Origin of the sequence: Streptomyces sp. NPDC086147 (assembly GCF_040702165.1) — a bacterium.
In the GTDB taxonomy this organism is placed as follows: Bacteria; Actinomycetota; Actinomycetes; order Streptomycetales; family Streptomycetaceae; genus Streptomyces.
The window spans coordinates 67978-125648 of the sequence record NZ_JBFBJO010000009.1 but is presented as its reverse complement, the minus strand read 5'-3'; the positions used below and the strand labels follow the sequence as shown (position 1 = coordinate 125648).

Here is a 57671-nt window from a genome sequence, read left to right as displayed (position 1 = left end):
GAAGCCCCGGGTCCCGGACCCCGAGCCTCGGACCCTGGGCCCGCCGACCATCACCGATCCATAACGGTTACGGGAAGTAGTCGGGTCGCTGTGGAGCGTGACCGGGGTCGGGGCTAGGGTCCCGGCCTCGTGAGCACTTCCCAGGGCAGTCACCGGGCCGGGCGCCGGAGCGCCGGCACGGCCCCCGACGTCCTCCCCGCCCCTCCCGGCCCCTCCGTACCCCCCGGCCTCCCGCTCCACGAGCAGCCCACGCAGGCGGCGCCGCTGGTGGTGCCCGGGGGCGTACCCGGGGCCGTCCCCGGCACCGTCCCCGGGCAGGGCACCCGGGCCGGCGCCCGCCGGGCCGCCCGCCGCCGCAGGGCCGCCAAGGGACCCACGGAGCGGCCCGCGGGGGCCGTGGGCTCCACGGGCTCCTCGGGCTCCGTGGGAGGGGGGCTGCGGCGGCTCGTCCCGCAGGCCCTCGTCGTCGCCTTCCTCGCGGGCGGCACCACCGCCTTCGTCGCCGACGACAAGACCGTCCGGCTCTCCGTCGACGGCGTCCCGCGCACCCTGCACACCTTCGCCGACGACGTCGGGGAACTCCTCGCCGACGAGGGCCTGGCCGTCGACGGGCACGACATCGTCGCCCCCGCCCCCGGCCACGCCCTCACCGACGGCGACGAGGTCGTCGTCCGCTACGGGCGCCCGGTCTCCCTCACCCTCGACGGCCGGCGCCACCGGGTGTGGACGACCGCGCGGAACGTCGAGGAGGCGCTGCGCCAGTTCGGGGTGCGGGCGGAGGGCGCGTACCTCTCGGTCTCCCGCTCGGCCGCCATCTCCCGGCACGGCCTCGCCCTCGACGTGCGCACCGAGCGGGCCGTCACCTTCCTCGCCGACGGGCGCGAGCGGACCGTCCGCACCAACGCCGCCACCGTCGGGGAGGCCCTCGCCGAGACCGGCATCACCCTCGCGGGACAGGACGCCCTCTCCGTCGACCCCGGCTCCTTCCCCCGCGACGGCCAGACGGTCGCCGTGCTGCGGATCACCGACAGCAGGCGGGTGCGCGAGGAGACCGTCCCGTACGCCGTCGAGCGGGTCCGCGACCCGGAGCTCTTCGCCGGGACCGAGGTCGTCGAACGGCAGGGCGTCCACGGCCTCCGCCGCATCACGTACGCCCTGCGCACGGTCAACGGCGTCCAGGGACGACCCCGCAGGCTCGGCGAGGAGATCGTCCGCGAGCCCGTCAGCCGCACGGTGCGGGTCGGCACCCGCCGCCCGCCCGCCTCCGTGACCGGCGCCGACGGCCTCGACTGGGCCGCGCTCGCCGCCTGCGAGTCCGGCGGCCGGCCGGACGCCGTCGACCCCTCGGGGACGTACGGCGGGCTCTACCAGTTCGACCCCGCCACCTGGCGCTCGCTCGACGGCACCGGCACCGCCCAGGACGCGCCCGCCGCCGAGCAGACCTTCCGCGCGAAGAAGCTGTACGTGCAGCGGGGGGCGAGCCCGTGGCCCCACTGCGGGCGCAGGCTGGGCGGGTGAGCGGCGGGCCGTGCGACGGGCGGGGTCCCACCGGGCAAGGCCTAGTCTGTACTGGTGAGCGACACCACCGGTTCCGAAACCTCCGACGCCCTCCTCGGCCCCGCCGACATCCGTGAGCTGGCCGCCGTCCTCGGCGTGCGCCCCACGAAGCAGAAGGGCCAGAACTTCGTCATCGACGCCAACACCGTCCGGCGGATCGTCCGCACGGCCGGGGTGCGCCCCGACGACGTGGTCGTGGAGGTGGGGCCCGGCCTCGGCTCCCTCACCCTGGCCCTCCTGGAGGCCGCGGACCGGGTGACCGCCGTCGAGATCGACGACGTGCTCGCCGCCGCGCTGCCCGCCACGATCGAGGCCCGGATGCCCGCGCGGGCCGACCGCTTCGCGCTGGTGCACTCCGACGCCATGCTGGTCGAGGAGCTGCCGGGCCCGGCGCCGACCGCGCTCGTCGCCAACCTGCCGTACAACGTGGCCGTGCCCGTCCTGCTGCACATGCTGGAGCGCTTCCCGAGCATCGAGCGGACCCTCGTCATGGTCCAGGCCGAGGTCGCGGACCGGCTCGCCGCCCGGCCCGGGAACAAGGTGTACGGCGTGCCGTCGGTGAAGGCCAACTGGTACGCCGAGGTGAAGCGGGCCGGAGCGATCGGCCGCAACGTCTTCTGGCCCGCGCCGAACGTCGACTCCGGCCTGGTCTCCCTGGTCCGCCGCGCCGAGCCGCTGGCCACCACCGCCACCCGGCGGGAGGTCTTCGCGGTCGTCGACGCGGCCTTCGCACAGCGCCGCAAGACCCTCCGCGCGGCCCTCGCGACCTGGGCCGGCTCCCCGGCGGCGGCGGAGGAGGCCCTGGTGAAGGCCGGGATCTCGCCGCAGGCCCGCGGCGAGGCCCTGACGGTGGAGGAGTTCGCGCGGATCGCGGAGGCGAAGGCATGAGCGGCGGTACGGGGTCGGTGAACGGCGGCGGTGCGGAGACGGTGCGCGGCGGTGCGGAGCCGGTGGACGGCGGCACCGAGACGGTGGACGGCGGTGCGCACGGCGGCGGGGCGCGGTCCGTCACCGTCCGCGTCCCCGCCAAGGTCAACGTCCAGCTCGCGGTCGGCGCGGCCCGTCCCGACGGCTTCCACGACCTGGCCAACGTCTTCCTCGCCGTCTCCCTGTACGACGAGGTGACCGCCACCCCCGCCGAGACCCTGACGGTCACCTGCGAGGGCCCGGACGCCGACAAGGTGCCGCTGGACCGCACCAACCTCGCCGCGCGCGCCGCCGAGCTGCTCGCCGCCCGGCACGGCCTCTCCCCGGACGTGCACCTGCACATCGCCAAGGACATCCCGGTCGCCGGCGGCATGGCCGGCGGCAGCGCGGACGGCGCGGGCGCGCTGCTCGCGTGCGACGCGCTCTGGGGGCTGGACACGCCCCGCGCCGAACTCCTCGACATCTGCGCCGAGCTGGGCTCCGACGTGCCCTTCAGCCTCGTCGGCGGGGCGGCGCTCGGCACCGGGCGGGGCGAGAGGCTGACGGAGCTGCCGGTGGGCGGCGCGTTCCACTGGGTGTTCGCCGTCGCGGACGGCGGGCTCTCGACCCCGGTCGTCTTCGGCGAGTTCGACCGGCTCACCGAGGGCACCGACGTCCCCGGACCGGCCGCCTCGCCCGTCCTCCTGGAGGCCCTGCGCACCGGCGACACCGCCGCCCTCGCGGGCGCCCTCGCCAACGACCTCCAGGCCCCCGCGCTCTCCCTGCGCCCCTCGCTCGCCGCGACCCTGGCGGCCGGCACGGAGGCGGGCGCGCTCGCCGCGCTGGTCTCGGGCTCGGGCCCGACGACCGCGTTCCTGGTGAAGGACGAGGAGTCGGCGAAGGCGGTCGCCGCGGCCCTGACCGCCTCGGGCACCTGCCGCACGGCCCGCACGGCGACGTCCCCGGCGGCCGGGGCGACGATTCTGCCGGACTGACACCTTCCCTTCACCCGCCCCTGCCACCCTGACCCGCCGGGCCGGACGGGCCGGGGCGGCGGACGGAGGCGACGGATGGGGAAGCGGCGACGGACCGCGTGGGCGCGGCTGCTGTCGCACGCCGCCGTGGTGGGGCTGTGCGGCTGGTTCACGCTCCTGTGGTGCGTCCGGGACGAGCCGCTGCGGCCGCCGCCCCTCCTCGGGTGGGTCCCGTCGCCGGCGCTCCCCGGCCTCGTGCTCCTCCTCCTGACCGCCCTCACGGTCGACTCCGTCCGCGGCCTCGCCCGCGCCTGGCGGGACCGGCGGCCGGAACGCGCGCCCTCGGACGACGACTGAGCCGCGGAGGCGGTCCGGGCCCGTCACGGACACCCGGCGGGCGAGCGGTCGTGTCGACGTACCCTGGACGTCGATCGATCACCCCGTCAGGAGTCAACGTGGCCGTCAACCTGGTCAATGTCGAGAACGTCAGCAAGGTGTACGGCACCCGTGCCCTGCTCGACGGCGTCTCGCTCGGCGTCTCCGAAGGGGACCGGATCGGGGTCGTGGGCCGCAACGGCGACGGCAAGACCACCCTGATCCGGATGCTCGCCCGCCTGGAGGAGGCCGACACCGGCCGCGTCACCCACAGCGGCGGCCTGCGCCTGGGCGTGCTCACCCAGCACGACTCGCTCGACCCGGAGGCCACCATCCGGCACGAGGTGATCGGCGTCATGGCCGACCACGAGTGGGCCGGCAGCGCCAAGATCCGCGACGTGCTCACCGGCCTCTTCGGCGGGCTCGACCTGCCCGGCTTCGAGCACGGCCTGGACACCGTCATCGGCCCGCTCTCCGGCGGCGAGCGGCGCCGGATCGCGCTCGCCAGGCTCCTCATCGAGGACCAGGACCTCATCGTCCTCGACGAGCCCACCAACCACCTCGACGTCGAGGGCATCTCCTGGCTCGCCCAGCACCTCCAGAACCGGCGCTCGGCGCTCGTCTGCGTCACCCACGACCGCTGGTTCCTCGACCAGGTCTGCACCCGCATGTGGGACGTGCAGCGCGGTGACGTGCACGAGTACGAGGGCGGCTACTCCGACTACGTCTTCGCCCGCGCCGAGCGCGAGCGGATCGCGGCCACGGAGGAGGTCAAGCGGCAGAACCTGATGCGCAAGGAGCTGGCCTGGCTGCGGCGCGGCGCCCCCGCCCGCACCTCCAAGCCCCGCTACCGCATCGAGGCCGCCAACGAGCTGATCGCCGACGTGCCGCCGCCGCGCGACACCAGCGAGCTGATGAAGTTCGCCAACGCGCGCCTGGGCAAGACGGTCTTCGACATGGAGGACGTGACCGTCACCGCCGGGCCCAAGGAGCTGCTCAGGCACCTCACCTGGCAGCTCGGCCCCGGCGACCGCGTCGGCCTGGTCGGCGTCAACGGCGCGGGCAAGACCTCACTCCTGCGCGCCCTCACGGACGCGGCCCGCAGCGGCGGCGAGATCCAGCCGCCCGCCGGCCGGATCGTTGTCGGCAAGACCGTCCGGCTCGCCTACCTCTCCCAGGACGTCACCGAACTCCCCGGCACCCTGCGCGTCCTGGAGGCCGTGCAGCAGATCCGCGACCGGGTCGACCTCGGCAAGGGCCGCGAGATGACGGCCGGCCAGCTCTGCGAGCAGTTCGGCTTCTCCAAGGAGAAGCAGTGGACGCCGGTCGCGGACCTCTCCGGCGGCGAGCGCCGCCGCCTCCAGCTGCTGCGCCTGCTCATGGACGAGCCGAACGTCCTCTTCCTCGACGAGCCCACCAACGACCTCGACATCGAGACCCTGACCCAGCTGGAGGACCTCCTCGACGGCTGGCCGGGCTCCATGGTCGTCATCTCCCACGACCGGTTCTTCATCGAGCGGACCACGGACAAGACGTTCGCCCTGCTCGGCGACAAGACCCTGCGGATGCTGCCGCGCGGCATCGACGAGTACCTGGAGCGGCGCCGCAAGGCCGTCGAGGCGGCCGTCCCGGCGCCCGCCGCCGCCCCCGCGCAGCCGAAGCCGGGCGTCTCGGCGGCCGACGCGCGCGCCGCGAAGAAGGAGCTGCAGAAGGTCGAGCGGCAGCTCGACAAGGTCTCCGAGAAGGAGACCAAGCTGCACGCGCGGATCGCGGACAACGCCACCGACTTCGAGAAGGTCGCGAAGCTCGACGCGGAGCTGCGGGACCTGGTCGCGGAGCGCGAGGAGCTGGAGATGCGCTGGCTGGAACTGGCCGAGGACGCATAACAAGGGCATCACAGGCCGGTCCTCCCTTGGGAACAAGGGGTGGACCGGTCGCTTTTGCGCCATCGCGTGAGTGGTAGAAAGAAAACCCGTTCACGCCTAGGGGGAAACCAGCCGATGACGCAGCCGCCCAGCAACCAGCCGCCGGGGGGCTTCGGAGCCCCCCAGGACCCGAACCAGCCCTCGGACCGGCCCCCGCAGCCGGGGCAGCCGCCCGTGCCGCCCGTCCCGCCGCAGACGCCGCCGCCCCCGCAGGGCCCGCCGCCGGCCGCGCCCGGCCCGTACGGACAGGCCCCGCAGCAGCCGGCGCCCGGCTATGGCCACCCGCAGCAGCCGGGCCAGCAGCCGGGGCAGCCCGGTCCGTACGGCCAGCAGCCCGGCCAGCCCGGCCAGCCCGGTCCGTACGGCCAGCCGGTGCCGCCGCCCTACGGCTACCCGCAGCAGGGTCAGCAGCCCGGCCCGTACGGCCAGCAGTCCAACCCCTACGGCGGCTACCCCACCCAGCCCGGACACCCCGGCGCCCCGACCCCGCCGCCGCCCGGCGGCGGTCCCGCCAAGAACCGGACCGCCCTCGTCGCCGGTGTGGCCGCCGCGGCCGTCCTGGTCGCCGCCGTCACCACCTGGGCCGTCGTCGGCGGCGGCGGTGACGACGAGAAGGACCCGGTGGCCCAGCCCACCGCCACCGCCCCCCCGACCTCCGGCGCCCCCAAGCCCTCGGAGTCGGTCGACCAGGGCGACGGCTCCGGCGACGGGCGCAACGGCGAGGAGGACCTCAACGCGGGCCGCCAGGACGGCGAGGCGAAGGTGAACTGGCTCGCGAAGAACACCGTCGACCTGCCCCGCAACGGCGCCGACGTCAAGGGCCCCTGGGTCGTCGGCGACACCGTCGTCAAGGCCATGTACAAGAGCGTCGAGGGCTACGACCTCACCACCGGCGCCGTGAAGTGGACCGTCCCCCTCCCGTTCGAGCTGTGCGCGGCCCCGACCGAGCCCTCCGCGAACGGGGTCATGGTCTTCGGGTACGAGGACAGCGCCAAGGACGGCGCCAAGTGCACCGAGCTCCAGCAGATCGACCTGAAGACCGGCAAGGCCGGCTGGAAGAAGGCCGTCCCGAAGGCCACCGGCCTCTTCGCCTTCTCCGACAACACCCTGACCATCAGCGGCGACACGGTCACCGCGGCCGGCTCCAGCAGCGCGTACGGCTTCTCGCTCGCCGACGGCCGGCAGCTCTTCACGGGCGCCACCAGCGGCTGCAAGCCCTTCGCCTACGCGGGCGGCAAGAAGCTGATCGCCGCCATGAGCTGCCCCTCGGGCGACACCTCCAAGAAGGTCCAGGCGGTCGGTGAGGTCGACCCCACCACCGGCAAGCCGAAGTTCACCTTCCAGCTGGAGGCGAACTGGGAGGTCGACAAGGTCTACTCGGTCGACCCGCTGGTCGTCTCGGCCACCCAGCGCGAGCAGAAGAAGTGGGGCGTCTTCGCCCTCCGTCCCGACGGCAAGCTGCGCTCCAACATCCAGGGCGGCACCGACAAGTTCGCCCCCTCGTGCGGCGGCAGCTTCGTCATCTTCGGCAAGAACCTCCAGGGCTGCACCGGCGTCGCCGCCGATGCGAACACCTTCTACATGGCGACCGACACCGGCTACGGCAAGGCCAACGAGATCGTCGCCTTCGACCTGAACAACGGCAAGGCCAAGTGGCGTTCCAAGGCCCCCGGCGAGCAGACGATCGTGCCGCTGCGCATGGAGGGCTCCGAGGTCCTGGCGTACGTGAAGGCCTCGTACAACAAGGGCGGTGCCGTCGCCACCGTCGCCCCGACCGGCGGCGCGCCGAAGATCGTGCTCCAGCACCCGGCCTCCACCGCCGATATCGAGAACAACTTCTACAGCGCCGGCTACGCCTACGGCAACGGCACCTTCGTCGTGGCGAGCGGACGCGTCTCCGCCACGAACGACAAGGAAGAGAAGCTGGTCAAGACGATGATGGCCTTCAGCAAGTGAGGTACACGGACCGATGACGCAGCCACCCCCGCCGAACCAGCCGCCGGACCCCCAGGGCGGCTTCGGAGCCCCGACGCCTCCGCCGCAGGAGCCCGGCTACGGCTACCCGCAGCAGCCCGGCCCCGGCTACGGCCACCCGCAGCAGCCTCCGGCCGACCAGGGCTACGGCTACCCCCAGCAGCCCCCGGCCGACCAGGGCTACGGCTACCCGCAGCAGCCCCCGTACGGCCACCCCGGGCAGCCCCAGCTGCCCCAGCCCGACCAGGGGTACGGCTACCCGGCCCAGCCGCAGGCCCCGTACGGCTACCCGACGCAGCCGCAGTACGGCGGCTACCAGCAGCCCGCCCCGCCGGCGTCCGGCGGCGGCAGGAAGCTGTCGGCGCAGCTCCAGATCGTCATCGCGGCGGCCGTCGCGATCGCCCTCATCGTCGGCTTCGGCATCTGGTACGCCACCTCCGGCGACGGCTCCGAGGAGGCCAAGGGCGCGGGCGGCACCACGCAGGGCTCCACGGGCGGCGGCGACACCGGTGCCCAGGGCGGCGGGGGAGGCAAGGAGAAGGCGCCCGCCGACACGCAGGCGAAGGTGGCCTTCAAGATCGACATCCCGAAGGTCCCGGACGTCACCGGCGTCACCGGCTCGTGGATCACCGACAAGGCGTTCGTGAAGCCCGGCGTCGACTCGCTGGTCGCCTACGACCTGGACAAGGGCGGCGTCCTGTGGACGCTGCCGCTGACCGGCCAGATGTGCGGCGCCTCGCGGCACGTCAGCGCCGACAACAAGCTGCCGATCCTCTTCGAGGCCGCCAAGCGGGTCGCGCCGCGCTACTTCCAGCAGTGCACCGAGGTCGGCGTGGTCGACCTGAACACCGGCAAGCTGGTGTGGTCCGACGCGGTCTCCCTCGGCGACGAGAAGGCGCGGCTCAGCGAGGTCACGCTCAGCGGGTCGACCGTCGCGGCCGGCGGCGGCGACGGCGGCGCGGCCTTCGACCTCAACAGCGGCAACCCGCGCTGGAAGCCGAAGGAGGACGCCAACCGCTGCTACGACCTGGGCTACGGCGGCGGCCCGGCCCTCGTCGCGGTCCGCAAGTGCGGCTCGTACGACAACCCGACCGTCCTCGTCCAGAACCTCGACCCGGTCTCGGGCAAGCCGCTCTCGCAGTACAAGATGCCGACCGGCGTCAAGTACGCCTCGGTCGTCTCCAGCCTGCCGCTGGTCGTCGCGGCCGACGTCGGCGAGACCGCCGGCGACGGCAGCGGCATCTCGGACTTCTTCTCGATCGACGAGAAGACCGGGAAGCTGAAGGCGAAGATCACGGCGGACGCGGACCAGTACGCGGCCCGCTGCCGCACGACCCAGGTCGAGTCCTGCACCCAGGCGCTCGTCGGCAACGGCAAGCTGTACGTGCCGACCGAGGAGCACGAGGGCAGCACCGGCGAGTACGGCTCCGAGACCAACGAGATCGTCGCCTTCGACCTGGCCACCGGGCGCATGGCGCCGGAGAAGGCCGACGCGGGCGACAAGTACACCTACGTCCCGATGCGGATGGACGGCGCCAGCCTCATCGCCTACAAGGAGGCGCCGTACGACAAGGGCGGCCGGGTCGTCTCGGTCGACGGGGCCACGATGAAGGAGACGCTGCTCCTGGAGAACCCGGCGGACAAGTCGCCCCAGAACCTGGAGCGGACCTTCACCCTGACCGGCGCCGACCTCCGTTACGCGGACGGCCGGCTCTTCATCTCGGACAACCTGCTCAGCAAGCCCCGGGAGTCGGACACCGGCCCCAAGGACTACCTGGCGGTCTCCTTCGCCGTCCCGCGCTGACGGCGCGACGGCACACGGCAGCGGGCCCCTCCGGACCACCGGAGGGGCCCGCTGCCGTCTCCGGCGGTCCCGTTCGCCCGCCCGGGCGGCCCGTGTCCGGGATTGGCGCGATACGGGGCGGGGGAGCGTGTAGCTTGCCGGGTTCAGGCCCGCCGGGACCTCCGGCGGGCGGAGGAGGGGGAATGACCGGGATGGGCGTACGCCTCGTGGTGGTCGACGACCACCGGCTGCACGCGGAGGCGCTCGCCTCGGCGCTGAAGCTGCGCGGGCACCGGGTGCTCGCGGCGGCCGCGCCGGTGGCGGGGGCCGCGGAGCTGGTGGTGGGCCGGGTGCCGGAGGTCTGCCTCCTGGGCACGGCGGCGCCGGACGGGCCGGGGGTCTTCGACCCGGTCGTGCGGATCAAGCGGGAGCGGCCGCAGGTGGCCGTGGTGGTGCTCGGCCCGGTGCCGTCGCCGCGCGGGATCGCGGCGGCGTTCGCGGCCGGGGCGTCGGGGTACGTCCGCCACGACGAGCGCATCGAGGGGGTCGAGCGGGCCCTGGTGAAGGCCAGGGCGGGCGAGTCGGCGGTGGCGCCGCAGCTCCTCCAGGGCGCCTTCGCGGAGCTGCTGCACCCGTCGGAGCAGCCGGACGACGAGGGGCAGCGGCTGCTGCGGCTGCTGACCCGGCGCGAGGTGGAGGTCCTGGTGCGGGTCGCGGAGGGCGAGGACACCCGGCTGATCGCGGTGGGGATGGGGATCGCGCCGAGCACGGCGCGGACGCACGTGCAGCGGGTCCTGATGAAGCTGGGGGTCGGCTCCCGTCTGGAGGCGGCGGCCCTGGCGGCCCGCACGGGCCTCCTGGACAGGGCCCTGCCAGGGCCTAGGGGCGCCTCCTAGGACCCCGCCCGGCATCCGTCCGGCATCCCGTCCGGCGTCCGTTCGGCATCCGTCCGGCATCCGTCCGGCGGAATCGCGCGGATCGCGCCCCGCGCCGGGGCGTGCTTCGCCATTGACGGCGATGTTTGAATGTGATTCTTTGTGCGTGGTTATGTTTGATCACGCTTGGTCCTGCCCGGAGGGCATCCCGTGAAGAAGACCGTCACCACGCTCGCCGACGGGCGCGAGCTCATCTACTACGACGCGCGTGAGGACACCGTCCGCACCGCCGCCGACCCCCGCCCCCTCACCCGCGTCGTCTCCCTCTCCGAGATCCGGTACGACGAGCTGACCGGCGACCCGGTCGCCGTCGCCTCCCACCGGCAGGACCGCACCTACCTCCCGCCGGCCGACGCCTGCCCGCTCTGCCCCTCCCGGGACGGCCGCGAGAGCGAGATCCCCGAGAAGGGCTACGAGGTGGCGGTCTTCGAGAACCGCTTCCCCTCCCTCTCCGGCGGCGTCGGCCGCTGCGAGGTCGTCTGCTTCACCGACGACCACACCGACTCCTTCGCCGACCTCACCGAGGAACGGGCCGCCCTCGTCCTCGACGCCTGGACCGACCGCACCGCCGCGCTCTCCGCCCTCCCCGGCGTCGAGCAGGTCTACTGCTTCGAGAACCGGGGCGCCGAGATCGGCGTCACCCTGCCCCACGCCCACGGCCAGATCTACGCCTTCCCCTACGTGACGCCCCGGACGGCGGCCATGCGGCGCCGGATCGACGAGCACCGGGAGGCCACCGGACGGAACCTCTTCGACGACGTCGTCGCCCGGGAACGGACCGACGGCGAGCGGGTGGTCCTGGAGACCGACCACTGGATCGCCTTCGTGCCGTACGCCGCCCACTGGCCCTACGAGGTGCACCTCCACCCGAAGCGGCGGGTGCCCGACCTGCTCGCCCTCGACGGCGACGCCCGCACAGAGTGTCCACAGGTCCTTCTGGAACTCTTGAGGCGCTTCGACCGGATCTTCGGCCCGGACGCACCGCCGACCCCCTACATCGCCGCCTGGCACCAGGCGCCGTTCACGGACGGGCGGCGCGAGGACTTCGGGCTCCACCTGGAGCTCTTCACCGTCCGACGGGCCCCGGACAAGCTCAAGTTCCTCGCGGGCACCGAGTCCGGCATGGGGGCCTTCATGAACGACGTGCGGCCGGAGGACGCGGCCCGACGACTGCGAGAGGTGGCGAGCGCATGACGCGCAGGTATCTGGTGACAGGCGGAGCGGGGTACGTGGGCGGCGTCGTCGCCGCCCACCTCCTGGAACGGGGCCACCGGGTCACCGTCCTCGACGACCTCTCCACCGGCTTCGCCGAAGGCGTCCCGGAGGGCGCCGAGTTCGTCGAGGGACGCGTCCAGGACGCCGCGCGGTGGCTCGACGGCTCCTACGACGCCGTCCTGCACTTCGCCGCCTCCTCCCAGGTCGGCGAGTCCGTCGCCGAGCCCGAGAAGTACTGGGAGAACAACGTCGGCGGCACCATGGCCCTGCTCGCCGCCATGCGCGCGGCCGGGGTCCGCCGCCTCGTCTTCTCCTCCACCGCCGCCACCTACGGCGAGCCGGAGACCGTGCCGATCCCCGAGACCGCGCCCACCGCCCCCACCAGCCCCTACGGGGCGACCAAGCTCGCCGTGGACCACATGATCGGCGGCGAGTGCGCCGCCCACGGCCTGGCCGCCGTCTCGCTGCGGTACTTCAACGTGGCCGGGGCGTACGGCCCGTACGGCGAGCGCCACGAGCCCGAGTCGCACCTGATCCCGCTCGTCCTCCAGGTCGCCCTGGGCCGGCGCGAGGCGATCTCCGTGTACGGCGAGGACTACCCGACCCCGGACGGCACCTGCGTCCGCGACTACATCCACGTCGCCGACCTCGCCGAGGCCCACCTCCTCGCCCTCGACGCCATGACGGCGGGCGAGCACCTGATCTGCAACCTGGGCAACGGCAACGGCTTCTCCGTCCGCGAGGTCGTCGAGACCGTCCGGAAGGTCACCGGCCACCCGGTTCCCGAGGTCGTCGCCCCGCGCCGCCCCGGCGACCCCGCCGTCCTCGTCGCCTCCGCCGACACCGCGCGCGAACGGCTCGGCTGGACCCCCTCCCGCCCCGACCTGGCGGACGTCGTCACCGACGCCTGGGCCTTCGCCCGGAGCAGAGAAGGAGAGCGCCCGTGAGCGTCGCGGCCGGATTCGAGAGCCTCTACGGGACCGCCCCCGACGGGATCTGGGCGGCCCCCGGGCGGGTCAACCTCATCGGGGAGTACACCGACTTCAACGACGGCTTCGTGCTGCCGCTCGCCCTCCCGCACACCGCCGTCGCCGCCGTCTCCCGCCGCGACGACGGCGTCCTGCGGCTGCACTCGGCCGACGTCGACGGCGGAGTCGTCCAGCTGGCCGTGGACTCCCTCGAACCGCTCTCCGGCGGCGGCTGGGCGGCCTACCCGGCCGGGGTCGTCTGGGCGCTGCGGGAGGCCGGGCACCCGGTGACGGGGGCCGACCTGCACCTCTCCTCGACCGTGCCGACCGGCGCCGGACTCTCCTCCTCGGCCGCCCTGGAGGTCGTCACCGCGCTCGCCCTGAACGACCTGTTCGGGCTCGGGCTCTCCCGGCCCGAGCTGGCCCGGCTCGCCCAGCGCGCCGAGAACGCCTTCGTCGGCGTGCCCTGCGGGATCATGGACCAGATGGCCTCCGCCTGCGCGGAGGAGGGCCACGCCCTCCACCTGGACACCCGCGACCTGTCGTACCGCCGGGTCCCCTTCGACCTGGCCGCCGAGGGGCTGACGCTGCTGGTCGTCGACACCCGCGTGAAGCACGCGCTCGGGGACGGCGCGTACGCCGAGCGGCGCGCCGGGTGCGAGGCGGGCGCGCGGGCGCTCGGCGTGCGCACCCTGCGCGAGGTCGACGCCGCGCGTCTGCCGGAAGCGCTCGCACGGCTGGACGACGAGACGGTCCGGCGGTACGTGCGGCACGTCGTCTCGGACAACGCGCGCGTGGAGCGGACGATCGCGCTGCTGGACGCCGGCGACCCCCGGGCGGTCGGCCCGGTCCTCACCGAGGGCCACGCCTCCCTCCGGGACGACCTGCGGGTCTCCTGCCCCGAACTGGACCTGGTGGTCGAGTCGGCGAACGCGGCCGGGGCGCTGGGCGCCCGGATGACCGGCGGCGGCTTCGGCGGCTCGGCCGTCGTCCTGGTGGAGACCGACCGGGCGGAGAAGGTCGCCGCCGCCGTCGGGGAGGCCTTCGCCCTGGCCGGGCACGCGGCCCCGGGCGTCTTCCCGGCCGTCCCCTCGGCGGGCGCCCGCCGCCTCTGAGGAGACCCGCCGCCGAGAGCGTCCGCCGCCTTCGGGGAGCCCTTTCCGGCCCCGGCCCACGGCGGTTCCGGCCGCCGCCCCCGACAGTTCCGCGATTCGGCCCCCGCCGTGACGCACCGCCCCTACCCTGAGGGGCGGTGCCGGCGGGGGCCGACGCCGTCCAGGGGACGAGAACCGCCGGGTACGGCGCCGTGGGCGGGGGTATCTGTCCACGCACGGCGGCGGCCGTGTCCCACGACGGACCCGCCCCCGGCGCCGTGCCCGCGCCGGTCCGTTCCTCGACGCATGGGGGTGTCCGTGGCACGTATCCGGGTCCTGGTGGTGGACGACCACCGGATCTTCGCCGAGTCGCTGGCCGCCGCCCTCGCGGCGGAGCCGGACGTCGACGTCGCCGCGGCGGGCAGCGGCCCGGCCGCCCTGCGCTGTCTGGAGCGGGGCGCGGCGGAGGGGCGCAGGTTCGACGTGCTGCTCGTCGACGCCGAGCTGGGCGCGGGCCCGCCCGGGACGGCCGTGGCCCGCGTGGTGCCCGACGACGGCGAGGGCGCGGTGGACGGGATCTCCCTGGTGGCCGGGGTGCGCCGGATCCAGCCGGCCCTCCGGACCGTCGTCCTCGCGGAGCGGGACGACCCGCACCGGGCCGCGCTCGCCCTCCAGGCCGGGGCGTCGGGCTGGGTCGCGAAGGACTGCTCGCTCCAGCGGCTGCTCGCGGTGGTCCGGGGGGTCCTCAGGGACGAGACGCACCTGCCGCCGGCCCTGCTCACGGGCGTCCTGCGGGAGCTGACGGCGGCCCGCAAGCACCGCACCGACAGCGAGCGGCTCGTGGAGTCGCTGACCCCGCGCGAGCGGGAGGTGCTGCGCTGCATGGTCGCGGGCCTGGGCCGCAAGGCGGTCGCCGAGCGCCTCTTCCTGTCCCCGCACACCGTCCGCACCCACATGCAGAACGTGCTGGGGAAGCTGGGCGTGCACTCGACGCTGGCGGCGGTGGCCCTGGCCCGCCGCGCGGGCGTGGGGCCCGCGGAGCCGCTGCCGGCGGCCGCGGCCGTCCTAGCCGGGGACGTTGTCGAACGGGGCGGTCAGCCGGCGTAGCAGGGCGGCCAGTTCGGCGCGCTGGGCGCCGGAGAGCCGGGCCAGGATGGCGCGCTCCTGGGCGAGGAGCCCGGCGAGCGCCTCGTCGGCGCGGTCGCGGCCCTCGGGGGTGAGCCGGACGAGGACCCCGCGGCGGTCGCTGGGGTCGGGGAGCCGCTCGACGAGGCCCTTCTTGGCGAGCCGGTCGATGCGGTTGGTCATGGTCCCGGAGGTGACCAGGGTCTGGGTGAGGAGCTGGCCGGGGGAGAGCTGGTAGGGCGCTCCGGCACGGCGCAGCGAGGTGAGGACGTCGAACTCCCAGGGCTCCAGCTGGTGCTCGGAGAAGGCGAGCCGACGGGCGCGGTCGAGGTGCCGGGCGAGCCGCGAGACGCGGCTGAGCACCTCGAGCGGTTCCACGTCGAGGTCGGGGCGCTCGCGGCGCCATGCTGCGACCAGTCGGTCGACCTCGTCCTCCATGACGATCAGTGTAGAGGGTCTGTTGACATAAAGTCTCTTCAGCTGAAGTTTCTTTATGTAAAGATTCTTGACATCAAGATATAGTTCGTCGAACTATGGGGAAGGGACCCGGCCGGAACACCGTTCCGCTTCGGCCATTCGTTCCAGCAAGGGGGCTTCGAACATGCATTCCGTGGAATCCGCCGCGCCCACGTGGGATCCGCAGCAGTACCTGCGCCACTCCGGGCACCGCGCCCGGCCCTTCCTCGATCTGCTCGCCCGAATACCGCACCTGCCGGCCACGGGCCGGCCCGCCCGCATCGCCGACCTCGGCTGCGGCCCCGGCAACGTGACGGCCCTCCTCGCCGACCGGTGGGCCGACGCGCACATCACCGGGTTCGACCTCTCGCCCGAGATGCTGGAACGGGCCGACAAGGACTGGGCGGGGGCCACCGGGGGAGGCGGCTGGATCGACTTCCGGCCCGCCGACGCCGCCCACTGGACCCCGGACGAGCCCTACGACCTGATCGTCTCCAACGCCGCCCTCCAGTGGGTCCCCAACCACCCCGAGTCCTTCGCCCGCTGGATCGACGGACTGCGCCCCGGCGGCAGCTTCGCCTTCCAGGTCCCCGGCAACTTCGTCTCGCCCAGCCACGCCCTGCTCGGCGACCTCTGCGACAGCCCCGGGTGGCGCGACCGCCTCGGCGACCAGGGGCGCCGCTTCGTCCACGTCCTCGGCACCGCCGAGTACCTCGACCGCCTCGTCGGCCTCGGCTGCGAGGCGGACGTCTGGGAGACCACGTACTGCCAGCTCCTCCAGGGCGAGGACCCCGTCCTCGACTGGGTGAAGGGCACCGCGCTGCGGCCCGTCCTCACCGCCCTGGGCGACGACCGGGAGGCGGTCGACGCCTTCCTCGGCCAGTACCGCGCCCTCCTGCGCGAGGCCTACCCGCCCGGCCCGCACGGCACGGTCTTCCCGTTCCGGCGCGTCTTCGCCGTCGCCCGCAAACCGGCCTGAACATCGACCGGCTCGGACGTCGACCGGCCTGAACGCGCGGACGCCCCGCACCGGATGACCGGTACGGGGCGCCCGCGGGCTCGGGCCCGTCAGGAGATCGAGTTGTAGATCTGGAAGCCGGGGCCGAACCTGGCCCGCGCCGAGAACTTGCCCGGCGTGGTGTTCAGGTAGGTGAACAGGTCGCCGTTGTGGGCGACGCCGATGAGGTCGGCCTTGCCGTCGGCGTTCAGGTCGCCGGGGGAGACCAGCTTGGCGTAGGTCTGCCAGCCGGGACCGATCTTCACGCGGCCCTTGAACGGAGCGGTCGCGGTGCCGGTGCCCGGGTAGAGGTAGAGGTCGCCGCCCGGGGTGGTGGCCAGGATGTCCGTACGGCCGTCGCCGGTGTGGTCGCCCGCACCGACGATCTTGTCGTACGCGCCCCAGCCGGGGCCGATCTTGATCCGGCCGCCGAAGGCGGTGCCCGCGCCATTGCCCGCGTACAGGTAGAGGACGCCGGACTTGTCCCGGGCCAGCAGGTCGCCCTTGCCGTCGCCGGTCAGGTCGCCCGGGCCCACGATCCGGTCGTAGGCGTCCCAGCCGGGGCCGATGTACTCGCCCTCGACGTAGAGGTCGCCGTAGGTGAGGATGCCGAGGTCCGAGAGGCCGTCCCCGTTCAGCGAGGAGAAGTGCAGGGGGACGAAGGTGTCGTTGAAGGAGCCGTTGTCGGAGGCCAGTACGCGCGGGCTCGGCTTGCCGACGGTGTCGTTGCTGTACCAGTAGAGGGCTCCGGCGGGCGTGGTGGCGAAGAAGCCCTCCTTGCCGGTGTACGCGGTGCCGCCGCCGTTGGCGAAGTGGACGATGCCCTTCATGCTGCCCGTGCTGCCGGACTTCTGGCGCCCGGCCAGGGTGCCGTTGCCCTTGCCCGGGTAGACGTACAGCGTGCCCACGTTGTCCCGGGCCAGCAGGAAGCCGTCGCCGCCGGGCAGGAGCTGGGTGTAGGTGCCCCAGCCGCCGCCGATGGCCTTGCGTGCGCCGAACGGCGCGGCCGGCTTGCCGGTGCCGGCGTAGAACCACAGCGTGCCGGCGTTGTCGCGGGCGTACAGGTCGGCCCTGCCGTCGCCGTTGGCGTCGCTGAAGCCCACGATCTGGTCGTACGCGCCCCAGCCGGGGCCGATCGACGTCCGGGCCCCGAGCGGCTTCGACAGGTTACCGGTGCCCAGGTACAGGTACAGGTACCCGTCCTTGGTGCGGGCGATCACGTCGGCGCGGCCGTCGCCGTTCACGTCACCGGGCGAGGTGACCTTGTTGTAGACCTGCCAGCCGCCGCCCACGAGCGACGAGGTCGGCGTGCCGTACGGGCCGGCGTCGCGGTGCAGCCTCAGCGTGCCGTTCTCGGAGAGGGCGAGCACCTCGGGCTCGCCCGCGCCGCCCTGGTTGCCGATCGGGATGATCTCCTTCGCGACGTCGTCGGTACGGAGGAGGTCGAACAGGTCGCCCTGGCCGCTGGACGTGGCGGAGTAGAGCTCGCCGTCCACGGCGCGGAAGATGAGGTCCTCGAAGCCGTCGCGGTCCAGGTCGGACAGCAGCGGCGCGGCCTTGGCCGTGGCGGTGGCGGCGCCCGCGCGGACTTCCCGCTGAGGGAGCGTCAGCTGCGGAGGCGTGAAGGAGGGCGCCTTCTGCTGGACTGCCCCCTTGGTGACGGCCGGAGGCGGCGTCGGGTCGGCGGACGCGGGGCCCGCCAGGAGCATGCCCGCGGAGAGGGCGAGAGCGGTGCAGGCGGCGACGCGGCCGGCACGCTTGGAGTGCGCGAAGAACAAGAGATTCCCCCCAGGGATCAGAGGTGCGGCGAACTCGAACGAGAAAAGAGGTCGGACGAGAGGGCTCGCACGGCATCGAACGGCGTCGGCGCGGGCCCTGCGGGCACGCCGAGACGGCTTCGTTCGAAGATGGGAACACCCCCCCGGATGTTGAACATGATCCTACCCCGGGCCCCACGGTCTGCCAGGGGTTTTGTTCGGGGGATCCGGAGCCTCCCGGATCCCCCGGACGGGCCGTGCCGAACGCCCGTCGGCCCGCGGGCCGACGGGACGCAGGGCCGTCAGGACAGGGAGTCGTAGATCTGGAACCCGGAGCCGAACACGACGCGCGCGGAGAACACGCCCGGCGCGGTGTTGAGGTAGCGGTAGAGCTTGCCGTCGGGGGCGACGCCGATGAGGTCGGCCTTGCCGTCCGCGTCGAGGTCGCCGGGGGCGACCAGCTTGGCGTAGGTCTGCCAGCCGGGACCGATCTTCACCCGGTCCTTGAACGGAGCGGTCGCGCTGCCGGTGCCGGCGTACAGATAGAGGTCGCCGCCCGGAGTGCGGGCCAGGATGTCCGTACGGCCGTCGCCGGTGTGGTCGCCCGCGCCGACGATCCGGTCGTACGCGCCCCAGCCGGGGCCGACCTTGATCCGGCCGCCGAAGGCGGTGCCCGCGCCGTTGCCCGCGTACAGGTAGAGGACGCCGGACTTGTCCCGGGCCAGCAGGTCGCCCTTCCCGTCACCGGTCAGGTCGCCCGGACCCACGAGCACGTCGTAGGCGTCCCAGCCGGGGCCGATGTACGCGCCCTCGACGTAGAGGCCGCCCCGGTCGACCCACGCGACGTCCGACGAGGCGTCCGGGTCCAGCGAGGACAGGTGCGCGAGGCCGACCCCCGCCCAGCCACCCGCTTCGCCGATCTGCCCCCGGTCGGCGAGCAGGCCGTCGGTCCTGCTGCCGTACCAGAACAGCGTGCCGGCCCTGTCCCGCGCCAGGACGCCCTCCTTCTCGCCGGTGACCGGGATGTTGCCCGCGCCGCCGAACTGCGGGACGCCCGCCCAGTAGCCCGTGCTGCCGGACTGCCGGCGGGTCGCGAAGGAGCCCTTGCCCACGCCGACGTAGTACCAGAAGGTGCCCTTCTTGTCGCGGGCGACCAGCTCCCCGTTGCCGTCCGCGTTGTCGTCGCCGACGGCGAGGATCTGGTTGTACGCGTTCCAGCCGCCGCCGACGGCCTTGCGGGCGCCGAACGGCGCCGACTTGTCGCCCTTGCCGGGGTAGAACCACAGGACGCCCGCGGGGTCGCGGGCCAGCAGGTCGGCCCAGCCGTCGCCGTTGTTGTCGCCGATGCCGAGGAGCTGGTCGTACATGTTCCAGCCGGGGCCGACCTTCACGCGCGCGGAGAACGGCTCCTTGCGGTCGCCGGTGGCGTAGTACAAGTACAGGTTCCCGGCGTGGTCGCGGGCCAGCAGGTCGGCGCGGCCGTCGTCGTTCACGTCGCCGGGCGCGAGGACCTTGTTGTAGGTCTGCCAGCCGGTGCCCCGCCAGGCGTACGAGGCGGTGGTGGGCGTGGCGTTCTCGTACAGGGAGAGCACGCCGCTCGGCGAGAGCGTCAGGACCTCGGGGCCGGCGTTGCCGTCCTGGTCCCCGATCGGGATGACGTCCTTGACGGGCTCCGTGGCCTCCGCGAGGAAGGGCCCGCCCCCGTCCGTCGTCGTGGCGGTGTAGAGGCCGCCGTTCCAGGCACGGTAGACCAGGTCGCCGTACCCGTCGCGGTCGAAGTCCGACAGCAGCGGAGAGGGACGGGCCGTGGACGCCCCCGCGGCGCCCGGGCGGGCCGCGCCGGCGGCCTCCGGGATCCGCAGGGTCGGCGGGGCGAAGCCGGGCGCCGGCTTCTCGACGGCCGGGCGGGGCGAGGGCCTGTCGGCCGACGCCGGGGTCGCGAGCAGCATGCCCGCGGAGAGGACGAGAGCGGTGCAGGCCGCGAGGCGCGCACGCGTGGAACGCACAGAACGCAAGAGATCCCCCCCAGGGATCAGATGACCACGGACCGGGTGCGGGGCTCTGCGACACCCGCGCGCGTGGAGGACGCGCGCCGGGGGCGAACACCCTCCCGGTTTCGGCAGGAGCATATCCCGCCCCTCCGACAGGGCGTCGACGCGTACGCCCGGCAACCGGGGACGCCCTCCGGCTGCCGGGTCCGAACCTTCCCGCCCACGGTCCGCCCTGTCGCCCGGCCCCACGGGCCCCGCCTCGCCGGTAGGTCTCACCGGTCCGCCCTGTCGGCCCGCCCGGTCAGACCCCGGACCCCGCCGGTGCCACCGGCCCGTCAGCTCTTCCGGTGGCCTATCAGCCGCGGCTTCTGCTCCAGCCCGTCCAGGCCGTGCCACGCCAGGTTCACCAGGTGCGCCGCGACCTCCGCCTTCTTCGGGCGGCGCACGTCCAGCCACCACTGGCCCGTCAGGGCCACACTGCCCACCAGCGCCTGCGCGTACAGCGGCGCCAGCTTCGGATCGAACCCCCGCGCCTTGAACTCCAGGCCCAGGATGTCCTCCACCTGCGTGGCGATGTCGCTGATCAGCGACGCGAACGTGCCCGTCGACTGCGCCACCGGCGAATCCCGTACGAGGATCCGGAAGCCGTCCGTGTAGTTCTCGATGTAGTCGAGCAGCGCGAACGCCGCCTGCTCCAGGAGCTCCCGCGGATGCCCCGCCGTCAGCGCCCCCGTCACCCCGTCCAGGAGCTGGCGCATCTCCCGGTCCACCACGACCGCGTAAAGCCCCTCCTTGCCCCCGAAGTGCTCGTACACCACCGGCTTGGAGACCCCGGCCTTCGCCGCGATCTCCTCCACCGACGTGCCCTCGAAGCCCTTCGCGGCGAACAGCGTGCGGCCGATGTCGAGCAGCTGCTCCCGGCGCTCCGCGCCCGTCATCCGCACCCGGCGCCCGCGCCGGGGCTTCTGCTCTCCGCCGCTGCCGCCACTGCCGCCGGTCCTGCCCTCGATCGCCACGTCCTCCATCATGCCGCGTCTGCGGACACGCCCTGGCGGCGGGCTTCGATGCGGGACTTCGCCGGCCAGCGCACGTCGTACGCCCAGCCCGCCTTCTCGAACCAGCGGATCAGCCGCGCGCTGGAGTCGATCTGCCCGCGCAGCACCCCGTGCCGCGCCGACGTCGGGTCCGCGTGGTGCAGGTTGTGCCACGACTCGCCGCAGGAGAGGACCGCCAGCCACCACACGTTGCCCGAGCGGTCGCGCGACTTGAACGGCCGCTTGCCCACCGCGTGGCAGATCGAGTTGATCGACCACGTCACGTGGTGCAGCAGCGCCACCCGCACCAGCGAGCCCCAGAGGAACGCCGTGAACGCGCCCCACCACGACCACGTCACCAGACCGCCCACCAGCGGCGGGATCGCCAGCGACACGACCGTCCACAGCACGAACTGGCGCGAGATCGCCCGCAGCGCTGGATCCTTGATCAGATCGGGGGCGTACTTGTGCTGCGGCGTCCGCTCCTCGTCGAACATCCAGCCGATGTGCGCCCACCACAGGCCCTTCATCAGCGCCGGGACCGTCTCGCCGAACCGCCACGGCGAATGCGGGTCGCCCTCCGCGTCCGAGAACTTGTGGTGCTTGCGGTGGTCCGCCACCCAGCGCACCAGCGGGCCCTCCACCGCCAGCGACCCCATGATCGCGAGCGCGATCCGCAGCGGCCGCTTCGCCTTGAACGAGCCGTGCGTGAAGTACCGGTGGAAACCGATCGTGATCCCGTGGCAGCCGATGAAGTACATCGCCACCAGCAGGCCGAGATCCAGCCAGCTCACCCCCCGGCCCCACGCCAGCGGCACCGCCGCGAGGACCGCCAGGAACGGCACCACGATGAACAGCGTCAGGGCGATCTGCTCGACCGACCCCTTCCTGTCACCGCCCAGCGTGGCGAAGGGCAGGGCCCCGGCGCCGTCCGGACCGTCCGGCGCCTCCGGCGCCGAGGTCATCTCGGGACTCATGGTCATGGGTCTCCCTGGGAGGTGAGGGCAGAAGGGGTGACGCGCGCGGAAACGCGCACGTGAACAGTCCCGTGGCTACGGCTCCGTAACCTACGGTGTCGTAAGTATGGCAGCGTCGTGGCGCGCGGCAAGAGGGCACAAGAGGGGTCCGGCCGCCACCGGAGGGACGGCCACCTATCCTTGGTGCGTCGGACAGCGCGGTCCGCAAGCCTCCAGAACACCTCCAGACGTGCTGAAACACTGCAAGGAGCCGCACCTGTGAGCAGTGCCGACCAGACCTCCACCGCCAGCACCGAGCTGCGCGCCGACATCCGCCGACTGGGCGACCTCCTGGGCGAGACCCTCGTCCGGCAGGAGGGCCACGAACTCCTCGACCTCGTCGAGCGCGTCCGCGGCCTCACCCGCGAGGACGGCGAGGCCGCCGCCGAGCTGCTCCGCGGCGTCGAACTCGAGACGGCCGCCAAGCTCGTGCGCGCCTTCTCCACCTACTTCCACCTCGCGAACGTCACCGAGCAGGTCCACCGCGGCCGCGAGCTCCGCGAGAAGCGCGCCGCCGAGGGCGGCCTCCTCGCCCGCACCGTCGACATGCTCAAGGACGGCGACCCCGAGCACGTCCGCGAAACCGTCAAGAACCTCAACGTGCGGCCCGTCTTCACCGCGCACCCCACCGAGGCCGCCCGCCGCTCCGTCCTCAACAAGCTGCGCCGGATCGCCGCCCTCCTGGAGACGCCGATCGCCCAGGCCGACCGGCGCCGCACCGACCTGCGCCTCGCCGAGAACATCGACCTCATCTGGCAGACCGACGAACTCCGGGTCGTCCGACCCGAGCCCGCCGACGAGGCCCGCAACGCCATCTACTACCTCGACGAGCTGCACGCCGGCGCCGTCGGCGACGTCCTGGAGGACCTCGCCGCCGAGCTGGAGCGCGTCGGCGTCGAGCTGCCCGCCGGCACCCGCCCGCTCACCTTCGGCACCTGGATCGGCGGCGACCGCGACGGCAACCCCAACGTCACCCCCCAGGTCACCCGCGACATCCTGATCCTCCAGCACGAGCACGGCATCACCGACGCCCTCGAACTGGTCGACTTCCTGCGCGGACTCCTCTCCAACTCCATCCGCTACACCGGAGCCACCCCGGAGCTCCTGGAGTCCCTCGGGCGCGACCTGGAACTCCTCCCCGAGATCAGCCCCCGCTACAAGCGCCTCAACGCCGAGGAGCCGTACCGGCTCAAGGCCACCTGCGTCCGGCAGAAGCTCGTCAACACCCGTGAGCGCCTCGCCACCGGCACCGCCCACCAGGAGGGCCGCGACTACCTCGGCACCGCCGAGCTGATCGACGACCTCACCCTCATCCAGACCTCGCTGCGCGAGCACCGCGGCGCCCTCTTCGCCGACGGGCGCATGGACCGGGTCATCCGCACCCTCTCCGCCTTCGGCCTCCAGCTCGCCACCATGGACGTCCGCGAGCACGCCGAGGCCCACCACCACGCCCTCGGCCAGCTCTTCGACCGCCTCGGCGAGGAGTCCTGGCGGTACGCGGACATGCCCCGCGACTACCGGCAGAAGCTGCTCGCCAAGGAGCTGCGCTCGCGCCGCCCGCTCGCCCCCACCCCGGCCCCCCTCGACGCCGCCGGAGAGAAGACCCTCGGCGTCTTCCACACCGTCAAGGAGGCCTTCGAGCGCTTCGGCCCCGAGGTCATCGAGTCGTACATCATCTCGATGTGCCAGGGCGCCGACGACGTCTTCGCCGCCGCCGTCCTCGCCCGCGAGGCCGGCCTCGTCGACCTGCACGCCGGCTGGGCCAAGATCGGCATCGTGCCGCTCCTGGAGACCACCGACGAGCTCAAGGCCGCCGACGTCATCCTCAACGACATGCTGGCCGACCCCTCCTACCGGCGCCTCGTCTCGCTCCGCGGCGACGTCCAGGAGGTCATGCTCGGCTACTCCGACTCCTCCAAGTTCGGCGGCATCACCACCTCCCAGTGGGAGATCCACCGCGCCCAGCGGCGCCTGCGCGACGTCGCCCACCGCTACGGCGTCCGCCTGCGCCTCTTCCACGGCCGCGGCGGCACCGTCGGCCGCGGCGGCGGCCCCTCCCACGACGCCATCCTCGCCCAGCCCTGGGGCACCCTGGAGGGCGAGATCAAGGTGACCGAGCAGGGCGAGGTCATCTCCGACAAGTACCTCATCCCGTCCCTCGCCCGCGAGAACCTCGAACTGACCGTCGCCGCCACCCTGCAGGCCTCCGCCCTGCACACCGCGCCGCGCCAGTCCGACGAGGCCCTCGCCCGCTGGGACGCGGCCATGGACACCGTCTCCGACGCCGCCCACACCGCCTACCGCAAGCTCGTCGAGGACCCCGGCCTGCCGGCGTACTTCCTCGCCTCCACCCCCGTCGACCAGCTCGCCGACCTGCACCTGGGCTCACGGCCCTCGCGCCGCCCCGGCTCCGGCGTCTCCCTCGACGGACTCCGCGCCATCCCGTGGGTCTTCGGCTGGACCCAGTCCCGCCAGATCGTCCCCGGCTGGTTCGGCGTCGGCTCCGGCCTCAAGGCCCTGCGCGAGGGGGGCTCGCAGCAGGAAGGCGCCCCGGTCCTCGGCGAGATGTACGAGCACTGGCACTTCTTCCGCAACTTCCTCTCCAACGTGGAGATGACGCTCGCGAAGACCGACCTGCGCATCGCCCGCCACTACGTCGACACCCTGGTCCCCGACGACCTCAAGCACGTCTTCGACACCATCCGGGCCGAGCACGAGCTGACCGTCTCCGAGGTCCTCAAGATCACCGGCGGCGAGAAGCTCCTCGACTCCAACCCGGTCCTCCAGCAGACCTTCGCCATCCGCGACGCCTACCTGGACCCGATCTCCTACCTCCAGGTCGCCCTCCTCGCCCGCCAGCGCGCGGCCGCCGAGCACGAGGAGGACCCGGACCCGCTGCTCGCGCGGGCCCTGCTCCTCACGGTGAACGGCGTGGCGGCGGGCCTGCGCAACACCGGCTGACCCCGCCTCGCACGGACATGAAGGAGCCCCTTCCGGGACAGACCCCGGAAGGGGCTCCTTCACACGTACCGCTCAGAGCGCGAAGAACGCCGCCACGAGCAACCCCCCGCCGAGCCCCGCGAACGACCACGCTGTCCGGGGCAGCCGCAGCCACCCGACCAGCGGCGCCGCGAGCAGCAGCGCACCGCCCAGCGGCAGCCAGGCGTGCAGCCCGCCGCCCCAGCCCGCCCGTACGCCCTCGTCCGTGCCCGGCTTCACCACCACCGGGATCGTCGCCCCCGGCTCCGCCGCCACCGAGCGCCCTATCGTCAGCGCGCGGCGCGCCGAGCCGGGCTCCCCGGGAACGTAGCGCCCGCTGCACGTCTCCTCGCCGCAGGCCGTCACCGTCAAAGTGCCGTGCTCGCGCCCCTTGCCCAGCAGCACGTGCTGGGCCGAGGCCCACGAGGTCCACACGCCCGCGACGACGAGGAGCAGGGCGACCAGGGCCAGGGCGGCGTTACGGACGTGCGTCATGACCCGCGATCGTACATCCGTGCGTCCGTACGGCCGGCCTCAGGAGTTGTACGCGGACTGCGCCCGTTCGAGGCCCTCCGCCACCAGGCACTCCACCGCGTCCGCCGCCCGGTCCACGAACCAGTCCAGGTCCTTGCGCTCCGCCGACGAGAAGTCCTTCAGGACGAAGTCCGCGACCTGCATCCGGCCCGGCGGACGCCCGATCCCGCACCGCACCCGGTGGTAGTCGGCGCCCATCGCCTTCGTCATCGACTTCAGGCCGTTGTGCCCGTTGTCGCCGCCGCCCAGCTTCAGCCGCAGCACCCCGTAGTCGACGTCCAGTTCGTCGTGGACCGCCACCACGTGCGCCGTCGGCACCTTGTAGAAGTCGCGCAGCGCCGTCACCGGACCGCCCGACAGGTTCATGTACGACATCGGCTTCGCCAGGACCACCCGGCGGCTCGAAGGCCCGGGCGGGCCCATCCGGCCCTCCACGACCTGCGCCTGTGCCTTCTGGGCCCGCTTGAACGAGCCGCGGATCCGCTCCGCGAGCAGGTCCACGACCATGAAGCCGATGTTGTGGCGGTTCGCCGCGTACTCGGGCCCCGGGTTGCCGAGGCCGACGATCAGCCAGGGGGCGTCGGCGTCGTCCGTCATGTGCGTCAGGTCTCCTCGTGTCCGTAAGCCGTGGTGTCCGTACGCCGTCGCGTCCGTACCCGTACAAGGGAAACGGGGTGACGGGCCGTGCGGCCCGGTCACCCCGTCACGTCGAGCAAGAGCCTACGGCTCAGGCCTCGTCGCCCTCGGCGGCGGCCTCGACGGCCTCGCCCTCGGCGACCTCGGTGCCCTCGGCGGCCGGCTCCTCGGCCTGGGCGGCCAGGACCTGGAGGACGACGGCGTCGGCGTCGGTCACCAGGGTGGTGCCCTTGGGGAGCTCGATGTCCTTGGCGAGGACGGAGGCACCGGCCTCCAGGCCCTCGACGGAGACCGAGAAGGACTCGGGCAGGTGGGTGGCCTCGGCCTCGACCGAGAGGGTGTTCAGCACGTGCTCCAGGAGGTTGCCACCGGCGGCCAGCTCGCCCTCGGCCTGGACCGGAACCTCGACGGTGACCTTCTCGCCGCGCTTCACGAGGATCAGGTCGACGTGCTCCAGGAAGCCCTTCAGCGGGTCGCGCTGCACGGCCTTCGGGATCGCCAGCTCCTGGCCCTTGCCGTCGATGTCGAGCGAGAGCAGGACGTTCGGCGTACGCAGGGCGAGCAGCAGCTCGTGGCCCGGGAGGGTCAGGTGGACCGGGTCCGTGCCGTGGCCGTAGAGGACGACGGGGACCTGGTTGGCACGACGGATCCTGCGGGCGGCGCCCTTGCCGAACTCCGAACGGGCGGAGGCGGCGATCTTGACCTCGGACATGTGGCACTCCTCGTAGAAGGTGACGGAAGACGTGGTCACCCGGCCACGACTGGCGATGGCCTGCTACGAAGAGCGCGTCGATAACGGACCGCCGTGAACCCCTACGGGTACGGCCTCCCTCGCCGAGCAACCCCGGCAGTCTACCCGCCGTCCCCCCGACCGCCCAAATGGATCAGCGGGAGCACGGGAAAGGGCCGCCTCCCCACCGGGGAAACGGCCCTTCCCACTCCTTCTCGGAGGCTCAGTGCTCCTCGAAGAGGCTCGTCACCGAACCGTCCTCGAACACCTCGCGCACCGCGCGCGCGATCGTCGGCGCGATCGAGAGCACCGTGATCTTGTCCAGCTCCAGGGCGCCCGGAACCGGCAGCGTGTCCGTGAACACGAACTCGCTGACCTTCGAGTTCTTCAGACGGTCGGCCGCCGGACCCGACAGGATGCCGTGCGTCGCCGTCACGATGACGTCCTCGGCGCCGTGCGCGAACAGGGCGTCCGCCGCCGCGCAGATCGTGCCGCCCGTGTCGACCATGTCGTCCACCAGGACGCACACGCGGCCCTTCACGTCACCGACGACCTCGTGCACGGTCACCTGGTTGGCGACGTCCTTGTCACGCCGCTTGTGCACGATCGCCAGCGGGGCGTCCAGACGGTCGCACCAGCGGTCGGCGACCCGCACGCGGCCCGCGTCCGGGGAGACGATCGTCAGCTTGGAGCGGTCGACCTTCGCGCCCACGTAGTCCGCGAGGACCGGCAGCGCCGACAGGTGGTCCACCGGGCCGTCGAAGAAGCCCTGGATCTGGTCCGTGTGCAGGTCCACGGTCAGGATCCGGTGCGCGCCCGCCGTCTTCAGCAGGTCCGCCACCAGACGCGCCGAGATCGGCTCGCGGCCGCGGTGCTTCTTGTCCTGACGGGCGTAGCCGTACGACGGGATGATCACGGTGATGCTGCGGGCCGAGGCCCGCTTCAGCGCATCGATCATGATCAGCTGCTCCATGATCCACTTGTTGATCGGAGCCGTGTGGCTCTGGATCAGGAAGCAGTCCGCACCACGGGCCGACTCCTGGAAGCGGACGTAGATCTCACCGTTGGCGAAGTCGAACGCCTTGGTGGGAACGAGGCCGACGCCCAGCTGGTGCGCGACCTCCTCGGCCAGCTCGGGGTGGGCGCGGCCGGAGAAGAGCATCAGCTTCTTCTCGCCGGTCGTCTTGATCCCGGTCACAGCACTGTCTCCTCAGACGTGTTCCCTGGCCGCGATCCCGCGCTCCCGTGCGCGTGAGCGAACCAGCCGAATTTGTGTGCACGTATCACGGTACGCCGAGTTCGGCGTAGCCGTTTCCGGTCAGCTTTCGCCGGCGGAACCCTCCGAGCCGGCCTGAGCGGCCTGCGCGGCGGCGCTGCCGGGCCGCTTCCGGGCCACCCAGCCCTCGATATTCCGCTGCTGGCCCCGGGCCACGGCCAGGGCGCCGGCCGGCACGTCCTTCGTGATCACGGACCCGGCGGCCGTGTAGGCGCCGTCCCCGATCGTGACGGGAGCCACAAACATGTTGTCCGAGCCGGTCTTGCAGTGCGACCCGATCGTGGTGTGGTGCTTCGCCTCGCCGTCGTAGTTCACGAAGACGCTCGCCGCGCCGATGTTCGTGTACTCGCCGATCGTCGCGTCGCCCACGTACGACAGGTGGGGGACCTTGGTGCCCTCGCCGATCGTCGCGTTCTTCATCTCGACGTACGTGCCCGCCTTGGCCTTCGCGCCGAGGTTCGTGCCCGGACGCAGATACGCGTACGGGCCCACGGAGGCGCCCGCGCCGACCGTGGCCGAATCCGCCACCGTGTTGTCCACCCGGGCGCCCGCGCCGACGGTGGTGTCCTTCAGGCGCGTGTTCGGGCCGACCACGGCGTCCTCGCCGACGTGCGTGGCGCCCAGGAGCTGCGTACCGGGCAGGAGCACCGCGTCCTGCTCGAAGGTCACCGTCACGTCGACGAACACCGAACCGGGGTCGACGACGGTCACGCCGGCGAGCATGGCGCGCTCCAGGAGGCGCCGGTTCAGCAGGCCGCGGGCCTCGGCGAGCTGCACCCGGTTGTTGATCCCGAGGATCTCGCGGTGGTCGGCGGCCACGGAGGCGCCGACCCGGTGCCCGGCCTCGCGCAGGATCGACAGCACGTCGGTGAGGTACTCCTCGCCCTGGCTGTTGTCGGTCCGCACCTGGCCCAGGGCCTCGGCGAGCAGCTTCCCGTCGAACGCGAAGACGCCGGAGTTGATCTCCCGGATCGCGCGCTGCTCGTCGGAGGCGTCCTTGTGCTCGACGATCTCGGTCACGGCGCCGGTCGCCGCGTCCCGCACGATCCGCCCGTAACCGGTGGAGTCGGGGACCTCGGCGCTCAGCACGGTGACGGCGTTGCCGTCGGCCGCGTGGGCGTCCGCCAGGGCGCGCAGGGTCTCGCCGGAGAGCAGCGGGGTGTCGCCGCAGACGACCACGACGGTCCCCTCGGGCGCCTCGCCCAGCTCTTCCAGGGCCGTGCGCACCGCGTGCCCGGTGCCGTTCTGCTCCTCCTGGACGGCGGTGCGGGTGCCGGCGTAGTGCTCCTCCAGGTGTCCCCGCACCTGCTCCCGGGCGTGCCCGACGACCACGACGAGGTGCTCGGGCTCCAGCTCACGGGCGGCGGACACAACGTGCCCGACGAGCGAACGTCCGGCGATCTCGTGCAGGACCTTGGGGGTCTTCGACTTCATGCGGGTGCCCTCACCCGCCGCGAGGACGACGACGGCTGCCAAGGGGGCCTCCCCTGTTCGAGTGGAGCCGAGAACTTGGGGGAGGTTGGCGCTCACGGGAATGCCCTTCGGCTTTGGGTGGTGGACGCACGAAGGATACCGGGGGGTCGGGGGGCGGACATGAGCGCGGGTCCTGACCGTGGAGGCCAGGACCCGCGACGCACAGCTCCCCCGCCAGGACTCGAACCCGGACATAGGGCACCAAAAGCCCCAGTGCTGCCAATTACACCACAGGGGATGGCGTATGAGGCCAAAACGGACATCTCGTCAGTCCCGTACCCCGGCGGCCTCTACTATGCCGTACCAGGCCCCTTCCATGCGACGGTACGGCTCCGCGTTCCCGGAGATCCGGATCATGGGACGGCCGGGTCGCCGTCGCGGGACTCCCTGCCGCAGCCCGCCCGTAGGGTGGTGGGCATGACCGTAACGGGGGCAGATCGGGACGCCGCGGGCGTCGGGGGCCGGTGGTGGGGGAGACGGCGGAGCGCCGTCCTCGACGTGGGACTCGCGGTCGTGTCCGCGCTGGAGTGCGGGCTCGAAGGCGTCGGCTTCGCGGAGAAGGCCGTACTGCCCGTGCCCCTCGGGGTGGTGTTCGGGCTGCTCGTCGGCTCCGTGCTCGTCGTGCGCCGCCGCTGGCCCATCGCCGTCGTCCTCGTGTCGATCGCCGTCTCGTCCGCCGAGATGGGCTTCCTGATGGGGATCGTCGGTCTCTACACGCTCGCCGCCTCCGACGTGCCGCGCCGGATCACCGCCGTCCTGGCCGGAATGTCCACGACGGCCGTGTTCGTCGTGACGGTGGTCTCGCTGCGGCAGGACATCGCCCGCGCCGAGCTGGAGACGAGCAGCTGGTACGTGCCGGGCATGGCGCTCCTCCTGACCCTCGGGCTCAACGCGCCGCCCCTCCTCCTCGGCCTCTACATAGGGGCCCGCCGCCGGCTCATGGAGAGCCTGCGGGAGCGGGCCGACAGCCTGGAGCAGGAGCTGTCGCTCCTCGCCGACCGGGCCGAGCAGCGGGCCCAGTGGGCCCGGCAGGAGGAGCGGACCCGGATCGCCCGCGAGATGCACGACGTCGTCGCGCACCGGGTGTCGCTGATGGTCGTGCACGCCGCCGCGCTCCAGGCGGTGGCCCTGAAGGACCCGCAGAAGGCGGTGAAGAACGCCGCCCTCGTCGGCGACATGGGCCGGCAGGCGCTGACCGAGCTGAGGGAGATGCTCGGGGTGCTGCGGGAGGGGACCGTGCCCGCCGCCCCCGCGCCGGTGCCGCTGGCCGCCGTCGGGCGGGCCGCCGCCGCGGCCGCCGAGGCCGCCGCCGACGACGGGCCGTGCCTGGACGCCCTGGAGGCGCTGTGCGAGCAGTCGCGGCTCGCGGGGGCGGTCGTGGAGCTCGTGGTGACGGGTGAGGTGCGCGCGTACCCGCCGGAGCTGGAGCGCACGGCGTACCGCGTGGTGCAGGAGGCCCTGACCAACGTCCACAAGCACGCGGTGGGCGCCGAGGTCGTGGTGCGGCTGGCGCACCGCGGGGCGGAGTTCGCGATGCAGGTGGAGAACGGCCCGTGCCCCTCGGACGCGGGGGCCGCCGACGTCGGTCTGCCGAGCGGGGGCAACGGGCTCGTGGGGATGCGGGAGCGGGTCTCCCGGCTGGGCGGCGCGTTCGTGTCCGGTCCGACGGACGCGGGCGGCTTCAAGGTGTCGGCGGTGCTGCCGGTGCGGGAGCCGGAGGCGGTGTAGGGCCTGTCCTCCGGATCGGGCCCCGGGGCGTGTCCGGCGGGGCTCCTTTCGTCCTCGTACGGCCTACCCCGCCGTCAGCCGTGTCGGCTGCGACCCCGTCACCAGGGCCGAGAGCGCCGCGTCGATGTCCTTGCCGAGGTACCAGTCGCCCGCGTGGTCGAGGCTGTAGACGCGGCCCTCCGCGTCCATCGCCAGGACCGCCCGGTGGTCGCCCTCCTCCCCGAGCGGTGCGAGTTCGGTGTCCAGGGCGCGGCCGAGGTCCGCGAGGGTGCGGGAGAGGTGGAGGCCGGCGAGCGGGTCGAAGCGGACGGCGGCGGGGGCTATCTGCCGGCCGTACCCGGGCGCGGTGATCCGCAGGCCGCCGAACTCCGCCCAGGCCTCGACGACGGCGGGGAAGACGCTGTGCCGGTGGCCGGCGGGGGAGACGTGGGCGCGCAGGGCGTCGGCCCACTCCTCGGCGAGCTTGATGTCCCAGCGGCCGGGCTGCCAGCCGGCCTCGCGGAGGGCGGCGTCGACGTTGACCGGGAAGCGGGTGGTGCTGTGGTCGGGCATGGAGATGCGGTCAGCCGTTCTCGACAGGCGTGGTGGGGTCGACGGCGCGGACACCGAAGTGGGCGAGCATCGCCGTGCAGGAGCGGCAGGGCGGCGCGTAGCTCCCGTGCAGCGGGTCGCCGTCCTCGCGGATGTGCCGCGCGGTGAGCTTGGCGTGCTTGAGGGAGCGGCGGGCCTCGCCGTGGGTGAGCGGTTTGCGCTGGGCACGCCGGGAGCGCCCGCCCTCGGCGGCGGCGAGGTGCCGGGAGAGCAGGATCGCCTCGGGACATCGCCCGGTGAACCGTTCCCGCTGGCCGCTGGTGAGGGTGTCCAGGAAGTCCTGGACGAGCGGGTGCAGGACGGGCGGGCGGTCGCCGCGGCCCGCGGTGCCGGTGAGGGTCTCGCCGCGCACGGAGAGGGCGGCCCCGACGGCGGGGAGGATTCCGTCGCGACGGTGACGCAGTAAGGGAGCGCGGCCCGCCTCGGCGCTGCTGCTCCAGTTGAGGCGTGGGTCACCCTGTGTGGGCGTCGTTGCTGCGTGCATGGTCCTGGTCTTCCCCTCCTGCAATCCCCCCGAGTTGCGGGGACAGCCTGCCAAATGGGGAGCCATATGGGGAAGCTGGGGCGCCGAAACGCGCTTTCGGTGTGTCGGAATCATGGTGCGCCTGTCATGGGGCCGTGACGTTTGGTCACCGTCGGATCGGGCCGGGTCGGCCTCTTGTGGCAGCGCATAGGCTGTGCGGCATCAGTCGGCGGCAGTCAGCGGTCCGGCTGTCGGTAGCAGTCAGCGACGCCATGCAGGGGGCAACCGCCATGACGACAGGTCGGCTCGGGCAGGACACCGCGCCACCGAACGCGGCCTACGCCGGGCAGGTCGTGCACTTCCCGGATCCGGTCCGTGCTTCCCGGCACCCCAGGGGTGTGCGGGTGGACGGGCGCGGCTACCCGGACTTCTCGCCGTACGCGCGCGCGGCGGCGGAGATCGCGGATCCGCCGGAGGGCTTCGGCGTCGACGAGCTGCGGCTCACGGACTACGTGTCGGCGAACGCGGCGATGGCCGCGACCGGGCACGAGCTGTGGGACACGATTCCGGCGGTGGCGACGCCGCACGGCTGGACCTGGCACCACGTGGCGCACAGCCGCCGGATGGAGCTGGTGCCGGTCGAGGTGAAGGCGCTGCTGCGGCACCACGGCGGGGTGGCGACGGCCGCCGTCGACCACGCGAAGCGGGGCACGCGCCCGCTCCAGGAGACGCGCCCCGCGCACTTCGGGCTGCCGAAGGGCGGGGTGTCGGTGTCGGAGCAGCAGCTCCAGGGCGTCGAGGAGGACCTGGGCTACCGGCTTCCGGGGGCGTACCGCTCGTTCCTGAGGGCGGCGGGCGGGTGCGCCCCGGTGGGGGCGGCGCTCGACGCGGAGCTGGGGCTCCTGGTGGACCAGCCGTTCTTCACGGTGCGGGAGGAGGCGGGGGTCAACGACCTGGTGTACGTGAACAAGTGCCTCCGCGACCACCTGACGAAGGACTACCTGGGCGTGGCGTTCGTGCAGGGCGGTCTGATCGCCCTGAAGGTGCGGGGCGGCGGGGTCGGTTCGGTGTGGTTCTGCGCGTACGACGACGCGCGGGACGCCGGTGAGGTCGCGGCGGGCTGGTCGGTGAACGAGCGGGTGGAGCGGTTGCTGCTGCCGTGCGGTGCGGACTTCGACGCGTTCCTCCAGCGTCTGGCGGGCAATCCGCCGGAGCTGGAGACGGTGGCGAACCTGATGGTGGACGGCGGCTTCGCGCGCGCCGTGCCCGTGGTCCCGGTGGGGGAGTGAGCTGGCTGTGGTGACGTTCGCGCAGGCGCAGGAGCGCGCCGAGGAGTGGATCAACGGCGATCTGCCGGGCTACCAGCACCGCGAGGTGCGGGTGCGGGAGTTCGGGCTGGGGTTCGTGGTGTGGGCGGAGGACCGCGAGGGCGGTCCGACGTCGGACGGCGGGCGCCAGCGGCTGGTGATCGCGCGGGACAGCGGTGAGGCGACGCTGTGGCCGGGGCTGCCGGTGGGCGAGGTGATCCGGCGGTACGAGGAGGAGTACGGGTCCGCGGAGGAGGTGCCGCCCCAGGCGGCGGTGCCGGCGGCCCGGATCGATCTGAACCAGACGTCGTTCCTGCTGACTCCGCCGGAGTGGTTGCAGGACGCGGCGGACAAGGCGGGGCTGCCGCGGGAGGAGTCGCACGCCTCGCAGGAGAGCGGGAGCGCGGCGGGTCCGGTGGACGACGCGTCGGACGTGGTGGACGGGGCGGGCGGGACGGGGCCGGTGCCGTCGGTGGCGTCTTCCGTCTCTTCGGCGTCTTCCGCCTCTTCCGGGTCCTCGGGGTCCTTCGCTTCCCCCGCGTCCTCTTCTCCTTCTTCGGGAGCTTCTGAGGCTTCCGGGGCGTCTGGGGCCTCCGGGCCTTCCGGGTTCTCCGGGTCTTCGGCTTCGGCCGAGTCCCCGTCCTCGTCCCCGTCCTCGGCGGGCTCCCCGTCCCCGGCGGGCTCCCCGTCCCCGGCGGACTTTTCGTCCTCGCCGGTGTCCGGGGCGTCCGGCGCGGTGGCGACGGGGGCGTCCACGGCTTCCGGGATCCCCGCCCAGGGGACCCCCGGGTCCGGCGCCGCCTCCGGGGCGGCTCCCGGCACCGCTTCCGACGACGCGTACGAGCCGACCGCGATGGACGGCGTTCCCGCGTCCGCGCCCGTGCCGCCGCCCGCGGTTCCGGCGGCCCCGCCCGCCCCCGCGCCCGTGGGCAGCCCGTGGGTGGACGCGAACGCGAGTTCCGGCGGTGCGGACGGGGCGGTGCCGCTGCCCGCGACCGTCTTCGCGCCGCCGCTGACGGGGACGGACGACGAGGACGCCCCGCAGCCGGTGGTGGGCGCCGACGCGCCGACCGCCCTGATGAAGGGCGGCAGCGCGCTGCCGCCGACCGCCGTGGCGCCCCGGCTCGACCCGGCCGCGCCGCCCCCGCCGGGCGTCACTCCGGCGACCCCGCCGGGTCCGGCCGCCCCGCCGCTTCCGCCGCCCGCGCCCTCGGGTGCCGGGGACATCGCGGACGCCACGACGAGCAAGGCCACGGCGCCGCCGAAGAGCGGTCGCGGTCCGGCCGGTCCGCCGCCCCCGCCGGGCGTCCCGGGCACGCCGGGCGCGTCGTCGGGCGGCAACGCGTACATCCCGACGCAGCTGGTGTCGCAGCTCGGTCCCGACGGGCCCCCGCCGCCCGCGCAGCCGGGTCCTCCCGGGCCGCCGCCCGCCCCGCCGGGTCCGGTGACGCCGCCGCAGCCCGTGCACCACGCGGCGACGATGCTGGCGCAGCCCGGTCCGGCCGGTCCGGGCGTGCCTCCGCCGCCCCCGCCGCCGCCGGGCGTGCCCGGTACGCCTCCGGGCGGTGTCGCGCACGCGGCGACGATGCTGGCGCACCCGGGCCCCGGCGGTCCGGCGGGTCCGCCGCCCCCGCCCGCTCCGGCGCCGCCGGTGCACGGCGGGCACACGCCGCCGCCCGCGTACGGCTATCCGCAGCAGCCGGCGGGGCAGCCGACGGTCGGTCCCGGCTACCAGGCGGTGCTGCGCTACCGGGCGCCCGACGGTTCCGAGGCGCAGATCATCCGGCGTTCGGCGCCGGGCACCCCGCATCCGGAGTGGCAGATCCTGCACGAGCTGCGCGCGATGAACGTGCCGCCGCAGCAGGTGCTCGAACTGCACACGGAGCTGGAGTCCTGCGAGCTGCCGGGTGGTTACTGCGCGCGGATGATCCGGGAGACGTGGCCGCAGGCGCGGATCACCAGCATCGCCCCGTACGGTCGCGACCATGCGGGCCGGCAGCAGGGCATGCGTCAACTGCTGACCCATCAGGGTGAGTTGCACCAGGTCGCGGACGGTCCGGCGCGGCCCGCCCCGGTGCGAGCGCCGCTGCCGCCGGTGCAGCCGGCGCCGCCGGTCCCGCCGGAGGTGATCGCGCAGGAGCTGGCCGGGGCGTTCGGTCCGGGCATCCTCCGCTTCGACCAGCGGGCGGTGTCGCGGCAGGGCGTGCCGGAGCTGGTGGCGCGCACGCTGGTGTGGGCGGGGCTGCCGGCGGACTTCGGTCCGTTCTTCTGGGCGCAGCCCGCGATGCCGGTGGTGCCGACGCTGGCGGAGCTGGCGGCGCAGCGGCAGGTGCAGGCGGCGCCGGACGCGAGCTCGTACCTGGTGGTCGGTTCGGACTTCGGGCGGGCGCTGTGCGTCCAGTACGGGACCGCGCACATCGTGGCGGTGCCGGTGGAGGCCGGTCCGGGCGGGCAGTCGGTGCCGCCGCAGTTCGTGAACACCGGGCTGCCGGAGTTCACGCGCTCGATGGCGCTGCTCGGCCGGATGTGGCGGCTGCGGTTCGGGCTCAACCCGGAGCAGGCGGGCCGCTGGACGGTGGACTTCCAGGCGCAGCTGGCGATGCTGGATCCGGCGGCGCTGGCGTCGCCGGAGAACTGGTGGTCGGTGCTTCTGGAGCAGATGTGGGACGGACTGCTCTGACCCTTCCCGGTCCACGGCCGGACGGAATGTGACGAAAGGCGCTCGACGTGTGTACACGTTGGGCGTCTTTTGTCCGTTCTGATGGAGCATCCTGGAAGTTCGGACCACAGGGAAGGGGCGTCAGGGATGGGTTTCGCTGTCGGGCGGGGACGGAGCTACCGCCCCGAGCAGGTCGACCGCTTCCTCGCCGCGCTCACCGCCGAGCGCGACGACGCCCGGGAGCGGGCCGTGCTGCTCACCGCCCTGGTGGCGGAGCGGGAGACGGAGCTCGCGGGGCTCCGCGGGATCGTCGAGGGGCTGCCGCCGCAGCGGTACGAGTCGCTGGGCGAGCGGGCACGGAAGATCCTGGAGTTCGCCGAGGCGGAGGACGAGGCGCTCGTCCGCGCGGCCGAGGCCGAGGCGCAGGCCCTCGCCGAGGAGGCCGGCGCGGCGGGCCGGGAGGCGGCGGAGTCGGCGCGGGCGTACGCGGAGGGCGTCCGCGAGGCGGCGGAGGCGGCGGCCCGGGCGACCCTGGAGGCGGCCGGGGAGCGGGCCGGGGAGCTGACGGCGGAGGCGGAGCGCGAGGCGGCGGAGCTGCGGTCGGCGGCCCGGGAGGCCTTCGGGGAGACCGAACGGCGCGCGGCGGAGCTCCTGGCGGAGCGGGCCGCCGAGCAGAAGGCGGTACGGGAGGAGACCGAGCGCGGGGAGCAGGCGCGGACGGCCGAACTCGACGCGCGCCACGACGAGTCGATCGGACAGGCGGAGACCCGTCTCGCGGAGGCCCGCCGGGCCCTGGCGGAGACCGAGGAGCAGGCCCGGCACGGCCGGGAGGACGCGGACGCGAAGGCGGAGGAACTCCTCGCCGCCGCCCGCCTGAAGGCCGAACGGACCGAACGCGCGACGGAACGGGTCCTGCGGGAGCACGAGGAGGCCCGGGACGAGATCCACTCCCACATGGAGCACATCCGCGACTCGCTGGCGGCGCTGACGGGGCGGGGGCCGGAGGGGGAGCCGGACCCGGGACCCAAGAAGGAGCCGGATTCCTCGCCCGGAAGGTGACGACCGGTGACGGGCGATCCGCCGGTCGGGAAGGGAGAGGGGATCGCGTGGTCGCGGACCGGCCGTCTGGGTTCGTCCTCATGATCATGAAGCTGACGGCCGTCACGCTCGACTGCGCCGACCCCCTCGCCCTGGCCGACTTCTACCACCGGGCCACCGGGCCACCGGCCTCCCGCTCCACGAGCGTTCGGACGGCGAGTTCGCGGGGCTCGTCCGGGGGCCCGCCGGGTCCGGTCTCTTCCTCGGGTTCCAGCGCGTCGAGGGTTACCGGCCCCCGTCCTGGCCCGGTCGGGACGTCCCGCAGCAACTGCACCTCGACGTCGACGTCGACGACTTCGAGGAGGCGGAGGCCCGGCTCGTCGCCCTGGGGGCGACCGTTCCCGCCCTCCAGCCCCGTCCCGACCGGTGGCGGGTCCTCCTGGACCCGGCCGGGCACCCCTTCTGCCTGACGATCCCCACGCCCTAGGGCTGCTTCTCCTCCCCCAGCACCGGGAAGCGGCGGGGCGCCAGGACCAGCAGGACCAGGAGGGCCAGGGCCGCCGCCCCCGCCGCGCCCAGGTAGACGTAGTCCACCGCCGCGTCGACCGCGCGGCGCAGGAGGTCCGTCGTCGCGGGCGGCAGGGACTCGGGGGAGTCCAGGGCGCGGGCCAGGGTGTCCAGGTCGCCGTCCCCGCCGAGCCGGGCGGACAGGACGCCGTTCGCGACGGCGCCGAAGACGGCCGCGCCGACGCTCTGGCCGACCTGGCGGCAGAAGAGGACGGACGCGGTGGTCGTGCCCCGCTCCTCGTACGGGACGGTCGACTGCACGCCGACGATCAGCGGCAGTTGGAAGAGGCCGAGGGCCGCGCCGAGCAGCAGCATCAGGAGCGCCGGCTGCCAGGGCTCCCCGGGGAACGGCAGCAGCGGGAAGGCGAGCAGGACGAGCAGCGCGCCCGAGATGCCGAGGACGGCGGTGAGCCGGAAGCCGATGCGGGCGTAGACCCGGTTCGAGAGCGCCGCGCTGATGGGCCAGCTCAGGGTCATCACCGACAGGACGAATCCGGCCGCGATCGGGCCGAGCCCCAGGACGGACTGGGCGTACGTGGGCAGGAAGACGGTCGGGGCGACCATGAGCAGGCCGAGGGCCCCGAGCGCGAGGTTGACGGCGGCGATCGTGCGGCGGCGCCAGACCCAGCCGGGGATGATCGGCTCGGCCGCGCGCCGCTCCACGAGGACGGTCACGGCGCCCAGGACGGCCGCCCCGCCGAGGAGCCCGAGGGAGGGCGCCGAGAGCCAGGGCCAGGCCACGCCGCCCTGGACGAGGGCGGTCAGGAGCAGGGCGCCGGTCGCGAAGACGCAGAGCGCGCCCGCCCAGTCGATCCGTACGCGCGCGCGTACCTCCGTTTTCCCTGCCCCCGCCCGTACGCGCGCGTGTGCCTCCGCCCCCGCCCGCAGGCCCGCCCCCGTCGGCCGTTCCGGCTCCACCAGATACCGGCAGATCAGCCACAGCGCCACCAGGCCGACCGGTACGTTGATCAGGAAGATCCAGCGCCAGTCCGCGTAGCCCGCGAGGAGGCCGCCGGCCGCCGGGCCCGCGACCGCGGAGGCGGCCCAGACGGAGGACAGCCTCGCCTGGATCTTCGGGCGTTCCTTCAGCGGGTACAGGTCGGCGGCGATCGTCTGGACCGTGCCCTGGAGCGCGCCGCCGCCGAGGCCCTGGACGATCCGGAAGGCGATGAGGGACGCCATGTTCCAGGCGGCGGCGCACAGCAGGGAGCCGACGAGGAAGAGGACGACCCCGGCGACCAGGACCGGCTTGCGGCCGAAGGTGTCGCTGAGCTTCCCGTACACCGGCAGGGTGACGGTGACGGCGAGCAGGTAGCCGGAGAACAGCCAGGAGAAGACGGCGAGTCCGCCGAGGTCGCCGACGATCTGCGGGACGGCCGTGGACACGATCGTGCCGTCGATCGCGGCGAGCCCCATGCCGAGCATGAGCGCGGCGACGACGGGCCTCCGGTGCGCGGGGGCGGGTGCGGAGGACGGGCCGGTTCCGGCCCGTGTCGTCGACGGCTCGGTCACCGTACGCCCTTCCTTTCTTCGTACACCTAAATTCCCGGGGACAGCGTGCCACTCGGACCACGGGTGGAGGAACCCTTAGGGGCTTCTCCCCCATACGGCCCAGGGGCCGTTCGTACCGGCGGAGGAGGAGAACTCCCGCTCCGAGTCCTTAACTTGAACCTACAAACCCATCACCGCCCCGATCCGAGGAGAGAACCGTGACCACGGCTGTGACCACCCCCAGGCCCGGGGGAACCGGAGGGGCTACGGCCGTCGCCGCGCGGGCGCGCCAGGTCGTCAAGGCGTACGGCTCGGGGGAGACCCGGGTCGTCGCCCTCGACTCTGTCGACGTGGACATCGCCCGTGGCCGGTTCACCGCGATCATGGGGCCCTCGGGCTCCGGCAAGTCCACCCTGATGCACTGCCTCGCCGGGCTCGACACGGTCACCAGCGGGCAGATCTTCCTGGACGAGACCGAGATCACCGGGCTCAAGGACAAGAAGCTCACCCAGCTCCGCCGGGACCGGATCGGCTTCATCTTCCAGGCGTTCAACCTGCTGCCGACCCTGAGCGCGATCGAGAACATCACGCTCCCGATGGACATCGCGGGCCGCAGGCCGGACGCCGACTGGCTGCGCCGGGTCGTCGACACCGTCGGGCTGTCCGAGCGGCTCAGGCACCGGCCGAACGAGCTCTCCGGCGGTCAGCAGCAGCGCGTGGCCGTGGCCCGCGCGCTCGCCGCCCGGCCCGAGATCATCTTCGGCGACGAGCCGACCGGAAACCTCGACTCGCGGGCCGGCGCCGAGGTCCTCGGCTTCCTGCGCACCTCGGTGGACGAGCTGGGCCAGACCATCGTCATGGTCACCCACGACCCGGTCGCCGCCTCCTACGCCGACCGCGTCCTCTACCTCGCCGACGGGAAGATCGTCGACGAGATGGAGCGGCCCACCGCCGAGGCCGTCCTCGACCGGATGAAGGACTTCGACGCGCGCGGGCGGACCTCATGAGCGTCCTCAAGACCTCCCTGCGCAACTTCCTCGCGCACAAGGGCCGGATGGCGCTCTCCGCCGTCGCCGTCCTGCTCTCCGTCGCGTTCGTCTCCGGGACCCTGGTCTTCACGGACACGATGAACACGACGTTCGACAAGCTCTTCGCCACCACCGCCTCCGACGTCACCGTCAGCCCCGAGGGCGCGACCGACGACGAGGCCCCGCAGACCGGCCGGCCCGAGACCCTCCCCGCCGCGCTCCTGGACAAGGTCGCGAAGGCGGAGGGCGCCCGGAACGTGCAGGGCGCGGTCGCCTCCCTGAGCGTCACCGTCGTCGACGCGAAGAACAAGAACGTCGGCCCGACCGGCGGCGCCCCGACGATCGCCGTCAACTGGAGCCCGAACGAGCTGCGGTCGGTGGAGATCGCCTCCGGCCACGAGCCGCGCGGCCCCACCGACGTCGTCGTGGACGCCGCCACCGCCGAGAAGCACGGCCTGAAGCTCGGCGACGAGCTGCGGACCATCTCCGTCACCGGCGACTTCACCGCGAAGATCTCCGGCATCGCCGCGTTCAAGGTCACCAACCCCGGCGCCACCCTCGTCTACTTCGAGACCGCCACCGCCCAGCGCGAACTGCTCGGCAGGGAAGGCCTGTTCACCCAGATCACGGCCGACGCCGCGCCCGGCGTGAGCGACGAGGCCCTCAAGGCGGGCATCGCCGCCGCCGTCGGCGGCGGCTACAAGCTCCAGACGGCCGCCGAGGCCGCCGACGCGGGCCGCGAGGAGCTCGCCGGATTCCTCGACGTCATGAAGTACGCGATGCTCGGCTTCGCCGGGATCGCCTTCCTTGTCGGCATCTTCCTCATCGTCAACACCTTCTCCATGCTGGTCGCCCAGCGCACCCGCGAGATCGGCCTCATGCGGGCCATCGGATCCAGTCGCAGGCAGGTCAACCGCTCCGTCCTGATCGAGGCGCTGCTCCTCGGCCTGGTCGGCTCGGCCGCCGGTGTCGCGGCGGGCGTCGGCCTCGCCGTCGGCCTGATGAAGCTGATGTCCGCCGTGGGCATGGAGCTCTCCACCGGCGACCTCACCGTGAAGTGGACGACCCCGGTCGTCGGCGTCGTCCTCGGCGTCGTCGTCACCGTCCTCGCCGCCTACGTCCCGGCCCGCCGCGCCGGGAAGATCTCCCCGATGGCCGCCCTGCGCGACGCCGGCACCCCCGCCGACGGCAGGGCCGGCCGGGTCCGGGGCGGGATCGGCCTCGCCCTCACCGCCGCCGGAGCCGCCGCCCTGGTGGCCGCCGCCCGCGCCGAGGAAGCCGTCCCCGGCTCAGCCTGGCTCGGCCTCGGCGTCGTCCTCTCCCTGCTCGGCTTCGTCGTCGTCGGCCCGCTGCTGGCCGGCGTCGTCGTCCGCGCCCTCGGCGTCGTCGTCCTGCGGGTCTTCGGGCCCGTCGGACGGATGGCCGAGCGCAACGCCCTGCGCAACCCGCGCCGCACCGGCGCCACCGGCGCCGCCCTCATGATCGGCCTGGCGCTCGTCGCCTGCCTGTCGGTGGTCGGCTCCTCCATGGTGGCCTCCGCCACCGAGGAGCTGGACCGCTCCGTCGGCGCCGACTTCATCGTGCAGTCCGGCACCGGGCAGCCGATCGTGCCGCAGGCGCAGGCCGCCCTGGAGAAGGCCCCCGGCATCGACCACGTCACCGAGTACAAGTGGCTCGACGTCACCGTCACCGACCCGCGCGGCAAGAAGGCCGAACAGGGCCTGGCCGCCGCCGACCCGACGTACGCGCGGGACCTGCGCCGGGAGACCACCGCCGGCCGGCTCGCGGACGCCTACGGGCCGGACGCCATGTCCGTCGGCAGCGACTACGCCACCGCGCACGGCGTGAAGGTCGGCGACGTGCTGACCGTCGCCTTCAAGGGCGGGAAGCCGGCGAAGCTGAAGGTCGCGGCGATCACCTCCGACCAGGCGAACGTCGACAAGGGGGCGATGTACACCAACGTCACCACCGCCGCCCGGTACCTGCCGGCCGACCGGATGCCGCACAGCCTGCTCCTCCTCGCCGGCGCGAAGGACGGTCAGGAGACGCAGGCCTACCAGGCCCTCAAGGACGCGCTCGCGCCCTACCCGCAGTACAAGGTCAGCAACCAGGCCGACTACAAGGAGCAGCTCCAGGACCAGGTCGGACAGCTCCTCAACATCGTGTACGGGCTCCTCGCCCTGGCGATCGTCGTCGCGGTCCTCGGCGTCGTGAACACCCTGGCCCTGTCGGTCGTCGAGCGGACCCGGGAGATCGGCCTCATGCGGGCCATCGGCCTCTCCCGCCGCCAGCTGCGCCGCATGATCCGCCTGGAGTCGGTGGTCATCGCCCTCTTCGGCGCGCTCCTCGGCCTCGGCCTGGGCATGGGCTGGGGCACCGCCGCCCAGAAGCTCCTGGCCCTGGAGGGCCTCGGCGTCCTGGACATCCCCTGGCCGACGATCCTCACCGTCTTCGTCGCCTCGGCCTTCGTGGGCCTCTTCGCGGCCCTGGTCCCGGCGTTCCGGGCGGGGCGGATGAACGTCCTGAACGCGATCGCGAGCGAGTAGCGGCCGTACGGCGGGACACGGGCGGCCCCGGTGCGTGCGCGCCGGGGCCGTGGCCGTTGCGTCAGACGGTGAGCACGGGGACGTCGTAGCGGGGGATGTGCTTGTCCCGGGTCACCAGCGTGAGCCCCTCGGTCTGCGCCTGGGCGATCAGTATCCGGTCGAAGGGGTCGCGGTGGTGGGCGGGGAGCCGGCCGGCGCGGATGCCGTGCTCGGCGATGACCGGGAGGGCCAGGAACTGGGTCCTCCCGGCCAGTTCCGCCACGTCGGCGGGGGCGTCGAGCTTGCCGGTGGCCTGCTTGACGGAGAGTTCCCACGGCGTGACGGCGCTCATGTACACCCAGCGTTCCCGGGCCAGGAGATCGCGGGTCTCGTCCGGGAGGTCGCCGTTGAGCCACCAGAGGACGACGTGCGTGTCGAGCAGGAGCTTCACTCGGCGGCTCCGGACGTCTCGTCCGCCTCGTCCCCGAACGCCTCGGCGAAGCCGTCGGGGAGGTCGTCGAAGTCGTCGGCGACGGTGATGCGCCCCCGGAAGGAGCCGTAGTCGGTGCGGAGGACCTTTCCGGCCAGCGGGATCACCTTCGCGACCGGTTCCCCGGACTTGCTGATGATCACCTCCTCGCCGGTCGCGACCGCCTCCAGGATCTTGGAGAAGTGGGTCTTCGCCTCGTGGACGTTGTACTGCCGGGCTGCTTCCATCGCGGCCTCTCACAGCTAGGTGGAGCAAGAGTGGACTAAGTACCGGACTAATCTTAGTCGTACAAGCCGTCCGCGAGCGAGCCGCCTCACTCTCCCGAGTGGCCGGGTTCCTTCGGGCGAGTGACAGTGGCACGTCGTAGGCTGGGGACGCCCGGGCCGAACGCGTCCGGGACCACCCGGCCCGTGCGACGTGTCGGGCGGTTCGCGTTGTCCGCACCTCCAGTTCCGGGATGGAAAGCCCCATGAGCCTGCACGGTCTGCTCGACGCCGTCGTCAAGGACGCCGCCCTCGCCGAGGCGGTGAAGGCCGCCGCCGACGGGAACCGGCCCCACGTGGACCTGGTCGGGCCGGCCGCCGCGCGCCCCTTCGCCGTGGCCGCCCTCGCCCGGGACTCGGGGCGGCCGGTGCTCGCGGTGACCGCGACCGGCCGGGAGGCCGAGGACCTGGCCGCCGCGCTGCGCTCGCTCCTCGACCCCGACACCGTCGCCGAGTACCCCTCCTGGGAGACCCTGCCGCACGAGCGCCTCTCGCCCCGCTCCGACACCGTCGGCCGCCGTCTCGCCGTGCTGCGCCGCCTCGCGCACCCGAGGGACGACGACCCGGCGGCCGGGCCGGTCAGCGTGGTCGTCGCACCCGTCCGCTCGGTGCTCCAGCCGCAGGTCAAGGGGCTGGGCGACCTGGAGCCCGTGGCACTGCGGTCCGGACAGACCGCCGATCTGAACGAGATCGTGGCGGGCCTGGCCGCCGCCGCGTACTCCCGGGTGGAGCTGGTCGAGAAGCGCGGCGAGTTCGCCGTGCGCGGCGGCATCCTGGACGTCTTCCCGCCCACCGAGGAGCACCCGCTCCGGATCGAGTTCTGGGGTGACGACGTCGAGGAGATCCGTTACTTCAAGGTGGCCGACCAGCGGTCCCTCGAGGTCGCCGAGCACGGCCTGTGGGCGCCGCCCTGCCGCGAGCTGCTGCTCACCGACTCCGTGCGGGAGCGGGCGGCGGCCCTCGCCGAGGAGCACCCGGAGCTGGGCGAGCTCCTGAACAAGATCGCGGAGGGGATCGCGGTCGAGGGCATGGAGTCCCTGGCGCCGGTCCTCGTCGACGACATGGAGCTGCTGCTCGACGTGCTGCCGAAGGGCTCCATGGCCGTGGTCTGCGACCCCGAGCGGGTACGGACCCGGGCGGCGGACCTGGTCGCCACCAGCCAGGAGTTCCTCCAGGCGTCCTGGGCGGCGACCGCCGGCGGCGGCGAGGCCCCGATCGACGTCGGCGCGGCCTCCCTGTGGGGCATCGCGGACGTCCGCGACCGGGCCCGCGAGCTCGGGATGCCCTGGTGGTCGGTGTCGCCGTTCGCGGCGGACGCGGCCGACGCCGACGGCGACACCCTCGTCCTCGGCATGCGCGCCCCCGAGTCGTACCGGGGCGACACCGCCCGCGCGCTCGCCGACACCAAGGGCTGGCTGGCCGACGGCTGGCGCACGGTCTACGTGACGGAGGCCCACGGCCCCGCGTCCCGCACGGTCGAGGTCCTCGGCGGCGAGGGCATCGCCGCCCGCCTCGACTCCGACCTGACCGGGATCGCGCCCTCGGTCGTCCACGTGGCCTGCGGCTCCATCGACCACGGCTTCGTCGACCCGGGCCTGAGACTGGCCGTCCTCACCGAGACCGACCTGTCCGGGCAGAAGGCGGCCGGCAAGGACGGGCAGCGGATGCCCGCCAAGCGGCGCAAGACGATCGACCCGCTGACCCTGGAGGTCGGCGACTACATCGTGCACGAGCAGCACGGCGTCGGCCGGTACGTCGAGATGGTCCAGCGGACCGTGCAGGGCGCCACCCGCGAGTACCTGCTCGTGGAGTACGCGCCCGCGAAGCGCGGCCAGCCCGGCGACCGGCTCTACATCCCGACCGACCAGCTGGAGCAGGTCACCAAGTACGTGGGCGGCGAGGCGCCGACCCTGCACCGGCTCGGCGGCGCGGACTGGACGAAGACGAAGGCGCGCGCCAAGAAGGCCGTCAAGGAGATCGCGGCCGACCTGATCAAGCTGTACTCGGCGCGGATGGCGGCCCCCGGCCACGCCTTCGCCCCCGACACCCCCTGGCAGCGCGAGCTGGAGGACGCCTTCCCGTACGCGGAGACGCCCGACCAGCTGTCCACCATCGCCGAGGTGAAGGAGGACATGGAGAAGACCGTCCCCATGGACCGCCTGATCTGCGGCGACGTCGGCTACGGCAAGACGGAGATCGCGGTACGGGCGGCCTTCAAGGCGGTCCAGGACGGCAAGCAGGTCGCGGTCCTGGTGCCGACGACGCTCCTCGTGCAGCAGCACTTCGGGACCTTCTCCGAGCGGTACTCGCAGTTCCCGGTGAAGGTGCGGGCGCTGTCCCGCTTCCAGTCGGAGAGCGAGTCGAAGGCGACCCTGGAGGGGCTGCGGGACGGCTCGGTGGACATCGTCATCGGCACCCACCGCCTCTTCTCCTCCGAGACGAAGTTCAAGGACCTGGGCCTGGTCATCGTGGACGAGGAGCAGCGGTTCGGCGTCGAGCACAAGGAGCAGCTGAAGAAGCTCCGGGCCAACGTCGACGTCCTCACCATGTCCGCCACCCCCATCCCCCGCACCCTGGAGATGGCGGTCACCGGCATCCGCGAGATGTCCACGATCACCACCCCGCCGGAGGAGCGCCACCCGGTCCTCACCTTCGTCGGCCCGTACGAGGAGAAGCAGATCGGCGCCGCGATCCGGCGCGAACTCCTGCGCGAGGGCCAGGTCTTCTACATCCACAACCGGGTCGACTCCATCGACCGGGCGGCGGCGCGGCTGCGCGAGATCGTGCCCGAGGCGCGGATCGCGACCGCCCACGGCCAGATGTCGGAACAGGCCCTGGAGCAGGTCGTGGTCGACTTCTGGGAGAAGAAGTTCGACGTGCTCGTCTCCACGACGATCGTGGAGTCCGGCATCGACATCTCCAACGCCAACACCCTCATCGTGGAGCGCGGCGACAACTTCGGGTTGTCGCAGCTCCACCAGCTCCGGGGCCGGGTCGGCCGTGGCCGCGAGCGGGGCTACGCGTACTTCCTGTACCCGCCGGAGAAGCCGCTGACGGAGACCGCGCACGAGCGGCTCGCGACGATCGCCCAGCACACCGAGATGGGCGCGGGCATGTACGTGGCCATGAAGGACCTGGAGATCCGGGGCGCGGGCAACCTGCTCGGCGGCGAGCAGTCCGGCCACATCGCGGGCGTCGGCTTCGACCTGTACGTGCGGATGGTCGGCGAGGCGGTCGCGGACTACCGGGCGTCGCTCGACGGCGGGGCGGAGGAGGAGCCGCCCCTGGAGGTCAAGATCGAGCTGCCGGTCGACGCGCACATGCCGCACGACTACGCGCCGGGGGAGCGGCTGCGCCTCCAGGCCTACCGGGCCATCGCCTCCGCCAACTCGGAGGAGGACATCAGGGCCGTACGGGAGGAGCTGACCGACCGCTACGGCAAGCTGCCCGAGCCGGTGGAGAACCTGCTCCTGGTGGCGGGCCTGCGGATGCTGGCCCGTGCCTGCGGGGTCGGCGAGATCGTCCTCCAGGGCCCGAACATCCGCTTCGCCCCGGTGGAGCTGCGCGAGTCCCAGGAGCTGCGCCTCAAGCGCCTGTACCCGCGCACGGTCATCAAGCCGGCCGTCCACCAGATCCTCGTCCCGCGCCCGACGACGGGCAAGATCGGCGGCAAGCCGGTGGTGGGCCGCGAACTGCTCGCGTGGACCGGGGAGTTCCTGACGACGATCCTGGGGTCGTGAGGTGCGGGGTGGCGGCCGGTTCTTCGGAACCGGCCGCTACCCCCGCCGTGTGAAGAGCAGACCCGTGAGCGCGCGGAAGTACTCCCCGGGGTCCCGGTCGCCCAGCGCGTCCGTCACGTTGTGGGTGAGGAGCAGGGTCGCGAAGCCGTGGGCGAGCGACCAGGCCGCGATGCCGGCCTCGCGCGCGCCGGGGGCGCCGGGGCCGTCGGGGATGCCGTCCAGGTCGGCCACGCCGGCGCGCAGTTCGGCGGAGGCGCGCTCCTTGGCGGCGCGCAGGTCCGGGTCGTCGGCGCGCAGCAGGTCCGGCTGGAACATGACCTGGAAGTGGGCGGGGTGCTCCACCGCGAACCGTACGTACCGCACGCCCCGTTCGCGCAGGTCGGGGGTGTCCGCCAGGGTCCGGGCCAGGAGGTCGTGGCCCTCGGCCGCGACGGCGGTGAGGAGCCCGGTGCGGTCCTTGAAGTGGTGGGCGGGCGCGGCGTGCGAGACGCCGGCGCGGCGGGCGAGGTCCCGCAGGCTCAGCGCCCCGGGCCCCTCGGCGGCGATGACGTCGAGGGCGGCGGCGAGGACGGCCTGCCGCAGGTCGCCGTGGTGGTAGGTGCTCCGGGTCGTCATGGGACCAGCCTAGCCCTCATCTAGTCATTGACAAGTTCACGGGCCGGGCGCAATCTTGTCAGTGACAAGACATGGGAGGGGCGACCGTGAGGGAGAACGCCGTGGAACCCGGACGCGCACGCCGGATGTGGCACCTGCTCGAACCGCTGCACGCCCTGCTCTACTACGCCCCCGAGGCCTTCGACGAGGCCGCCGCCCTCGGGTACGGCACCGGCGAGCGCTGGCCCTCCTACTTCGCCTGGCGCGCCGCGCCGCTCGGCGCCGCCGGACCGGTCCGGGTGGCCTCCGCCTTCTACAGCTTCAGCCCGGCGACGGTCGCCCGGTACGTCCCCGCCGCCTGGACGACCGCCGACCCCGCCGACGTGCTCGCCGCCCGGCTCCGGGCCGTCGACCGCACCTACCGGGCCGTCCTCGGCGAGGACGCGGTCGCGGGCCCCGGCCTCGCCGAGGCCGCCGCGCTGGCCCGCCGGGCGGCGGAGGCCGCCGGGTGCGGGGGCCGGCCGCTCGCCGCCGCCAACGCCGAACTGCCCTGGCCCGACGCCCCGCACCTCGTCCTCTGGCAGGCCGCGACGGTCCTGCGCGAGCACCGGGGCGACGGACACCTCGCCGCCCTCCTGGCCGCCGGACTCGACCCGGTCGAGGCGCTCGTCTCCTTCGCGGCGGTCGGCGCCGCGCCCGAGTCCGTCTTCGCGAGCCGGGGCTGGTCCGCCGCCGAGTGGTCCGCCGCCCGAGACCGGCTCGCCGCCCGGGGGCTCGTGGCCGCGGACGGCGCGGCCACCGACGCCGGACGGGCCCTGCGGGCCGGGATCGAGCGGCACACGGACGAGCTGGCCGCCGGGCCCTGGGCCGCCCTCGGCCCCGAGGACACCGGCCGCCTCGCCGACCTGCTCGGCGGCCCCTGGCTCGCCGCGATCGGCTCCGGCCTGCTGCCCGCCGAGAACACGCTGGGCATCGGCAAGGTGTGAGCGGCCGGGGCGTGCCGGGTCCGGGCAGGTGTGACGGGCCGGTGCGGGGGGAATCCGTTCGCCCCGGGGCCGAAGGGCCTCCTCGCCGTCCGACCTAGGATTTCATGGTGCCGACGTACCGAAGGACCCTCGCCGCCTCGGCCCTCGCCGCCGTGGCCCTCGCCACCGCCGCCTGCTCCCCCGTGCCCGGCGGGGGTACGGAGGGACGGCCCGCCGCGTCCGGCTCGGCCCTCGCCGCCGTGGACGCCCTCACCGTCAAGGGCCGTGCCCCGAAGACCGGGTACGACCGGGAGGAGTTCGGCCAGGCCTGGGCGGACGTCGACAGGAACGGCTGCGGCACCCGCGACGACATCCTCAAGCGGGACCTGACCGGGGTCCGGTACACGGACGGCCACTGCAAGGTCGCCTCCGGCACCCTCACCGACGACCCGTACACCGGCACCACCGTCACCTACGTCCGGGGCCGCAGCAAGGTCGACATCGACCACGTCGTGGCGCTCTCCGACGCCTGGCAGAAGGGGGCGCAGCAGTGGAACGCGGAGACCCGGCGCCGCTTCGCCAACGACCCGCTCAACCTGCTCGCCGTCGACGCCGCCACCAACCGCCGCAAGTCCGACGGCGACGCGGCGACCTGGCTGCCGCCGAACGGCGCGTACCGCTGCACGTACGTGGCCCGGCAGGTCGCGGTGAAGAAGAAGTACGGGGTGTGGGTGACGGAGGGGGAGCGGGACGCGATGAAGCGGATCCTGCGGGAGTGCCCGCAGCAGAAGCTTCCGTAGCGGGGCGGCCCGGCGGGAAGACCTGCGGGGGAGCGGGGGAAAACCGGTTGGCCGCCGCCGTGATGATCTTTAGTCTGCGGCCATGGACCTGAACATATCGACCCTCGCCGAACGCCCCGAGCTGGAAGGGCCGATGTGGGACATGCGCCACCTCTGGCCCGAGTTCATGATGTACGACCCGGTGGGCTGGGCGAACATGGGCCAGATCGTGCGGCAGCTCCCGGAGTACGTGCTCGTCGCCACCGACGCCGACGGGAAGTTCGTCGCGCGCGGCTTCAGCGTCCCCTTCCGGATGGACCTGGACGGCCGCCGCGCGCTGCCCGACCGGGGCTGGGACGAGGTGCTGCTCTGGGCCTTCTCCGACCTGAAGCAGGGCCGGGAGCCCGACACGGTCAGCGCGATCGAGATCACGGTCGACAAGGCCCACCTGGGGCAGGGCGTCTCGCACCGGATGCTGTCCGCCCTGCGGGAGAACACGGCCGCGCGCGGCTTCTCCGAGCTGGTCGCCCCGGTCCGCCCCAACGGCAAGCACCGGGAGGCCGGGGCGTCCATCCACGAGTACGCCTTCCGCACCCGCGCGTCCGACGGCCTGCCGCACGACCCGTGGCTCCGCGTCCACGTGCGCGCGGGCGGCACGATCGAGGCGGTGGCCCCGGCGTCGATGACCGTCCCCGGCTCCGTCGAGCAGTGGCGGAAGTGGACCGGCCTCCCCTTCGACACGGACGGCCCGGTCGAGGTCGAGGGCGCGCTCGTCCCGGTCCACTGCGAGGCCGCGCGCGGCTACGCGGTCTACGTCGAGCCGAACGTGTGGGTCCGGCACCGCGTCTGACGCGTCCGCACCGTCCCGCACGCGCACGCGCACGCGTGAGGAGGGCCGCTCCCCTGCGACGGCCCTCCTCACGCTTTTCCCCTCCTGAAGCCCGGCCCCCCGGTCCGGGCTTCGCCCCCCCCGGGCTCAGTCCAGGTCCGCGATGTCCTTCGGGGCCGGGGCCTTCGCCGTGACCGGCTTCCCGTACTGGCTGAAGGTGATCGTCCCCGGCTCGTCGCCGCCCTTCGTGACGATCCTGAGGACGTACGGCGTGCCCTCCGTGGCCACGTACACGGTCCTGGTCGCGTTGCCGTCCGGCTCCGTCAGCGCGAGCGCCTTCTGCCCGCCGACGGTGGTCTCCGCGCCCCGCTCGATCCCGCTCGCCCCCTGTTCGAACCCGCCGAGGAGCTTCTCCGGGTCGCACAGCTCCACGGCATCCTTTGCGTCGGGGTCGGAGGCCGGCAGCTCAACCCAGCGGCCCCTGAGGGTCTTGAGCATGGCCTCCCGCACCTCCGGCGACTCGCCCTCGGACTCCTCGTTCAGGGCGGCCTCGTCGAAGCGCAGGTACACGTTCTTCCGGTCGGCCCTGATCAGTTCGGTCGTGGCGGCCGTGCCCGTGGTCACCGTGCCGGTGCACTTCCCGGTGCCGTCGAAGGAGACGTAGGACCTCGTCCGCTCGCCCTCGGACGTCAGGTCGACGTCCACGGTCAGGGACTTCGCCGCCGCCGTCGCCGCGAACGCCTTGTCGACGATCTGCGACCCGGTCAGCTCGGCGTAGGGCCCCGCGGGCTTCGCCTCCACCGGGGACGGGCCGCAGGCGGCGGCGCCGGCCGCGACGGCGGCGCACAGGAGCGCGGTGGCGGCGGTGCGGCCGGCACGGGGGCGGGAGGAGGTGGGGGCGGGGGCGCGCATGGGGTTCTTCTCCGGAAGAGGGGTGTGTGTACGGGGGAGGGTATGCGGGAGCGGGGTCCGGGGGGCGGGCAGGGGCGGGGCCCCGAAGGGCCCCGGTCCTCGCGGGCGGCCGGTCGCGGCCGGGTCAGCCGAGCTTCAGCTCCCACTGCGAGGCGTTGTAGTCGAAGCCCGGGTTCACCTCGACCGTCAGGTTCTTGGCGTCCTTGGGGGTGTCGAAGGCGACGGTGAGGGTGGCCTTCTTGCCGGGCAGGACGGCGCCCTGGAAGCCCGTGCCGACCTTCTCGTCGAAGATCTGCTCGGCCGCGACGCCGTTCGTCCCGGCGCGGCCGGTCAGCGTGACGAGGGTGGCGTCGAACTTCTTCTTGCCGCCGTTCTCGATGACCACGGTGACCTGGTACGCCTTGTTGCCCTCGGTGTGGCCGGCCGCGAACTCGCCGGGCTTGTACGCCTTCGGGTCCGAGACCGTGACCTTGAGGTCGTCGTCGTAGACCGAGGTGTCGCCGTCCGCCAGGTTCTTGGCCGCCGGGTCCTTGGGCGCGGAGTCCTTGATGGCCTTGTCGATCTCGTCGACCGCGTCGCTGACCGCCGTGAACGTGATGACCGCGCCGACGACCGAGAGGATCAGGGCGACGAGGCCGAGGATCGCGCCGGTGAGCGCCACTCCCTTGTTGTTCGCCTCGCCGCGCTTCGTCCGGCCCTTGCCGACGAGCCCGAGGATCAGGGCGATCAGGCCCAGGATGCCCGCCAGCCAGAAGAAGAACGGCACGAGGCCGGAGAGCGTGCCGATGATGCCGAGGATCAGGGCCGCGGTGCCGAGGCCGTTGCGCATGGCCCGGTGCGGGGCGGCGGGCGGGACCTGGGTGTCGTACGACATGGGTGTGTCCTCCCGGACATTGAGGATGTCTGGTGCGATGGGTCAATCACAGCAGAGCTTGTGAACCGAGTCAACACGGTTCACGGGAAACAGATACGGCCACACTGTGAAGTTCTCACGCCGTGGGTCGTCAGTAGGATGGGCGTCACACGAGAGTTGTCAGCGCCAGCCAGGGGAGATGGGTCAGGTGCCGGAGAACGCAGCGGACGCGCGTGCGGCGGAGACGGGCGCGGCGGAAGCAGGGGCGGCGCGGACGGGCGCGGCGGAAGCAGGGGCACCCGCGGGGGCCGCCCCCGCCGAGGCCGCCGCCGAGGTGACCGCCGCCGGAATCGCCCGGCTCGCCGGGGTCGGCCGGGCCGCCGTCAGCAACTGGCGCCGCCGCCACGCCGACTTCCCCAAACCCGTCGGCGGCACGGAGACCAGCCCGTCCTTCGCCCTCGCCGAGGTCGAGGAGTGGCTCCGCGCCCAGGGCAAACTGGCCGAGGTCCCGCTCCGGGAGCGCGTCTGGCAGCAGGTCGCGGGCCATCCGGCCGGTGCCGTCGCCGCCCTCGTCCACGCGGGCTGCGCCCTCCTCCTCGTACGGGACCGGTCGGCGGCCTGGCCCTCGCTCGCCGCGCTCCCGGACGACCGGCTCACGGAAGTGCTGCCGGTCGCCCTGGAGGAGACGCTGACCGAGCGCCTCGGCCCCGGGCGGGCCGTCCTCACCCCCACCTCGGGCGCGCTCGCCGTCTCCCTGCCCCTGCTGCGCGGGGCCGCCGAACTCGCGGCCGACACCGGCGCGCGCCAGGCCTTCGAGTTCCTGCTCGGGCGCCACCTCGACGCCAACCCGCGCCAGTACACGCTGACCCCGCCCGGGCCCGCCGCCCTCATGGCGGCGCTCGCGGCCCCCGCGCCCGCCGGCGAGGGCGCAGCCCCGCTCACCGTCCTCGACCCGGCCTGCGGCACCGGCGGACTGCTCGGCGCGGTGGAGCGCCCCGGCGCCCTCTGCGGCCAGGACGCCGACCCCGACCTCGCCGCGCTCACCGCCCTGCGCCTGGCCCTCGCGGCCGACGCCGACATCCGGGTCAGGTCCGGGGACAGCCTGCGCGCCGACGCCTTCCCGGCGCTCGCGGCGGACGCCGTCCTGTGCCACCCGCCGTTCAACGAGCGCAACTGGGGCCACGAGGAACTGGCCTACGACCCGCGCTGGGAGTACGGCTTCCCGGCCCGCACGGAGTCCGAACTCGCCTGGGTGCAGCACGCCCTGGCCCGCCTCCGCCCCGGCGGCACCGCCGTCCTCCTCATGCCGCCCGCCGCCGCCTCCCGCCGCTCCGGCCGCCGCATCCGCGCCGACCTGCTCCGCCGGGGCGCCCTGCGCGCGGTCGTCGCCCTCCCGGCCGGCGCCGCGCCCCCGTACGGCATCCCGCTCCACCTCTGGGTGCTGCGCAAGCCCGTCCCGGGCGGCCGGCCCCCCGCCGAACTCCTCCTCGTGGACACCGCGTCCGAGCACGCCGGACCGGGCCGGGAGGGCCGCGACCGGCTCGACTGGCCGGCCGTCCACACCGCCGTACTGGACGCCTGGGCGCCCTTCGACCGGGACGGGGCCCTCGCCGGGACCCCGGGCGCGAGCCGCTCCGTCCCCGTGATCGAACTCCTCGACGACGACGTCGACCTCGCGCCCGCCCGCCACCTGCCGCCCCCGGCCGCCGCCGAGGGCGCGGCCCAGCTTGCCGGGGTGCGCGAGCGCCTGACGGAGACCCTGCGCCGCACCCGCGAACTGACCCCGCCGCCCGTCGCCGACCCGCCCGCCGCCACGACCGGCAGGCCCACCACGACCGTCGGCGAACTGGCCCGCGCCGGAGCCCTGGTGCTGCGCGCGGGCGGCGCGGGCACGGCCCCGGCCGCCGCCCCGGTCGCCGTCCTCACCGACCACGACGTCCTGGCCGCCCAGCCGCCCTCCGGCACGCTGCCCGACGGCCCGCCCGAGGAACCGGTCCTGCTGGCCGCCGGGGACGTCGTCGTCCCGGTCCTCGGCGGCGGGGCGGCCGTCCGGGTCGTCGACGCCACCGCCGAGGGCGCCGCCCTCGGCCGCAACCTCCAGCTCCTGCGCCCCGACCCGGCGGCCCTCGACCCCTGGTTCCTGGCCGGTTTCCTCCGCGCCACCGCCAACACCCGGCAGGCCAGCAGCTACGCCTCCACCGCGACCCGCCTCGACGTCCGCCGCCTCCAGCTGCCGCGCCTGCCCCTGGCCGAGCAGCGCCGCTTCGGCGAGCGGTTCCGCGCCCTCGCCGCCTTCGAGGAGTCCCTGCGCCTGGCCTCCCGCCTCGGCGACCAGCTCGTACAGGGCCTGTACGACGGCCTGGCGGACGGTTCCGTGGCTCCCTGACGGCCCCTCCGCCCCCCGCTCCTCCTCATCTCTTCGACAACGGTTCCGGGTATCCCGGAACCGTTGTCCGCATGGGTGTATACGCTCGTCCCCGCACCCCAGATCCGTCCGAGCAGGAGCAGCAGGATGTACGGCCCCACGCAGGTCCCGCAGGTTCCGCAGCCGCCGAAGAGCACCCTCTCCGGCGGCCGGATCGCCCTGCTCGTCCTCTTCTGCCTCCTCGCGCTGCTGAGCTGCGGCTTCCTGTCCTGGGCGCCGCTGATCCGGCTCGCGTGCGTCACCCGCAGGGTGCGCGACTGGGTGGTGTGCGGCGTGCTGTTCGCGGGATCGGCCGCCCTGTTCTCGTACGCGGCGGCCACCGGCGACAAGGAAGCCGGTACGGCGGAGTCCTTCGTGGCGGTCGGCGTGATGGTGGCCCTGGTGGCGGGCTCGATCACGTACTACCTGTTCGGGGAGATCCGCCACGCGGAGCGCCTGCGCACCGCGCCCGCGTACGGCCCGGTGGGGTACACGTACGGCAACGGCGCCGCCGCGACCGTCCCGCGCGCGGACGTGCGGCCGAACCCCTACGCCGGCCCCGTCACGCACACCCCCGTCACGCACACTCCCGTCGGCCCGGCGCCCGTCGTGCCCGGTCCCGCCACCCCCGTGCCCCAGCCGCCCGGCCACCGCATCGACCAGGTCCGCGCCGAGCTCGACGAGCTGAGCGACCTGTTGCGCGGGGAGCCCCGGGAAGGCGAAGGCGGCCGGTGAACGGGCGGGTCGTCGGCGGGCGTTACGAGCTCGCCACCGTCGTCGGCCAGGGCGGCATGGGCCAGGTCTGGACGGCGTACGACGGACGCCTCGACCGCCGGGTCGCGGTGAAGCTGCTGCGGCCGGCCGGCATGAACGGCCAGGCCTCCTCCGCCGACGAGCTGCGCCGCCGCTTCGTGCGCGAGTGCCGGGTCACCGCGCGCGTGACCCACCCCGGCCTGGTGACCGTGCACGACGCGGGCAGCGAGGGCGAGGACCTGTACCTCGTCATGCAGTACGTGGAGGGCGCGGACCTCGCCGACCACCTCGCCGAGCACACCCCGTACCCGTGGGAGTGGGCGGTCTCCGTGGCGGCGCAGCTCTGCGCGGTGCTCGCCGCCGTGCACGCGGTGCCGATCGTGCACCGCGACCTCAAGCCGCGGAACGTGATGATCCGGCCGGACGGGACGCTGACCGTCCTCGACCTCGGCGTGGCCTCCGTCCTGGACACCGACACCACCCGGCTCACCCACACCGGCTCGCCCATCGGCAGCCCGGCGTACATGGCGCCCGAGCAGGCCATGGGCGGCGCCGTCGGCCCGGCCACCGACCTGTACGCGCTCGGCGTCCTGCTCCACGAACTCCTCAGCGGGGACGTGCCGTTCTCCGGCTCGACCGCGCTCGGCGTGCTGCACCGCCACCTGTACGACCCGCCCGTCCCGCTCCGGCAGCTGCGCCCGGAGGTCCCCGCGGCGCTGGAGGCGCTGGTCCTCCGGCTGCTCGCCAAGGACCCGCGGGACCGGCCGGACGGCGCGCACGAGGTGTACGAGCACCTGCTGCCGCTGCTGCCCGCGCGCGGCGCCCCGGCGGGCCCGATGGACCCGACCCGGCCGTTCCTGCGCCCGCACGCGCCCTGGCCGGACCGCGCGCGGACGGCGCCGGGCCCGGTGCGCCCGGTCCCGACCCCCCAGGTCCCGATCCCGCCCGTGCCCCGCCACGCCCCGACCCCGGTCCCGCAGGCCGACCCCCGGGTGTACGCGCAGTCCGGTCCGTTCGCGCGGCCGGACGTCGCCGCCGCCGTGGACGAGGTCAAGCGGCTGCTCGCGGAGGGCTCGCTGACCCAGGCCGTGGACGTCCTCGGCGGGATCCTGCCCGCGGCCGAGGCCGAGCACGGGGAGCGGTCGCCGGTCGTCCGCATCCTGCGCAAGCAGTACGCGTCGACGCTGATGGACGACGGCCAGTACCGGCGCGCGCTGCCGGAGCTGCGCCGACTCGCGGCGGACCGCCAGGCGGAGGCGGGCCCGGCGGACCCCCAGACCCTCCAGTTCCGCTACGACGCGGCGCTGTGCCTGGAGCAGTTGGGGGAGACGGCGGACGCGCTCGCGGAGTTCCGGTCGGTCCTGCCGTACTACGAGCGGGAGCCCGCCCGCGCCTTCGACATCCGGCAGCGGATCGGACTGCTGCTCCTGGCGGCGGGCGAGCACGCGGCCGGCCGGGACCAGCTCCAGCGGCTGCTGTTCGACGCGGAGCGCGCGTACGGCCCGTACCACCCGCTTCCGGCGGAGCTGCGCAGGGCGTTGGACCACCAGCGGATGATGGGCCCGCGCCCCTGACGGGGGCCTCCGGCAACGGAACGGCGTCCCTGACGGGACGACAGGATCACGACTCGGCAAATGATCGGCAAGTGGATCTTCGTGATCCTTTTTGCCGTTTTTGATACATGTAACGTTCGCGTCTGATCATGTCCACACCCTCAAGGAATCCCTCATGACGACGCCGCCCGCGCCCTTCTCCCCCGAGCAGCAGCCTGCCCCCGAGCAGCAGCCCGCCCCCGCGAAGAAGGGTTCCGCGATCCTCAAGAAGATCGGCGGTGTCGTCGTCGCGATCGTCGTCGCGATAGCCGTGAAGCTGGGCCTCCCGCACCTCACCGGCGACGCCCCGGTGCACGCCGAGGCGGGCGAGTGCGTCACGGTCACCGGTCCGGACGACAACCCGAAGGTCGACACCGTCGACTGCTCCTC

48 protein-coding genes and 1 tRNA gene (1 of these 49 running past the window's edge) are annotated in these 57671 nt (G+C 73.7%); 29 read left to right on the top strand and 20 right to left on the bottom strand.

All coding sequences use genetic code 11. The annotated features are described in order from the left end of the window. Positions 1-270 precede the first annotated feature (270 nt). The 12 genes from AB0398_RS20930 (at position 271) to AB0398_RS20875 (ending at position 14813) form a co-directional block, all read left to right on the top strand. Entirely contained in the window at positions 271-1518 is a 1248-nt protein-coding gene (locus tag AB0398_RS20930) for a ubiquitin-like domain-containing protein (protein WP_366377241.1), read from the top strand. Between the two features lie 54 nt (positions 1519-1572). Beyond that, positions 1573-2445, top strand: coding sequence for a 16S rRNA (adenine(1518)-N(6)/adenine(1519)-N(6))-dimethyltransferase RsmA (gene rsmA, locus AB0398_RS20925; protein WP_366377090.1), 873 nt, complete (start codon positions 1573-1575; stop codon positions 2443-2445). Next, a complete protein-coding gene (locus tag AB0398_RS20920) occupies positions 2442-3458 on the top strand; it encodes a 4-(cytidine 5'-diphospho)-2-C-methyl-D-erythritol kinase (protein WP_366377089.1) in 1017 nt (338 codons plus the stop codon). Before rsmA ends, AB0398_RS20920 begins: the two co-directional genes overlap by 4 nt. Before the next feature lie 75 nt (positions 3459-3533). Next, positions 3534-3794: a hypothetical protein gene (locus tag AB0398_RS20915; protein WP_366377088.1), complete on the top strand. Its 261-nt coding sequence runs from the start codon at positions 3534-3536 to the stop codon at positions 3792-3794. A 98-nt stretch (positions 3795-3892) separates the two neighbouring features. After that, the gene (locus tag AB0398_RS20910; protein ID WP_366377087.1) at positions 3893-5698 is read left to right on the top strand and encodes an ABC-F family ATP-binding cassette domain-containing protein; all 1806 of its coding nucleotides are present in this window, start codon (positions 3893-3895) and stop codon (positions 5696-5698) included. Positions 5699-5812: 114 nt separating this feature from the next. After that, entirely contained in the window at positions 5813-7693 is a 1881-nt protein-coding gene (locus tag AB0398_RS20905; protein ID WP_366377086.1) for a PQQ-binding-like beta-propeller repeat protein, read from the top strand. Between the two features lie 13 nt (positions 7694-7706). Next, positions 7707-9515, top strand: a complete 1809-nt coding sequence (locus AB0398_RS20900; RefSeq protein ID WP_366377085.1) for a PQQ-binding-like beta-propeller repeat protein — start codon at positions 7707-7709, stop codon at positions 9513-9515. Positions 9516-9706: 191 nt separating this feature from the next. After that, positions 9707-10390, top strand: coding sequence for a response regulator transcription factor (locus AB0398_RS20895; protein WP_366377240.1), 684 nt, complete (start codon positions 9707-9709; stop codon positions 10388-10390). A gap of 189 nt (positions 10391-10579) precedes the next feature. Then, complete coding sequence (gene galT, locus AB0398_RS20890; protein WP_366377084.1) at positions 10580-11623, top strand: galactose-1-phosphate uridylyltransferase; 1044 nt, start codon at positions 10580-10582, stop codon at positions 11621-11623. Beyond that, complete coding sequence (gene galE, locus AB0398_RS20885; protein WP_366377083.1) at positions 11620-12591, top strand: UDP-glucose 4-epimerase GalE; 972 nt, start codon at positions 11620-11622, stop codon at positions 12589-12591. Before galT ends, galE begins: the two co-directional genes overlap by 4 nt. After that, entirely contained in the window at positions 12588-13727 is a 1140-nt protein-coding gene (gene galK, locus AB0398_RS20880; protein WP_366377082.1) for a galactokinase, read from the top strand. The genes galE and galK overlap by 4 nt, the downstream gene beginning before the upstream one ends. 297 nt (positions 13728-14024) lie before the next feature. Beyond that, a complete protein-coding gene (locus tag AB0398_RS20875; protein WP_366377081.1) occupies positions 14025-14813 on the top strand; it encodes a response regulator transcription factor in 789 nt (262 codons plus the stop codon). Here the strand turns inward: AB0398_RS20875 and AB0398_RS20870 are convergent. Continuing rightward, complete coding sequence (locus tag AB0398_RS20870) at positions 14772-15269, bottom strand: MarR family transcriptional regulator (protein WP_366377080.1); 498 nt, start codon at positions 15267-15269, stop codon at positions 14772-14774. The two genes, AB0398_RS20875 and AB0398_RS20870, sit on opposite strands and share 42 nt — an antisense overlap. Before the next feature lie 163 nt (positions 15270-15432). Here AB0398_RS20870 and AB0398_RS20865 point away from each other — a divergent pair, with 163 nt between their 5' ends. Next, a complete protein-coding gene (locus AB0398_RS20865; protein WP_366377079.1) occupies positions 15433-16266 on the top strand; it encodes a trans-aconitate 2-methyltransferase in 834 nt (277 codons plus the stop codon). Between the two features lie 89 nt (positions 16267-16355). On the opposite strand, the gene AB0398_RS20860 is transcribed toward AB0398_RS20865, so the two are convergent. The 4 genes from AB0398_RS20860 to AB0398_RS20845 all read right to left on the bottom strand — a co-directional run bounded on the left by AB0398_RS20860 (position 16356) and on the right by AB0398_RS20845 (position 22031). Then, positions 16356-18062 (bottom strand): VCBS repeat-containing protein, encoded by a 1707-nt coding sequence (locus AB0398_RS20860; protein ID WP_366377078.1) that lies wholly within the window; start codon positions 18060-18062, stop codon positions 16356-16358. 281 nt (positions 18063-18343) lie between these two features. Beyond that, positions 18344-20047 carry a VCBS repeat-containing protein gene (locus AB0398_RS20855; RefSeq protein ID WP_366377077.1) on the bottom strand — a complete coding sequence of 568 codons (1704 nt, stop codon included), beginning with the start codon at positions 20045-20047 and terminating at the stop codon, positions 18344-18346. 320 nt (positions 20048-20367) lie between these two features. Next, positions 20368-21057, bottom strand: coding sequence for a TetR/AcrR family transcriptional regulator (locus AB0398_RS20850; protein WP_366377239.1), 690 nt, complete (start codon positions 21055-21057; stop codon positions 20368-20370). Then, positions 21057-22031 (bottom strand): fatty acid desaturase, encoded by a 975-nt coding sequence (locus AB0398_RS20845; protein ID WP_366377238.1) that lies wholly within the window; start codon positions 22029-22031, stop codon positions 21057-21059. Before AB0398_RS20845 ends, AB0398_RS20850 begins: the two co-directional genes overlap by 1 nt. 270 nt (positions 22032-22301) lie before the next feature. On the opposite strand from AB0398_RS20845, the gene ppc reads away from it, so the two are divergent. Next, positions 22302-25043, top strand: a complete 2742-nt coding sequence (gene ppc, locus AB0398_RS20840; RefSeq protein WP_366377076.1) for a phosphoenolpyruvate carboxylase — start codon at positions 22302-22304, stop codon at positions 25041-25043. Positions 25044-25115: 72 nt separating this feature from the next. Here the strand turns inward: ppc and AB0398_RS20835 are convergent, their stop codons facing one another. The 6 genes from AB0398_RS20835 to AB0398_RS20810 form a co-directional block, all read right to left on the bottom strand. Then, a complete protein-coding gene (locus tag AB0398_RS20835) occupies positions 25116-25556 on the bottom strand; it encodes a hypothetical protein (protein WP_366377075.1) in 441 nt (146 codons plus the stop codon). Positions 25557-25595: 39 nt separating this feature from the next. Further along, positions 25596-26192, bottom strand: coding sequence for an aminoacyl-tRNA hydrolase (gene pth / locus AB0398_RS20830; RefSeq protein WP_366377074.1), 597 nt, complete (start codon positions 26190-26192; stop codon positions 25596-25598). A gap of 130 nt (positions 26193-26322) precedes the next feature. Then, entirely contained in the window at positions 26323-26943 is a 621-nt protein-coding gene (locus tag AB0398_RS20825; protein ID WP_366377073.1) for a 50S ribosomal protein L25/general stress protein Ctc, read from the bottom strand. A 241-nt stretch (positions 26944-27184) separates the two neighbouring features. Further along, positions 27185-28159: a ribose-phosphate diphosphokinase gene (locus AB0398_RS20820; RefSeq protein WP_030216703.1), complete on the bottom strand. Its 975-nt coding sequence runs from the start codon at positions 28157-28159 to the stop codon at positions 27185-27187. A gap of 120 nt (positions 28160-28279) precedes the next feature. After that, entirely contained in the window at positions 28280-29713 is a 1434-nt protein-coding gene (gene glmU, locus AB0398_RS20815) for a bifunctional UDP-N-acetylglucosamine diphosphorylase/glucosamine-1-phosphate N-acetyltransferase GlmU (protein ID WP_366377072.1), read from the bottom strand. A gap of 163 nt (positions 29714-29876) precedes the next feature. Further along, positions 29877-29948, bottom strand: a tRNA-Gln gene (locus AB0398_RS20810). A 179-nt stretch (positions 29949-30127) separates the two neighbouring features. Here AB0398_RS20810 and AB0398_RS20805 point away from each other — a divergent pair. Further along, positions 30128-31438, top strand: a complete 1311-nt coding sequence (locus AB0398_RS20805; RefSeq protein WP_366377071.1) for a histidine kinase — start codon at positions 30128-30130, stop codon at positions 31436-31438. A gap of 63 nt (positions 31439-31501) precedes the next feature. Here AB0398_RS20805 and AB0398_RS20800 read toward each other — a convergent pair whose 3' ends face one another. Both AB0398_RS20800 and AB0398_RS20795 read right to left on the bottom strand, forming a co-directional pair. Next, entirely contained in the window at positions 31502-31990 is a 489-nt protein-coding gene (locus AB0398_RS20800; RefSeq protein ID WP_366377070.1) for an SUKH-3 domain-containing protein, read from the bottom strand. Positions 31991-32000: 10 nt separating this feature from the next. Next, positions 32001-32513, bottom strand: coding sequence for a YwqJ-related putative deaminase (locus AB0398_RS20795; RefSeq protein WP_366377069.1), 513 nt, complete (start codon positions 32511-32513; stop codon positions 32001-32003). Positions 32514-32782: 269 nt separating this feature from the next. Here AB0398_RS20795 and AB0398_RS20790 point away from each other — a divergent pair, with 269 nt between their 5' ends. Then, on the top strand, positions 32783-33781 hold the full coding sequence (locus tag AB0398_RS20790; RefSeq protein ID WP_366377068.1) for an SMI1/KNR4 family protein: 999 nt from the start codon (positions 32783-32785) through the stop codon (positions 33779-33781). 69 nt (positions 33782-33850) lie between these two features. Here the strand turns inward: AB0398_RS20790 and AB0398_RS20785 are convergent, their stop codons facing one another. Further along, a complete protein-coding gene (locus AB0398_RS20785; protein ID WP_366377067.1) occupies positions 33851-34555 on the bottom strand; it encodes a hypothetical protein in 705 nt (234 codons plus the stop codon). Between AB0398_RS20785 and AB0398_RS20780 the strand changes: the two genes are divergently transcribed. The 3 genes from AB0398_RS20780 (at position 34536) to AB0398_RS20770 (ending at position 37983) form a co-directional block, all read left to right on the top strand. Further along, positions 34536-36479, top strand: coding sequence for an SUKH-4 family immunity protein (locus AB0398_RS20780; RefSeq protein ID WP_366377066.1), 1944 nt, complete (start codon positions 34536-34538; stop codon positions 36477-36479). The genes AB0398_RS20785 and AB0398_RS20780 overlap by 20 nt on opposite strands. A gap of 126 nt (positions 36480-36605) precedes the next feature. Then, the gene (locus AB0398_RS20775) at positions 36606-37517 is read left to right on the top strand and encodes a cellulose-binding protein (protein ID WP_366377065.1); all 912 of its coding nucleotides are present in this window, start codon (positions 36606-36608) and stop codon (positions 37515-37517) included. 16 nt (positions 37518-37533) lie between these two features. Next, positions 37534-37983, top strand: a complete 450-nt coding sequence (locus AB0398_RS20770) for a VOC family protein (RefSeq protein WP_366377237.1) — start codon at positions 37534-37536, stop codon at positions 37981-37983. On the opposite strand, the gene AB0398_RS20765 is transcribed toward AB0398_RS20770, so the two are convergent. Then, positions 37980-39575 carry an MFS transporter gene (locus AB0398_RS20765; protein ID WP_366377064.1) on the bottom strand — a complete coding sequence of 532 codons (1596 nt, stop codon included), beginning with the start codon at positions 39573-39575 and terminating at the stop codon, positions 37980-37982. The two genes, AB0398_RS20770 and AB0398_RS20765, sit on opposite strands and share 4 nt — an antisense overlap. Positions 39576-39772: 197 nt before the next feature. On the opposite strand from AB0398_RS20765, the gene AB0398_RS20760 reads away from it, so the two are divergent. Continuing rightward, positions 39773-40561, top strand: coding sequence for an ABC transporter ATP-binding protein (locus AB0398_RS20760; protein ID WP_366377063.1), 789 nt, complete (start codon positions 39773-39775; stop codon positions 40559-40561). Beyond that, the gene (locus AB0398_RS20755) at positions 40558-43128 is read left to right on the top strand and encodes an FtsX-like permease family protein (RefSeq protein ID WP_366377062.1); all 2571 of its coding nucleotides are present in this window, start codon (positions 40558-40560) and stop codon (positions 43126-43128) included. The genes AB0398_RS20760 and AB0398_RS20755 overlap by 4 nt, the downstream gene beginning before the upstream one ends. Before the next feature lie 61 nt (positions 43129-43189). On the opposite strand, the gene AB0398_RS20750 is transcribed toward AB0398_RS20755, so the two are convergent. Together AB0398_RS20750 and AB0398_RS20745 are read right to left on the bottom strand one after the other, a co-directional pair. Beyond that, a complete protein-coding gene (locus AB0398_RS20750) occupies positions 43190-43558 on the bottom strand; it encodes a type II toxin-antitoxin system VapC family toxin (RefSeq protein WP_366377061.1) in 369 nt (122 codons plus the stop codon). Further along, positions 43555-43824 carry a type II toxin-antitoxin system Phd/YefM family antitoxin gene (locus AB0398_RS20745; RefSeq protein ID WP_366377060.1) on the bottom strand — a complete coding sequence of 90 codons (270 nt, stop codon included), beginning with the start codon at positions 43822-43824 and terminating at the stop codon, positions 43555-43557. Before AB0398_RS20745 ends, AB0398_RS20750 begins: the two co-directional genes overlap by 4 nt. Before the next feature lie 242 nt (positions 43825-44066). Between AB0398_RS20745 and mfd the strand changes: the two genes are divergently transcribed. Further along, complete coding sequence (gene mfd, locus AB0398_RS20740) at positions 44067-47600, top strand: transcription-repair coupling factor (protein ID WP_366377059.1); 3534 nt, start codon at positions 44067-44069, stop codon at positions 47598-47600. 36 nt (positions 47601-47636) lie between these two features. Here the strand turns inward: mfd and AB0398_RS20735 are convergent, their stop codons facing one another. Continuing rightward, positions 47637-48215, bottom strand: coding sequence for a TetR/AcrR family transcriptional regulator (locus AB0398_RS20735; RefSeq protein ID WP_366377058.1), 579 nt, complete (start codon positions 48213-48215; stop codon positions 47637-47639). Positions 48216-48286: 71 nt separating this feature from the next. Between AB0398_RS20735 and AB0398_RS20730 the strand changes: the two genes are divergently transcribed. The 3 genes from AB0398_RS20730 (at position 48287) to AB0398_RS20720 (ending at position 50788) form a co-directional block, all read left to right on the top strand. Beyond that, complete coding sequence (locus AB0398_RS20730) at positions 48287-49180, top strand: hypothetical protein (protein ID WP_366377057.1); 894 nt, start codon at positions 48287-48289, stop codon at positions 49178-49180. Between the two features lie 107 nt (positions 49181-49287). Beyond that, positions 49288-49959, top strand: coding sequence for an HNH endonuclease family protein (locus AB0398_RS20725; RefSeq protein WP_366377056.1), 672 nt, complete (start codon positions 49288-49290; stop codon positions 49957-49959). Between the two features lie 82 nt (positions 49960-50041). Beyond that, positions 50042-50788, top strand: a complete 747-nt coding sequence (locus AB0398_RS20720; protein WP_366377055.1) for an N-acetyltransferase — start codon at positions 50042-50044, stop codon at positions 50786-50788. Positions 50789-50914: 126 nt separating this feature from the next. On the opposite strand, the gene AB0398_RS20715 is transcribed toward AB0398_RS20720, so the two are convergent. Both AB0398_RS20715 and AB0398_RS20710 read right to left on the bottom strand, forming a co-directional pair. Further along, positions 50915-51679, bottom strand: coding sequence for a hypothetical protein (locus AB0398_RS20715; RefSeq protein WP_366377054.1), 765 nt, complete (start codon positions 51677-51679; stop codon positions 50915-50917). A gap of 124 nt (positions 51680-51803) precedes the next feature. Beyond that, entirely contained in the window at positions 51804-52553 is a 750-nt protein-coding gene (locus AB0398_RS20710) for a DUF4190 domain-containing protein (protein ID WP_366377053.1), read from the bottom strand. Positions 52554-52866: 313 nt separating this feature from the next. Between AB0398_RS20710 and AB0398_RS20705 the strand changes: the two genes are divergently transcribed. The 4 genes from AB0398_RS20705 to AB0398_RS20690 all read left to right on the top strand — a co-directional run. Beyond that, positions 52867-54918, top strand: coding sequence for an N-6 DNA methylase (locus AB0398_RS20705; RefSeq protein WP_366377236.1), 2052 nt, complete (start codon positions 52867-52869; stop codon positions 54916-54918). A 126-nt stretch (positions 54919-55044) separates the two neighbouring features. Next, positions 55045-55671, top strand: coding sequence for a hypothetical protein (locus AB0398_RS20700; RefSeq protein WP_366377052.1), 627 nt, complete (start codon positions 55045-55047; stop codon positions 55669-55671). Continuing rightward, positions 55668-57263, top strand: a complete 1596-nt coding sequence (locus AB0398_RS20695; protein WP_366377051.1) for a protein kinase — start codon at positions 55668-55670, stop codon at positions 57261-57263. Before AB0398_RS20700 ends, AB0398_RS20695 begins: the two co-directional genes overlap by 4 nt. Before the next feature lie 154 nt (positions 57264-57417). Next, positions 57418-57671 carry the 5' portion of a hypothetical protein gene (locus AB0398_RS20690; protein ID WP_366377050.1) on the top strand. Its footprint extends 145 nt past the window's final position, so the window shows 254 of its 399 coding nt (coding positions 1-254); its start codon is at positions 57418-57420; its stop codon lies off the right edge, out of view.

Excerpts from the sequence above, each read along its gene's own strand:
- AB0398_RS20700 (WP_366377052.1), top strand. The coding sequence starts at position 55,045 with ATGTACGGCCCCACGCAGGTCCCGCAGGTTCCGCAGCCGCCGAAGAGC.
- AB0398_RS20775 (WP_366377065.1), top strand. The coding sequence starts at position 36,606 with ATGGGTTTCGCTGTCGGGCGGGGACGGAGCTACCGCCCCGAGCAGGTC.
- mfd (WP_366377059.1), top strand. The coding sequence starts at position 44,067 with ATGAGCCTGCACGGTCTGCTCGACGCCGTCGTCAAGGACGCCGCCCTC.
- AB0398_RS20850 (WP_366377239.1), bottom strand. The coding sequence starts at position 21,057 with ATGGAGGACGTGGCGATCGAGGGCAGGACCGGCGGCAGTGGCGGCAGC.
- pth (WP_366377074.1), bottom strand. The coding sequence starts at position 26,192 with ATGACGGACGACGCCGACGCCCCCTGGCTGATCGTCGGCCTCGGCAAC.
- AB0398_RS20730 (WP_366377057.1), top strand. The coding sequence starts at position 48,287 with ATGGGAGGGGCGACCGTGAGGGAGAACGCCGTGGAACCCGGACGCGCA.
- AB0398_RS20790 (WP_366377068.1), top strand. The coding sequence starts at position 32,783 with ATGACGACAGGTCGGCTCGGGCAGGACACCGCGCCACCGAACGCGGCC.
- galE (WP_366377083.1), top strand. The coding sequence starts at position 11,620 with ATGACGCGCAGGTATCTGGTGACAGGCGGAGCGGGGTACGTGGGCGGC.
- AB0398_RS20900 (WP_366377085.1), top strand. The coding sequence starts at position 7,707 with ATGACGCAGCCACCCCCGCCGAACCAGCCGCCGGACCCCCAGGGCGGC.
- AB0398_RS20870 (WP_366377080.1), bottom strand. The coding sequence starts at position 15,269 with ATGGAGGACGAGGTCGACCGACTGGTCGCAGCATGGCGCCGCGAGCGC.
- AB0398_RS20795 (WP_366377069.1), bottom strand. The coding sequence starts at position 32,513 with ATGCACGCAGCAACGACGCCCACACAGGGTGACCCACGCCTCAACTGG.
- AB0398_RS20745 (WP_366377060.1), bottom strand. The coding sequence starts at position 43,824 with ATGGAAGCAGCCCGGCAGTACAACGTCCACGAGGCGAAGACCCACTTC.
- AB0398_RS20755 (WP_366377062.1), top strand. The coding sequence starts at position 40,558 with ATGAGCGTCCTCAAGACCTCCCTGCGCAACTTCCTCGCGCACAAGGGC.
- AB0398_RS20735 (WP_366377058.1), bottom strand. The coding sequence starts at position 48,215 with ATGACGACCCGGAGCACCTACCACCACGGCGACCTGCGGCAGGCCGTC.
- AB0398_RS20915 (WP_366377088.1), top strand. The coding sequence starts at position 3,534 with ATGGGGAAGCGGCGACGGACCGCGTGGGCGCGGCTGCTGTCGCACGCC.
- AB0398_RS20835 (WP_366377075.1), bottom strand. The coding sequence starts at position 25,556 with ATGACGCACGTCCGTAACGCCGCCCTGGCCCTGGTCGCCCTGCTCCTC.
- AB0398_RS20845 (WP_366377238.1), bottom strand. The coding sequence starts at position 22,031 with ATGACCTCGGCGCCGGAGGCGCCGGACGGTCCGGACGGCGCCGGGGCC.
- AB0398_RS20905 (WP_366377086.1), top strand. The coding sequence starts at position 5,813 with ATGACGCAGCCGCCCAGCAACCAGCCGCCGGGGGGCTTCGGAGCCCCC.
- AB0398_RS20715 (WP_366377054.1), bottom strand. The coding sequence starts at position 51,679 with ATGCGCGCCCCCGCCCCCACCTCCTCCCGCCCCCGTGCCGGCCGCACC.
- AB0398_RS20800 (WP_366377070.1), bottom strand. The coding sequence starts at position 31,990 with ATGCCCGACCACAGCACCACCCGCTTCCCGGTCAACGTCGACGCCGCC.
- AB0398_RS20710 (WP_366377053.1), bottom strand. The coding sequence starts at position 52,553 with ATGTCGTACGACACCCAGGTCCCGCCCGCCGCCCCGCACCGGGCCATG.
- AB0398_RS20825 (WP_366377073.1), bottom strand. The coding sequence starts at position 26,943 with ATGTCCGAGGTCAAGATCGCCGCCTCCGCCCGTTCGGAGTTCGGCAAG.
- AB0398_RS20895 (WP_366377240.1), top strand. The coding sequence starts at position 9,707 with ATGGGCGTACGCCTCGTGGTGGTCGACGACCACCGGCTGCACGCGGAG.
- AB0398_RS20865 (WP_366377079.1), top strand. The coding sequence starts at position 15,433 with ATGCATTCCGTGGAATCCGCCGCGCCCACGTGGGATCCGCAGCAGTAC.
- AB0398_RS20805 (WP_366377071.1), top strand. The coding sequence starts at position 30,128 with ATGACCGTAACGGGGGCAGATCGGGACGCCGCGGGCGTCGGGGGCCGG.
- AB0398_RS20720 (WP_366377055.1), top strand. The coding sequence starts at position 50,042 with ATGGACCTGAACATATCGACCCTCGCCGAACGCCCCGAGCTGGAAGGG.
- AB0398_RS20920 (WP_366377089.1), top strand. The coding sequence starts at position 2,442 with ATGAGCGGCGGTACGGGGTCGGTGAACGGCGGCGGTGCGGAGACGGTG.